The sequence below is a fragment of the Lentimonas sp. CC4 genome (genome assembly GCF_902728235.1).
Lineage (GTDB): Bacteria > Verrucomicrobiota > Verrucomicrobiia > Opitutales > Coraliomargaritaceae > Lentimonas.
Window position 1 is genome coordinate 3,560,604 of sequence record NZ_CACVBO010000001.1, and the last position, 57,671, is coordinate 3,618,274.

Sequence of the window (57,671 nt, forward strand, 5' to 3'; positions counted from 1 at the left end):
ATGCGTGTCTTCGGCGTGATCGCCGCGCGCAATTGCTCTGGAGAGATCTTAAATTCACTTTCGATACCAGCAAACACGGTCTTTGGCACTCCACCTGCGAGTTTCACCATTTCCGGATAGCTGACCCAATACGGCGCAGGAATTATAACTTCGTCGCCAGGGCTCACCACTGCGAGAATCGCAAGATAGCAGGAATACTTACCACCAGGGCTGACAACGATCTGAGCCGCAGTGACGCCTTCGACGCCATTATGAGTGCGGTAGTGCGCGGCAAGTGCCTCGCGCAGCGCAGGAATACCAGGTGCCGGCGCATATTTAGTCTTACCCTCGCGAATCGCCTGAATGCAGGCCTCTTTGATGAATTCCGGAGTATCAAAATCCGGCTCACCGGCACCAAAACCACAGACGTCCTCGCCTGCTGCTTTGAGCTCTTTTGCTTTTGAATCTACAGCCAGCGTCGGCGACGGCGCGATGTTACTGGCCCAGGAGGATAGTTTAGCTTGGTTGGTCATGACAAAAAATGCGCTCTCGATACATCAACTCGGGTAGCGATGTGTCGAGAGCGCAGAATCAAAACCTCTGCCTAAGCAAAAGCAAGCCTAGCCTAGTCTCTAAATCTAGGTAAAAGCGTAACTACTTCTTCTTCGCTCTTTTCTTAGCCTTCTTCTTAGGAGTCGCCTTCTTAGGTGTTGCCTTCTTAACAGCTTTTTTAGCGGCTACTTTTTTCTTAGGCGCTGCCTTTTTCACGGCTTTCTTTTTCACAGCTTTCTTAACAGCCTGTTTTGGAGCTGCCTTCTTCACTGCTTTTTTAGCGGCTACTTTTTTCTTAGGCGCTGCCTTTTTCACGGCTTTCTTTTTCACAGCTTTCTTAACAGCCTTTTTTGGAGCTACCTTCTTCACTGCTTTTTTAGCGGCTACTTTTTTCTTAGGTGCTGCCTTTTTCACGGCTTTCTTTTTCACAGCTTTCTTAACAGCCTTTTTTGGAGCTGCCTTCTTCACTGCTTTTTTAGCGGCTACTTTTTTCTTAGGCGCTGCCTTTTTCACGGCTTTCTTTTTCACAGCTTTCTTAACAGCCTTTTTTGGAGCTACCTTCTTCACTGCTTTTTTAGCGGCTACTTTTTTCTTAGGCGCTGCCTTTTTCACGGCTTTCTTTTTCACAGCTTTCTTAACAGCCTTTTTTGGAGCTGCCTTCTTCACTGCTTTTTTAGCGGCTACTTTTTTCTTAGGTGCTGCCTTTTTCACGGCTTTCTTTTTCACGGCTTTCTTAACAGCCTTCTTGACTGGAGCTTTTTTGACGACTTTGGGGGCCGCCTTTTTCTTGGTAGTAGTTTTTTTCTTCGGCATAGTTTGTTTGAGGTTAAAGTCCGACAATTCAGTTGGTAGAGAATCCAATGCGGCACGTAACAACTCACCAACGCTTACCTTCTTCTGCTTACTCAAACGAACGAGTCGCCCGCGAAGCTCAGTTGATAGACGCACGGAGATCTGCCGGTGTGACGTTGGTTTAAGATCAAGACCTGACGAATCGAATACACTCACTGCATAACGAACAACTTCGCTAAGAGAACGTGCTCCGACTTTTTTTTGAACCTGCTTAAGTTTATTAAGCAGATCTTGTTGTAGGTCGAAAGTTAAGGGGCTTGTAGTTTCGCTACTCATAATTACGTCGCATGCGACACTATAAAAATATGTAAAGTGTAGTAACAATGTCAATACAACAGATTTACGAAACTATCACCACAAAAAGCTGAGCAACGGCACATCAATAACCGCACACCAAAAACATCCACTAGCAAAGTCCAAACGGTCGAACTAGTCCCAAAGGACTAGTTTAAAAAATCGCCAAACCTGCACTTTATCACAAAAATGTCCTAATCATGTTGTTTTATGGGTATCACACATGATTTGGACGAGGGGGTGCACCGAGACAGTTTAGGGGGTTTTAGTGCACCCACTTCGTCCCTTGCTTTTTTCAACTCAAATACTACGCCGTATGGATATAGTAATGATGATCGGCATCGCCACCTTAGGAATTACAGTTTCTATAATCGGCTATCGATGCTTTCGTAGCGAAATCGACTAAACGAGCCGATTCACCCAGCGTTCATTCGAAATGCTGCGCTGTGCCGGGATCAACTCCCCGTCTGCATGCGTCGCACCATTTGATGCGCTTCTTCTGGCACCCACTTTTCCCAATCGGTGCCTCCGGCATCAATCAGTTTCATCGTCTTACGACTGGTCATTGCCAACAAACCAGGGTCACCGACACCGATTGGCCGAATGCGACCATTCTGCATCAAGTGCTGGTAGAAGAACTGCCAATTTTCTGGCGCCTTAAAATTCTCTGCCGTCACAAGCTCCATACTTTGCGTATTGTGCCAAGGATAGACAAAAAGCTGCACACGGTTTTTGAACAATCGTCCGAAGGATTCCAAAATGCCACCCGCCAGATTTGCAGACCACTTCTCTTTAAACAATTCATTGAGCAAACCAATACTCAGCGTAATCGCAATCGGCTCTGCGGTATAGCGACTCAGATAGGTCGCAATTCGATGAAACTCTGCACTGCGGGAAATCAGCACGGTCTTACCAAGCGCCTGCAATGCATCCGCACGATCAAGAAAATCACCATGATCCACCGCACCATCGCGCAGTAAATTATTCATACTAATCTCACACACTTCGATCGAACGCTCCTGATGCTCCTGTGTCATCACTTTCGAAAAGACCGCACGCGATTGGCGAATCATATCTAAATGCAATTTCAAGACTGGTTTAAAACTACCACGCAGCAACAAAATCGGGCGTTTATATAGGGCGTCGGCAGCCTGCACGACTTCGCCCTCCTCATTAAACATCGCAGCATCCGTCAATCCACTCTGCACGAGTTGCAGCGCACACAGGCGATTATCTACATAGCGAAACCCTTCGCCACTAAAACGCAACATATCCACTTCCACACGTCCACCAACTAGGCCATCCGCCAACGACTCGACAAAACGCTGTAAACTATCACGATAGTAGAACGCAGCATGAATCAGATTGACGCCAACTTTCCCAAGCGCCTCCATTTGATCCTGATTCGTCTCATCTAACAGACGCAGGTGTAAGACAATTTCGCAGGGCGGCGTATTCGGCTTTAATTGCAAGCGCACACCCAACCAACCATGGCACTCCGCGGTATCCTTGTAGCCACGCGCACGAACCGTATTACAGAACGAGAAAAACGTGGTGTCCTTACCACGCTCTGGCGCCAAGCGTTTCTCCAACAAGTCATACTCATATTCGAGCATCGAACTGAGCCGCGACTGCGACACATACCGCGATGCCTTTCCGTAGATCGCATCGCTCATTGTCATATCATACGCAGAAATCGTCTTCGCCACGGTTCCAGCACTCGCAGACACACGAAAGAACCAGTTAGCAGTCTCCTGCCCTGCGCCAATTTCGGCAAAGACTCCGTATGGAACGGGATCAAGATTCAGGGCGAGTGCCTTTTCGTAAGTGCTCAGGATTTTTCGGTCAGACATGTCAGAAGGAATGTATCAATAGGTATTAGAAAGTGTAGCCATTCCTATGCCATTTGCTTAAAAGAAAAACCAGCTATTTCCGAACATACTAACTCAATGGCCAGAGCGCACGGGCGGATTCCTTCGCCAAAGATTCTGCCACCATCTCGGTAAAAGCCATATAGCGCACGCCTTGCTCAAACGAGGTCAACTCAATCGGCGCATGCTCACGGATCGATCTCACAAAATCGGCTTCGACCTGCCAGCCACGACTTTGCGCCCGAGAGATCGTAATCTTCCGCTCTTCCGTCGCGCCTGCCTCGCTGTAGAACAGCTGCTTTTGAAACGCATCAAACCGCAGCGCCCCCTTCGAACCGTTCAAACGGAACTCCATCCTCGACTTACCTGATTCGACACCACTGAAATGATAGATCATTCGAGCACCGCTCTGCCCGAATCGCCCCAAAACACTCACACTCTCAGGCACCTCAACAGTCGACGGCTCGGATGCTTCCGGATATTGACGCGTCGCTTGAAAGACCGCGCCATCCGCGATCAACCACTCCGGCTCATCGGCAACCCAGCGCTGCACCGTCTCATGCATGATGCCCATCGTCAGCACATTGTTACCACTCAAGCCACGATCCTGGCGCCACGTCATCGGCGCGTCTGGCGAAGCCGATTGCCCGCCCGTATGCACGATGCGCACTTCCAACAAATCGCCCAACTTCCCATCAGCAATCAGCTCACGTATCGTCGTATCAAAATCCAATGAGAACGGTGCCGGCACAACTTGCGCCACTAAATCAGAGTGCGCTTGAGCAGCGGCATACATACGGCGCGCCTCCTCAAGGTCACACGCCATACGTGCTTCACACAGCACATGTTTGCCACTTTCCAACGCAGCAATCGTCAACTCCGCATGCATATTCGGCCAAGTGCCGATGCAAACCGCATCCACGAACGGATCAGCAATGACCTCCTGCCATGTATCCGCAACACGCTTAATCCCTTCCTGCCGAGCCACTTTCTCTGCCGATGCGCGTGAACGATTCGCCACCACCGAAAGTTCAACATTTTCCAATTTCCGAAACCCAGGAATATGCATCTGCCGCGTATTAGCTCCCGCGCCAATAAAACCTATACGTAATTTCCGATGCTCCATACTTATACGAATGTTTGAACTGTTCTAACTGAATTGCCCTAAATGCAAGGTCAACTGACGCTGTGTGCGTTGCGCAAATTCCGGATTATGCGTCACCAAGACGAGACTCTTCGCCTCTTCACCTGCCAGCTCAAGCAACAATTCCATCACCGCCAAGCCAGTCGCTTCATCCAAGTTCCCGGTCGGCTCATCCGCTAAGACCAACGGTGGATCATTGATCAAAGCACGCGCCACTGCCACACGCTGACGCTCCCCCCCAGAAAGCTTCGTCGAAGCATGCCGTAAACGATGTCCCATACCCACACGCTTCAATAACGCCTCCGCTCGATCCTTTACCGTGCTATTAATACGCCCGGCAATACGCGCGCCCAGTAATACATTCTCCAGCGCATTCAACTCGGGCGCCAAATAATACGACTGAAAGACAAATCCGATATAACCCGTGCGCTGACCAGCCAACCACGAGAGCGAACGCCCAGACACCTTCTTGCCATCCCAAAACAACTCGCCCTCGTTCGCCGTCTCCAAGCCCGACAACACATTCAACAAAGTGGACTTACCGCTGCCCGACTCACCGCGAATACTCACGCTCTCGCCGCGACGTAGCTCAAAGTCGATTCCGTTCAACACCGAGATCGCACCATCCGGCGAAGGGAAAGACTTACCCAGCTGTTTCGCCTCTAGTATTATATTGTTTGAATTATTCACTACGCAACGCATCAGCAGGTTTTAATCGAGCCGCACGCAGCGCAGGCAACAGCCCCGCCAACGTGGAAATAACAATCGCGAAACAAGTCACGACCACAAAGTCAGACATCAAATAATGCACCGGAATTTCATACACATCATACTGTCCAAGGAAATTAACATGAGAATTCGTCAACGTTGCATAGCCCGCCAAGATCCCTGTTCGATAATGCAAACACAAGATCGCAAGGCCAATTCCCACCACAGTGCCAATCGTGCCGATCACAAATCCCTGAAAGCAGAAACTATAAGCCACCTGATGCGGACGCCCGCCCATTGCCACCAATAGGCCAATCTCACGCGTCTTACGCAGCACCGCCATCATCAACGCAATCGCGATTGAGAACGAAGCCACCAAGATAATAAAGATGATGATAAACGAGATCACCCGCTTCTCTTGCTCGATCACAAATAGGAATTCCCCATTCGCCTCGATCCAACTCACAGCGCGCAAGCCAGGCCGTAGCACGCGCTCCTCCAGCTCTTCCGAAAACTCATCCGCCCTCACACCGGGACGCAACTTCAACACCATCCCGTGCACTCCATCTTCAAGGCCATACAACTCCTGCATCACGCGCAGTGTCGAAATCATGGTGTTCCCATCCACCTGAGGCGAACCGGTGCGGAACAAGCCAATCACCGTAAACTCACGTGGCAATAGCACCTCATCCTCCTTCAAGCGCTCCAACATCAACGGCGTAAACACCTCGACAACCGATCCCGGACGCGCCTTCAAAGTCCGCGCGAGCCCCTCGCCAAGAAAGACCCCATCGTCATCAAACTCTTCTAAATCACCCCAGGTCAGGAATTTTTGTAGCGGGATCACATCTTCCTCCGCAACTGGGTCAATCCCACGGATCATCGGAAATTGCGGACGATTCTCATGCTGGAGCATAATCACACCCTCCGCAAACGGAGCCACCCCCATCACAGTATCCTCCGCCAACAAATCTTCAGTCACTGCCTCCCAGTCGTAGACGACTTCATTCGAGCGAATCCGAATGTCGCCCTGCGTCTCGACCAAGCGCGAGCGAATGCCCTCACCGAAGCCATTCATGACACTTTGCACGATCACCAACACGCAGACACCAAGCATCACGCCCACGATCGACATCAGTGAGAAAAAGGAAAAGAAGCGCCCCGAGGGGAATAGCTGCTTCAAGGCGTGGTATATATACCAAGGCATGCCCTATCTTCTCGTTGATCCAGCGCTCAAGGAAAAGCGTAAAAAGCAGGAATCGAACAAAAGCTTAAACATTCTGCCATAAAACCATGCCCCACACTGCCAAGCCCAACGAAAGTCCGCACAACATCCGCTCTTTGCCATCCAGCCGATGCTTCCATCAGACCGAACCATGACACGCCGACTACCAACTCAACACGAGCGCATGCCGACATTTCGCCCAAATCAGCCTAGAACTAAAAGTTTGAAATAAGGAATTCAAACTTCGGCAACAGGACATGAGGCATCACATACAGTTCGACACTAAGCCATAGCAAGGAGCTGCAAAAGTTCGCATGTCCTTGAAGGCGAAGGCTACATTCCAATTACGATCGCAAGAGCGAAAGAGCTCATCCCCTCCTCCCATGTCATCCTCAAATGACCTCAAAAAAATAAAAAGAACAATTTATGAAAATAGCCCTTTACACGGAGCACACATACACATTTAGTCCGCAACTTCTTCAAACGGCAAGCCGCACGAAGAGAAACGGTTTTCTGCTTCAAATCGTTTTAAATAAATTTATTGCAGGGTGGAGCAGCCCGGTAGCTCGTCAGGCTCATAACCTGAAGGTCACAGGTTCAAATCCTGTCCCTGCACCCATTTAAAAGGCCGATTCACATTCGTGAGTCGGCCTTTTTCATGCTTACAACTAAGCATCTGAGGCAATAAAAAACATTTCCTACAAATATTAAAAAAAGGCTTGCGGGGGATGCAATGAGACGTAGCTTCCGTGACTTCGCATCACGTCCCGTTCGTCTAGCCCGGTCTAGGACACCTGGTTTTCATCCAGGCAACAGGGGTTCGAATCCCCTACGGGATGCCAATTTAAAACCCTCGGTCGCTTCAAGCACTGAGGGTTTTTTAATGCCCACATCAAAATGTAGAAGCGACACTCTTGTCGCTTTTCACCGCTCACCGAGTGGGGTTTCCAATTCCGCTACACCCTAGGGATCCTAGGCAGTCAATGCATCGAGCAAGGCGCGGAGCTTCAATTCCGTCTCGCGCGTCTCCTTCTCCGGCGTGGAGCCTTCTACAATGCCTGCGCCTGCATATAGGCGGGCTGCGTTGCCTTCGATTAACGCCGAGCGTATGCCGACGACCATCTCGCCTTCGTTCAGGTGATTAAACCACCCCACCACTCCAGAATAGAGTCCGCGGTCAATCTGTTCTAAATCATGAATCCTCGGAACCGCATCCTCGCGCGGCGTGCCACCAACAGCTGGCGTCGGATGCATCTCTTGTAATATATCCAACAAGTGCACCTCTTTCCCCACTTCGGCCTCTATCATCGTCCTCAAGTGCTGCACATTCGCCAATTGCAATAATCGCGGCGCATTCTCTGCATGCCCCGAAACTCCAACAGCCTTTAAGCGGCGCAGGATCGAATCGCGGACACAAGCATGCTCATGTAAATCCTTCTCACTCTCTAATAAACCACGGGCAAACTTAGCATCCTCGCCCGCACTCACACCACGCGGAGCCGAGCCTGCAATAGCCTCAGTCAGCAACTGCCCATCTCGAATGCTCAACAAACGTTCTGGCGTGGCGCCGATAAAGCTGCGACCACCGCCACCACCATATGAAAAAGTAAAACATCCCGCAAAGCGTTCACGCAGTCGATTCAGCGCATCCAACGGTTGCCATGACTCACTGCCCTCCAACTTGATGCCGCGAGCCAACACGATTTTCTCGTAAGCGCCCGCCTCAATTTGCTCAAGTGCTTGCGCCACTGCTTGAGGATACACATCTGGCGCCAACTCTGAACGCTCAACCACTGTTGGCGTTGAAGTTGGCTCGGCCTCGACCGTATCCGTGCTATAATCAAAAATCGAAAATTTCTGATACGCCCCCCATACTCGAGCGACCAGCTGATCAATGTTAGCATCAGGATCAATGCGGATATTTGCGACCGCGCCATATTTGCCCTTCGCACGAGAGACCTGCCAACGCGGCAGGAAAATCGTTGCAGGCGCAAAGGCACTCCCCTTTGGCACCGTATCATTAAACGTGAACGCGGTAAAAAAGTGCGGCCCAGTAAACGGCTCACTCAAATCACCGACCACAATGGTGTTCGCCGTGATCTCATCGGCAAACGCCTGCGCCTGCTCAAACCGATCTGCCCCAGAAAAAGTCGCCTCTGCCACAGCTTCCGCCCCAGCCAGAGCTTCCTCAGCAGCCGCACGTTCGACATAAAAGTGCAATTCATCAGGCTCGTAGATCGACTGCAGCACCGCCAAAGGCGCGATATGCTTCACCGCCAATGAAATGCTCGCGATCTGAAAATGGTTCTTCGTCTGCGCCGTTTGCCGGCACCCTTCCAAGAAAACACGTAACGCATCTTTATCGCGCTCGGGTAACATACTGGAAGGAATAATTTGCATCTAAGGGAAGGAAACCATTGCCACTAAAACCGCAACTACGAAGTCAAATGCACCGTTACAACTGGTTAATACGACTAGCCAAGAACCCCGCCCCAAAGCCGTTGTCGATATTGACGACACTCAAGCCACTCGCGCAGGAGTTCAGCATGCCAAGCAACGCGGAGAGCCCGCCGAAACTTGCGCCATAACCGACACTCGTCGGCACAGCAATCACAGGCGCAGAGACTAAGCCGCCAACCACACTCGGTAGCGCGCCCTCCATCCCAGCAACCACGACCACCACACGGCACTCTCGAATCGCATCCATGCTTTCAAGTAGGCGATGAAGGCCCGCCACACCGGCATCGAACACACGCAGCACAGGGTTTCCATAAAACTCGGCGGTGACACAGACCTCCTCTGCGACAGGCAAATCGGACGTGCCTGCACACACGACTGCAATGGTATGCTCGGCAAGCGTCGGAGCCTCGCGCTGCAGCTTCAAAAGTCGCGACACCTCATGGTATTGAGCGCTTGGATACGTTTCAATGACTTGCGCCGCCACGTCAGACTCTAAGCGAGTGACCAAAATATCATTCCCATGCTTTTGCAGGCTGGCCAAAATATCTAGTAGATGCTCAGGCCGTTTGCCTGCGCCATAGACGACTTCCGGCACGCCATTGCGCGAAGCCCGACTGATATCCACACGACTATGGCCGAGATCCTCATAGCCGCGCAACTGCGTCATCGCTTCATCGATATCAACGTCCCCACGGCTCACCGCCTCTAATAATTCACGCATTTCGCTCATAGTGTTTTTTGCCATTCGGTTAAAAGTCGCTGCTGCACCTCCAGCAATGATAGCCCGTGCTGCGCGGCCAGTGCGGCGCAATCGTCATGCTCCAATTTGTCGCGAACGTCGCCATTCGGCAGGGTCGCTCGCTTGACTCGCACGCGCCCCAGTGAACTCTCAAATTCAACCAATTCGCGCGGCAGCTTGGAACGCTCCCACTCGCGCTTACGCAAACCAATACTGCGACTGTGCTTAAAGAACGCGGCCTCGACGGCGTCTAACTCCGCGGAATGAACCAGCGCATGCACCACCACTCCAACACGGTTCTTCTTAAACGTCGCACTCACCTGCCACACATCCAGAGCGCCTGCATCCAACAACTGCTGCGTCAAATACGCGACCGACTCAGTCGTCATATCATCAATATTCGCAACGACCTCCCACACCGAGTCGCGTTGCAATGAGCCATTCCTAGCGACCTGCTCCTCTAATAAAGTCACATAGACGACATTCGACAGGCGCGGGTCTTTACGCTGCCCGATACCACGCGCAACTTGCACCTGAGTGCCGTGCGCCGCGGCCGCAAACTCACAGCCACGCCCCACTAACAAAGCCGCGCCCGTCGGCGTAGTGCATTCAAAATCGCTAGCACCTGCGGTCAATGCGACGCCTTGTAATAACTGACTGGTCGCTGGTGCCGGCACAGGCATACGACCGTGCGCACATTTCACTGTGCCGCCCCCGACTTCCAACGTGCTACACACGATACGCTCCACGTTTAAATAATCCCAACAAATCGCAGCACCCACAATATCGACGATCGAATCAATCGCGCCGACCTCATGAAAGTGCACCTCATCCGCTGATACGCCATGCACTGCGCCTTCCGCCTCTGCCAATACCGTAAAACAGGCTAGCGCATCCCGTTTCACCCGATCATTCAGAGTGCTCGCCTCAATCGCTGAGCGAATCTCCGCAAAGGTGCGATGCGTGTGGGCTTGGTGCCCTGGAGTATGCACATGCGGATGTGCTGCCAAAGAAGTCTCGAACTGAGGAGTTAGTAACACATCGCAGCGCAGGCCACTAATCCCCGCACGCATATCCTGCTCAAAGGACAGTGCCCAACCATCATATGGTAGCTTCGCCAACTCAGCGCGCAAGTAATCTGGACACACACCGAGACCAACCATTGCAGCGAGATTCATATCGCCGCTCAAACCAGCGGGGCATTGATAAAGCAGAGTAGACATGACAAATGACTTAGCAGAGCTTATCGCGATGGCAAGTTGACAGCCACAGTAAGCGCAGCATTTTTAGGCGAATGAAAAAAATGACACGCCTAGAAGAATGGTTCAGCAAGTGCCCGGGAGCCATTGTTGCCTTTTCTGGCGGTGTCGACAGCTCGCTAGTCGCACATCTCGCGAACCATTTCCTCGGCACCGATCGAGCGATCGCCGTCATCTCCGCCAGCCCGAGCCTGAAACTCTCCGAACTCGACGACGCCAAACGCTTCGCGAACGAGAACGGCATCACGCTGCGTATCGTCACCACTCGTGAGATGGAGAACCCTAACTATTTAAGCAATCCATCGAATCGCTGCTACTATTGTAAACACAGCTTGTATGACGAACTCAGCACACTGCCTGAAGTCGCCGCTGGTTGGTGGATTCTAAACGGCACGAACCTTGACGACCTCGGCGATTATCGCCCCGGCCTCGAAGCCGCCAAAGAATACGAAGTGCACTCTCCGCTCGTGGAATGCCAAATCGACAAAACCGCCGTTCGCGAGCTCGCAGAACAGCACACACTTCACTGCTGGAACAAACCTGCCAGCCCGTGCCTGGCCTCTCGTATCCCCTACGGCGAACGCGTTACGGTCGAGAAGCTTCGCCAAATCGAATCCGCCGAAGCACTACTAAGTGACCATGGATTTCCAGTGGCTCGCGTGCGCCATTACAACACCCACGCCCGCATCGAAGTGCCCGTGGAGCAACTCGAACGACTGCATGCACTGCAATCGACCTTAGAAACAGAAATGCGTGTCATCGGCTTTGAACACACAGAATTAGACTCCGAAGGTTTTGTCTCCGGCAAGCTCAACCGCGTGCTCAGCACGCCGTCTGTCTAACAGCAACTAGCGCGAGGCGCGAGTAAAGCGCCAAGCCGCATAGCCCAAAGCACCAACCACGGCTACCACTGGCAGTAATGCCAACAAACCATGCTCTACACCATGCACTGCTGTGCCTGTAGTCGCAGTGTCATGCGCGAACAAGCTGAGGGGTAACAATGCCGTTAGTATCAATATTTTCTGTTTCATATTTTTTAAAAATTTATAGAGCCAACCGTATAGCGAGGACGACTCGATGCAAACTGGATTTGCGAAAACAGCACGAGCTGTGCCGATTTAAAAGATGACACACACTTCGAACTGAATACGTCCCAATTGTCAACGCTCGCTCTAGAAGACAAATTTTATTTTGCGCTTCGCCTCATTATAGAATCTTGATAGCAGGCAATGACCGATTTCTACGACACCGAATCCAGCGCCTTCGCCCCCATCGACTTTGAAGCCGAGCTCAACGACGAACAATACGCCGCCGTCACAGCAGAGCCCGGCCCGGCGCTCGTGCTCGCTGGCGCTGGCTCTGGCAAGACACGCACCCTCACCTATCGTGTCGCCTACCTCCTCCATAAAGGCATCAAACCTTACGAAATTCTGCTGCTCACTTTTACCAATAAGTCTGCGAAGGAAATGTTGGAGCGCGTCGAAGAACTCACAGGAGTCAAGAAACACCAACTCTGGGGCGGCACGTTCCACAGCATCGCACAACGCATCCTCCGCGTGCATGGCGAATCCGTCGGCCTCATGCGCAACTACACCATTCTCGACGAGACCGAGTCAGAAAGCCTGCTGAAAAGCGCGATCAACAAGGTCGACCCGAAATTCATCAAAGGTAAGAACAACCCGAAGCCAAAGGTCGTGCACAATATGATCAGCTATGCGCGCAACACCTGCCGCAGCGTGTTCGACGAAGCCGACGACCACTATCCCTTCCTCGATGGCATGGCGCAAAAAATCGCCGACATCTATAAGGTCTATCACCAGACAAAACTAGAGCAGCAAGTCGTCGATTACGATGATCTGCTCGAATACCTGCTCAAGCTCCTACGCGAACACCCCGAAATCGCCGCCTACTATCAGGAGCGCTTTAAACATATTCTGGTGGACGAATTTCAGGACACGAATCGCCTACAGTCCGAAATCGTCGACATCCTCGGCGTGCATCACCAGATCATGGCCGTGGGCGATGATGCACAATGTATCTACACATGGCGCGGTGCGGACTTTGATAATATCATGCGCTTTACCGAGCGCCACCCCGGTGCGACGGTGCACAAGATCGAGACCAACTACCGCAGCTCGCCGCAAATTCTTGGATTTGCCAACGCTGTGCTCGCCGCACAACCCGCAGGTATGGGCTACGCAAAAGAGCTGCGCCCCGTGCGCCCCGATGGCGAGAAGCCCTACTTCACTCCCGTTATGGATGCACGCGCCCAAGCGAGCTTCATCATCCAGCGCATCGAAGGCCTAATCGATGAAGGCCGCGACCTGTCCGAAGTCGCAGTGCTCTACCGCGCACACTATCAAGCGATGGACCTGCAAATGGAACTCACCCGTCGTGGCATTGACTATCAAATCACCAGCGGCGTGCGTTTCTTTGAGCAAGCCCACATTCGCGATTTTACCGCACAGCTACGCTTCGCCTCCAACCCCGCCGACGTGTCTGCGTTTATGCGCTTCACCTGCCTGTTGCCTAAAATTGGGCCGAAAACCGCGGAGCGCATCCATGCCTTTACTAAGAAATTAGCCGAGAAAGAAGAAAAAGACTTTTGCGAGGTGCTGACCTCCGAGGCCGTGCTGAAGAAAGTGCCGAACGACGCCAAAGAAGAATGGCCGTCCCTCGCGGAGACAATCCGCGAAGTCTCCGCGGCTCAGGCCAATGAAGCGCCTGATGCCATTGTGCAACTCGCCCTCGACGGCTGGTATAGCTCATTCATCCGTGAGATCTACCCGAACTGGACAGAGCGCGCTGACGACCTACAGAGCTTGATCAGCTTCGCCAGTCGCTTCGACACGATGGCAGAGCTACTCTCACAACTCGTGCTACTCGCCTCCGAAAGTAATGAGCGTGATTCCAGCGAAGCGCTCAACTGCTTACGCTTAACAACGATTCACCAAGCCAAAGGTCTCGAATTTCCGATCGTATTCGTGATCGGACTCGCCGACGGCCTGTTCCCGCTCAAGCGCACCATTGACGACGGTGACCTCGAAGAAGAGCGCCGCCTGTTTTACGTCGCAGTGACTCGTGCCATGGAGGAGCTTTACCTCAGCTATCCGATGCTCAACCAACAGGGACAGACAGTGATGCGCCTGAACCCGAGCCGCTTTGTGCAAGAAGTCGACGTCAGTCGCTACGAGACGCTACGCGTGGCACCGCAACGTAGTTGGTAAAGTAGCGTAACACACAAAGACTACTTCTTCGGATTCACTTCGCGGAATGTCGTGACGAAATCGCCCATCATATCGCGCAGTTCTTTTTTGATCACTTCGACTTGCTTCGAACCGGAACTAGAGCTGCCACGGCGGCGCATTTCGAAAACAGTTGCGACAGTCTTTTCACCATTACGATCGATCGTCACAAAATCGCGAACCTTCACGACCAGTTCAAATTCGCCTGAAGCAATACGGCTTGAAGTATCAATCGAAAGCTCGACCAATGGAATATTCACCTCTGGCTGATTCAGCACGTAGGTATTAAGATCCACATCCCCACGTCGAAGCTGGAGCTCCATAATATCATTCAAATCAAGTCGTTCGCTCAATTGAATGTCAGTGGCCATCGAGGTATCCACTGTCATGTAGAGCGAGTAAATACCCTTCAGATGCGAACTATTCGCCTCATTGGCAGCCGCTACAAATTGAACAGAAAGGAGGAACGAGAGAAATAGGCAAATACGGCGCATAATAATTCGAGATGGTTGAGAGAACTAAAGTAGGATTCGATTTAGCAGAAGGTCGAGCATTCCCTAACTTAGTTTCAAGCATTTCTAAAACAATCACAAAAATTGCCAACGTGTCGAATCACGCAACGAGTCGCACGCGACTATTGACAAGCCCTCGCCCCTCACGAATCTACTCAACCATGCGTATTCTCTTTCTCGCCCTGCTCAGCCTCCTATGCATTTCTTGCGCTTCCACAAAGAAGCCAGCAATCACCAGCGTAAATATACTGGATATTAATCCTCGATACATCGAAACTGTAAAATTTAAACGCATCACTGAATACCTAACAGGCAAGGAAAACCGCGGCAATCGTGTGATCATTCGGACTGATAAGACCGACCGAACTGGATACTACTTCGTGCTTATGCTCGACGAGAAAGTGCGTGATCTGCCAGCGGGCACTTACATCGAAGGTGAATTCTACACCCCGAAGACCCTCGACAAGCAAGCATACACCTTTGAACTCCCATCGAAGCTACCGAAGACCAAAGAGATCTTCATCGGTTTAACAGGACAGGACTGGACAAAGAGAAGTGATATCCCTTCAGCCTGGAAATTTACGATCAAAAACTCCAATGGCGAAGTGCTCGCCATGGAAAAGAGCTACCTCTGGAGCTTCTAAACGCAGCGCGTCAAACAACGACACCGCACTGCTCACCCATCTTCGCGTAAACTTCGCGGCCTGCTGCAGCTTGCGCCAGTAAATCGTCATCGAGGCGAATCGCGCCCTTCTTGTAAACCGTGGTCACACACGAGCCACCAAACGAGAAGTAGCCCTTGTCGGCACCCTTCTCGATTTGAGAGTTGGGCTCAAAAGTCGAGTGCATGCCCCCCACGCACGTCGCGCCGACTTCCATCACGACCATCTTGCCGAACGCAGCGGACTCCACCTCAGTAATCATACGGCGATTTTCCCACAGGATCGACAGCTTGCGGCGTAGCGCTAAAGGACTGACCGAGCGCAGACTGCCATCTAAGATACGTGCCGCACCGGCCTGACCGCCGACGGGGAAATGATAACGATGATAGTCCACAGGACATAGGCGTGAAATAAGCATCGAACCGCCTTCAAACTCTGCAGCCAATGCCTGACTACCCAAAAACTTCGCTAAATCAAAGCGCTGCCCTTTAATATAAAAGTTGTCAGCCGCACTGACATTTTCAATTGCCAGATGCCGCCCATCGGCAGGAAACACTGCCACATGCTCGCCAGCCGCGATCGGACGCGCACTCAGCTTTAACTTACGATAGAAAAACTCGTTGAACGAACCATAGCTATCGGCGGGGTCGAGAAAGTCATCTACATCCACGCCATAGTCCTGAATGAACGGAGCCACCTTCTCACGACTCGCAGGCTTATCCATGCGCCAGCCATACCAACGCGAGAACCACAACCGCTTAACCGCCAACTCGACCGTCAGACGCCCCAGCGGATTCCCATACGCCCAGCGCAAGAACGCCTCACCATAGACGGACTCCGTTTCAACCTCACCACTGTGACGATTAAAAAACTCAATCGGCGCCTCAAATAATTCGTTCTGACTCATAGCTTTAATCCACGGGCGGTTTACGGCCGTATTGCCTCTTGTTGGTTTTAATTTCCTTCAACGTCGACTCTTTCGCCTCCGTGGTATGAAACTTCGACACCGCCACACGCTGAGAGGTGTAAATCCCCGTATGCCCGCTAAAATAGTAGGCCGTGAAACAGGCTAAACCGAAGTAGATCGCATTCTCTGCGCCGAACAGTTCGATCCCCATCATCGTGCAGGCCAGCGGCGTATTCGTCGCGCCCGCAAACACTGCGATAAATCCGAGCCCAGCAAATAAATCCACTGGCGCCCCCGAAAGCATCGCGAAGGTATTACCCAATGTCGCTCCGATGAAAAACAACGGCGTCACTTCCCCGCCCTTAAAGCCAAGACTCAACGTGATCGCAGTCAGTAGCAGCTTCCAAAACCAGCTAAAGGTATCAGCGCCCCCCGCCGAGAAAGCCGACATAATACTCACACCACCCTCATTGGGCGAAGTCACACCGAGCCCCAAATAATCCGTCGTGCCCAGCAGCGCGCTAATCCCCAGCACCAACAGCGCGCCAACCACGGGAATCATCCACTTACGCGTAATCCATTGCTGGCTCGTCGCCTTGAGTCGATGCGATAGCTCTGCAAAACCATAACTCGCCAACCCAAAACAAGCACCCGCAATCAGCACCTTCAAAAGCAACACCAAATCAAATGAAATAAAGGGCAAGGCTCCAACCGCCTCCTTCGCTGAATATCCAATATGATAATGCGTGTGAGAAATCGGGAACGAGGTGCAAACGATGTCCGCCACCAAACTCGCGATCAGGCACGGCATCAGCGCGTCATATTTGATCCGGCCGACTGCCAACACCTCCAAGGCGAAAATCGCCCCAGTAACAGGCGTGCCAAACACCGCACCAAACCCAGCAGCCATCCCAGCCATCAATAAGATACGCTTATCCTCATGCTTGAGGCCGAATTTCTTGGCACAATAGTCTGCCACACTGCCGCCCATTTGCACTGCAGTGCCCTCTCGCCCAGCCGATCCACCAAATAAATGAGTAATAACCGTCGTAATCAGCACCAACGGAGCCATACGAAATGGAACCCCTCCCCCTGGCTCATGGATCTCATCCATGATCAGATTATTGCCCGCTTCGGCATTTTTACCATAACGGTTATAGAGCCAATAGATGCCGATACCAGCCAAAGGCAGCAGGCCGATCAGCCACATGTTCGCTTGACGAATGTGCGTTGCAGCCTCCAGTAACCACAAGAAGAACGCCACCATCGCCCCCACAGCCACCGAAACCGGCAATACCAGCAGCGACCAGCGCACTAAGTGGCGTGCGATGCGTAATTGCTCAAATGCTAGTTTTGGAGTATTCATACGGTATAAAATCGCGGCGAAGTATCAATCGCGCACAATCTGATTGGCGTGATTCACGGCATCTGTAAAGCCTCCCCTTACATTTGCCAGATGTTCATGCGTAAAATCAACGATCAGCATCCCAGAAAATACCTGAAATAAAGTGGTATTAGGCCTTGATCTTTCGCTGGTAGCCCCGTTTATTCCTCCGCTTTCACTTTCAACCAAGAGCACACCATGTCACAACACAACAGTTTCAGAGCAACCACCGGCGGCGGTGGTAAGAAAAACAGAACAGTTCTAAAGCGTTTCGAACGCGTAGACCTACTCCGCAAACGCGGCGAGTGGAAAGACGGCGATCGCGTGGTCGGCATCAAAAAGACTAAGCCAGAAGATTAAGCCGTTCAGCTTTTAAATTTTAAGAAGCCCTTCCTTTACTGGAAGGGCTTTTTTGTGTGTATTTCTCAAGGGCAAGCCACTGCCCTAAAATTGAATCACCCCTCCAATTATGAAAATATCCCGCAAGAAGCGCAGTTCCAACGCAAACGGCAAGATGGGCAAAGGCGTCGGCCTATTGTTCGGTTGTGCCTTTTTCGGCATGGGCGCCTTATTCTGCTGGATGATGGGGCTCAGTCCGCTCCTAAAGTCACTGGGCAGCAAAGACTGGGTAGAGGTCAACTGCGTGATCCACTCCAGCGAAGTGGAGAGCCACAGAGGTAGCGATAGCACCACCTACAGTGTTGAAATCAGCTTTGACTACACAGTTAGCGGCCAGCCCTATCAAAGCGACACGTATAACTTTTCAAACGCGAGCTCCAGCGGCCGCGGCGATAAGGCAGAGGTCGTCGCACGCTATCCCGTCGGCTCAGCGCATTCCTGCTGGGTCAACCCCGAAGATCCAAGCGAAGCGGTGCTCTCAAGAGACATACCGGGCAGTGTTTACTTCATCATCCCCTTTAGCTCCGTCTTCATGATCATTGGCGCCTTCTTCCTACTCGGCACCGCTGGATTATTACCTAAGAAATGGGGCTTCAGCTTCAACAGTCGCCATAAACGCGTCACAACCGAGGCCGCCGGCACACAGCAACTCAAATCCAGCTCATCGGGCATCGGCAAAGTCATAGCTGTGACTTTTGCCGCGTGCTTCTGGAATGGTATCGTCAGCGTGTTTCTTTTCCAGCTCATCAAGAGCTACCAAGGAGGACGCCCCGACTGGTTCCTCACCATCTTCCTGATCCCCTTCGTATTAATAGGCATCGGTTTGATCTTTGGAATCTTCCACTCACTGCTAGCGTTGGCCAATCCAAAGATCGAACTCACTCTAAGCGAATCCAGTCCAGCGCTCGGCGACAAGGTGCAACTGGAATGGAGCGCGACCAAGCCACTCACGAAGGTGCGCAACCTGAAGATTGCACTGCAGGGCGAAGAAGCCGCCACCTATCGACGCGGCACGAATTCCGTGACCGATAAATCCACCTTCTATCGCGATCTACTACTCGAACTCGACCAACCTGCAGCTCAACAGCGCGGCACGCTAGAGCTGACGATACCGACCGACAGCATGCATAGCTTCGACAGCAGTAATAATAAAATTGTGTGGCAAATCAGCGTGGACGGGGAAATCCCCAGATTCCCTGACATTAAAAACACGTATCCGATCACTGTTCGCCCCATTCCACTCAGCTAGCCACCCAATACCATGGACGATACCATTTTCATTGATCTAACGACGACTGAACTACAACCAGGTCAGCAGTTTTCCGGCAAAATCCTCTGGGCACTCAAAAAAGCACCACAGACAGTGCGGCTCACACTCGGCTGGTTCACCGAAGGTCGCGGCACCACCGATCACAAGATCGAGGCCGAGCTCAGCTGGACGACCGATGCCACGAGCGGCGAAGAGCCATTTGAGTTTACACTACCTCCGTCTCCCTACTCGTTCGACGGTAAGCTGATATCGCTCAACTGGGAACTCAGTCTGAGCGTCAAGAAAGGCAAAGCCGAGCACCAGCTACCCATCACAGTATCACCACAGGGCAAAGCCGTGGAGCTCTCAGCAGTGGCGAATGACAGCAAGCGCTCGCCGCTGTCGTTTCTGAAACGTAGATCGATTCGCTGATTCGCGGACAGGCAGAAATGTCTGTATCACGTCTAAAACTTGGCCCCCTGCTATCCCAGCAGATTATCACGAATTGCCGAGCGCTGCGGATCACTGCACCTTAGACCTATGCGGAAATAGTCATGCAGACTCCCTGATACCTTACGCGCGGTCTCAAGTATCACATCATAATGGTGTGACTGTAGCGTGAAGGCAGCCTCTAGTTTGCTAAAGTCGATTCCAGGCTTGTCTTGCACCCTTTCGCGAAGCGCGTTCAGTTGGGCGTTATTTTCAGCCTCACGAAATACATTCGAAAGCAGATAATCAGAGCGCGCATCCTCGGAAGCGACGCCGACTGCCAACAAAGTCAAAACAGCAGCAACCCCCGTGCGATCTTTACCATGCGTGCAGTTAAAAAGAAGCGGCAAGTGACTCGGCTCACTCAGGAGCTTAAACAACTCAGCATATTGGCTACGCGCCTCTTCCACAACCAACCGATTGTTGACCGCTAGAATATCGTCAGGCAGCGCGGAACTGTCACCGGTGCGCATCGCCTCCCAGAAGAGCGATGCCAAATTACCAGGATCAATGGGCAAATGAATATAGCGCGTATCTTGCTCCTGCCAAAACGCTTCATCCGCCTTTACTTCAGCAATAGAGCGAAAGTCGACCACAGTGCGAATGCCCAGCGCACGGATGGCATCGCGGTCTGCTTCGGTTAGCTGGTCGAGATTGCCCGAGCGATACAGCTGCCCAAAGCGCGTGTGCTTGCCACCGGCAGCTGCATAGCCGCCAAGATCGCGAAAGTTGGGTTGTGATTCGAGTGGTATATGTCGTGGATTCGCCATCGATCGCTAAAAATGTCTGTGCGAGGGCACAGGTCAACCGTGGATGATCACGAAACAGTTCAACAATCGTTCGAAGCCAAATTAGATTTTCATTTGCCATCCCCTTCCGCTCAAAACAACTTTCATGCCTCGTCCCTCTTTTCCTAAGAATGAAAGCCAGCGCAAATCCCTTTCGTTCCTCAAGCATTGAGAAAATCCGCTACATGCTGGAAGTCGATACACTTGAAGCCCTCGCCGACCGCGCGCTGAGACAAGCGTGCAGTTGCTTGCTCGGGGCAAAAGGCACTGGCAAGACGACACTACTCGAAGACCTGGAACCATTATTACAGCAACGTGGCTACACGACACACTGGTGCCGGCTAAATCTCGACTCCACTCCGCATGAGCGCAGGAAAGTCACCATTCAGCTACAAGATCTAAAGCCGCAGCAGGTCTGCTTGTTTGATGGCGCAGAAGTGCTTAACTTTTGGCAATGGCGGCGCATCTGCCGAACTGCTCGCAGCAATGGATTCACGCTCATCGCTACCCTACATCGTAAACGAGGTGTGCCCATCCTACGACAAACAGAAGTCAATTGGCCACTCGCACATCAATTTGTGCGTCAACTCGCTGGCGATTATTACAGCGACACCCTCTGCAAACACGCAGAAAAAGCCTTTTATTGCAATCACGGTAATATGCGTGAGGTGTTCCGTGCTTGCTACTTAGCTCTAGCTCAAGAGAATCCGCTCGAATTTGAAAAGTGAGCTTGCAACAACCATGACTTATCCTAGACTTTTCTAGTATTAATTTTACTTATGAACATTGAAGCCATCAACCAACTGCTACTCGACCAGCCGCTCATTGCGCTGTTCGCCATTATCGCATCGGGCCTACTTTTTGGGAACATCACCATCAAAGGAATCAACCTCGGCAGTTCTGGAGTTCTGTTTACAGCCCTACTCGCAGGGCATCTAGGCTATAGCATTCCAGGCGGCATCGGCACACTTGGCCTCGTGCTCTTCGTCTATTGTGTAGGCATTGGTGCAGGTGGCCGCTTCTTCGCATCCGTAGCCCGCGAAGGTGCGACACTCGCAAAACTAGCACTCGTCATCGTCGCGACTGGTGGCGCCATCACCTGGGCGGGTGCAGAACTATTAAATTTACCAGCAGACTTAGCTGCAGGCATTTTTGCCGGCGCCCTCACCAGCACCCCTGCTCTCGCTGCTGCAACAGAAGGCCTAAAAGACGGTGCCTCTGGCGTCAGTATCGGCTATGGTATCGCCTACCCCTTTGGCGTCATCGGCGTTGTGCTATTTGTGCAACTCTTACCACGTATTTTAAAGCACGATTTGGAAGCCATCGCAGAAGAGCATGAAGCAGAGGACAATACCGACGACCGCGTCATCACAGTGCTGGTAGAAGTGACCAATAAAAATTTGCTTGGCAAAAAAATCGCCGATGCAGGCATTAATAATCTCAACGCCTGCCAAGTTTCACGAATTCTAAAAGACGATCAACTCGTGCCACTTAGCTACGGGGATGAATTTAGTGAAGGGCAACTCCTCCTTCTAGTCGGCCGCAGCAAAGAGATTGCGATTGCGATCGACTACCTAGGCCAGCGCAGCGACCGCCACGTATTAAAAGACGTCGAAAATGAACGTCAAAATCTGCTCGTCACAGATCGCAAAATGGCGGGTAAATCCATCCGCGATATCGCTCCACTCAAAAAATACGGCGTCGTCATCACTCGCATCACTCGTAACGGCTTAACATTTGTCCCCAACACAGCGACGCTGATCGAAACACATGACAACCTCACCACTGTTGGACGCAGCGAAGATCTCAAAAATTTCGGCAAAGCAGTCGGACACCGTAGCAACGCGATCGACTCCACCGACCTGCTCTCACTTTCCGCCGGGCTGACGCTCGGTATCATCGCGGGCTTGATCCCCATCGGCCTTCCTGGCAGCACGCCACTTACCCTCGGCCTCGCCGGTGGCCCACTCTTGGTCGCGCTGCTACTCGGACATTTCGGTAAGGTAGGGCGGATCGTGGGACACATCCCACGCCCGACTCGCCTATTACTCCAAGACCTCGGATTGGTGTTCTTCCTCGCGAATGCAGGTGTGCGTGGCGGCGTATCACTCGTAGCAACTGTGCAAGAATACGGCATCACACTCTTTGGCTTGGGGATGCTCGTTAGCGTCGTGCCGCTCATCATCGCATGGCCTCTGGCACGTAAGCTCTTCAAACTAGATCCACTTCAATCACTCGGAGGGATTTGTGGCGGTATGACATCGACCCCTGCCCTCGGCGCCATCACAGCGAAGACAGATTCTCAAGTGCCAGTCATCAGCTACGTGTCCGCCTATCCCGTGGCGTTGATCGTCATGATTCTTATCGCCAAGATTCTTATTGAATTGCTGGTCTAGATTGAGCAAAGGCCAATCCAAGGCAACCAAATGCAGCTACGGTAACATCGACGCACTACTTGGGTGCGTCGAGTAGAGCATGCGTCTTTTCATGTAGTCGCTTCGTATCTTCCCAATCGCTGAGATAGCCGGTAAATGCATGGATAAACTCAAACTTACGCTCAGACTGAAGAGTCGTTTCGTAAAGTGCGCCGAGCGACTGAGCGGCATTAAAATACGCTGGGTTCACACGCTCAATACGAATGGCAATAATCTCACGACGAGCCGCAATGACAGCACGCAACGCCTCATCGTCACGATGCACCCAAAGCTCTTTAAGATTCTTTAGTTCACCGCCAGAGGCACGATACGTATCAAACTGAGCCAGTTCTTCTAACCACACCTGAGAAGCATCCATACTATCGTAATGCTCAGGCTCTTCGGTAAGATAATTAGCCATTTGACTCTGCCACCAGGCCTCCAAGGTAATAGGCTGTTGATCTACATCCACTGGCTGTATCAAAGCTTCCATTGTCACAGTGACATCGCGTCCTGCAATGGCTCGATCAAGAAGATCTCCGGTGTCGGTTCGACTCAAGCCACGCTTTCGCAATGCATAAAGCACCCAATAACCATCGCGTGGAGACAGATCACTCTGATGAGCAGTTGCCAAATCAAGACCTAGCAATGCTTCGATCTTCAATACTCCGTCCTCACGCGCCTCTCGTATATATTGCCCCTGCAGTGCAGGACGCAGACTCAAGTAACACTGCGAAGCGAGCCCTGACACCGCCCAATAGCGGATTTTATCGCTAGCATCTGGGCCATAGTTAAAATTCACATAACGCACAATGTAAGCCTCGGCAAAGGCACGACACACCGTTTCTAATGCCAAATCCGCCCCCCATCGAAGGTTCAAGCTCACTTGCCCACGAGCCCCGATTTGAATTTGATAGTCCCCTTCAAACGCAACCCGATCTTCAGGCCGAAGCGCAACGAAAAGCCGCTGCGGAAAACTATGGCTACCAGCCCGAAGGTAACTGGCACACTGCTCAATCACATGTTCGCCCAGAGTATTTGCAAACGAGACAGAGCGTTGATCAGTGCCGACGACTTCACAGTAACGCCCTTCGACAAAAGACAATTTCTCACCACTTTGTGCAACACCAAAATGTGGCAACAAACTTAGCAAAAAACAGCAAAGAATCTGACGGTAGGAACTCGACTTCATTAGCGAAGCTTCAAACGGATCATGTCTTCAACAAGTTCCACTGATTCAACTCTTGTCCACGCTTTCTGGATTGCGATAAACTCTTCGGTCTCAGAATACGCCTGCAACAACGCACCAACAAACCTATCTGCAACACCACCAACCACTGGGATCCCCGCATCATTGACATGCAACGCATCCACTTGGAACTCAACCCACGGACCATCGGAGAAATGCCCCTGAGCCACGACCAACCAATTGTAATCGCTCCCATAAATAGAGACATCAGTTGGTAAGTTAAGAAAAAAGCCAAGATTTGCGTCGATAAAGAAGTTCGGAGCACCAGGGAGAATCACAATATTCGGCGCCTCTTCATCATTAGACGCAGGCTTGGACTGACGAAATTTCGATGCCATCCACGCATTAATCTCACCAGAAGTCAGCTCAACGGTAGTCGCGCTACCACTAAATAACTCATCACGCTTCAATTCCCAACTGCGGCTTCTAGAAACAGGGCCTTCGAAATAGGATGCCTCCAACAAATTCGGCTCTGAAGTCTTTTCTAAATAAGCCTGCAGCTCCTCGACCGATTTATAAGATTTCGGCGACACCGAAGCCAGAAACATAAAGCCTCCAAAGGCACCTAGCAATGCCATCAGAGCACCTAGAAACAGAACCCCACCTAGCGTGGCTTCGCGTTCTTCAACATTTTTATTAGCAGACATAATATAAGAATAATCGGGGTTACTTACCAGACTCGAGAGAACGATAGCACAGGCTTGCTTGAGCAATTAACAAAAGAAAACTAACAAAGAAGGCGAAACCATAAAGTGGCAATGAAAACGCACAAATACCGAGAAAAACTAGCACTGGTATAATAAACTCATGCCCCTTCATACAACTCATCCGGACGATTAAAACCACGTCCAATAAATCTTTAAAATCAGAGCGCATCTGTAAGCGATACAAAGCCACGCTAAACAACACCGATGCAAGCCCAAGAACAGAAGTCACCAAAAGATAAGCCACTGTAACCATCCCAAACGCACATAGCATACGGGACAAAAGCACCACCACTAGCATCGGCAGCAACCAATAAGTCGCCCACGCCACGGCGAACTTCAAGCCATCCGAAAAAAGTCCAGCCCAGTCATCCCACTCCGGTAGGCGAAGCTGCCCACTGCGTCGCACTTGGGCAGCGAATCGATACAAATAACCAAATGCGAAAAAATTCACAATAGGGACGAAAGAAAGCGCACTCCCAATCAACAACTTGAGCCCAAATTTAGGCTGACAGGTCAATTGGGTGAAAACTTCTTCAAATATGGGCTTTTCCTTCATAGCTAGGTTCAGTCAAGGTAGCCGAGTGAATCACGCATTAAAAGAAAAATTGGCCACCTATCAAAAACGAGTGGAACTGGGAATCGAGCAGCTACTACCTGCTGCATCCACGCGCCCCGAGCGACTGCACGCTGCCATGCGCTACTCAATGGAAGCTGGCGGCAAACGTATCCGCCCCGTGCTGGTGATGGCTGCGAGCGAATTATTCCCATCGAATGCCGATCCACTCGCCGCAGCTGTGGCGATCGAGTGCCTACACACCTATACTCTAATTCACGACGACCTACCCTCGATTGACGATAGTGACCTGCGCCGCGGCCGCCCCTCCTGCCACACACAATTTGACGAAGCCACCGCAGTGCTCGCAGGCGACTCGCTCCTCACCTACGCCTTTCAACTTCTGGCGGGGCACTACATCAACCAACCAACCTTAGCAACTGGCCTAATCTATGACCTCTCCACCGCCAGCGGTAGCGAACGCCTGATCGGCGGCCAGCAGGAAGACATCGACAACGAAGGTAAGCCAATCAACACGGAAACACTGCGCTACATTCACGAGAACAAAACCGGCGCCCTGCTCACCGCCGCCCTCACGATGGGGCTACGCTTCTGCGCCCCAAGCGAAGCACAGCTCAAACAAATCGAAGCAGTCGGCTACCATATCGGACTCACCTTTCAGATTGTTGATGACATTTTAGATGCCACCTCGAACCCTGAGGAGCTGGGCAAGCCAGTCGGCAACGATAGCGCAGTCGACAAAAGCACCTACGTCGCTCTGCACGGCATCGACGGCGCGTATTCTGAAGCAAAAAAACATACCGCCGCTGCGATCGAAGCCGCCGAAGCACTCGGTGGCAACAACGCCTTCTTACTAGATTTGATCCGCGACCTTGAACACCGAATCAACTAGAAGCATAGTTCAGGATAGTGCGAGTCGCCTCCTTAGCTGTGATCAGGCGTAACACATGATTGCTGCACTATTTCGCCAGCGCACCCTGCCTAGGCAGGCAGGACGCAAGTCTGCCGGAGGTTGGTAGCAATATCTGCTTCACACACTAGCGTCCAAGCGCCTGCGCCCATTGCGCTTCCTTAAAGCCGACGAGCCCGACACCATTGCCCAGCAAGAACGGACGTTTGACCAAATTACCACGCCCCGCAAGAAGGTCGAGCGCGTCGTCGACCGGCATTCCAGGTAGCTTATCCTTCAAATTCAACTCTCGGTAATCACCTCCAGCAGTGTTAAATAACTTGCGCAACTCATCGGCTTGGTAGCTCAGCATTTGCCGTAATTCTTGGACACTTGGTGGAGTATCTCTGATAGGGATTTCCTCAAAGGAAATACCCTGCTCGTTGAGCCATTTGGTCGCTTTACGACAGGAGCTACAGCTTTTATATGTGAAAACTTTCATCATCACAGTCTGAAGACGATAGTCACTCCAGCGCAAGCCTGAGCCAGACTACAGATCTAAAAAGAGACGTAATTCTGACTTATGACCACCACCAGTAGGAGCCATATCAATCGCAGGGTCATCAAAACTTTTAATTATCCAATCTTGGTCTCGCTTAACTAACTGCACCGCATGCTTCAAGCGCACTTCCTTTTCTCCCCAAAGGGTGTCAAATCCTGGAGGATTGACCCGAGAGACCTGCTCCACAACAAGCGATACGCTATTCTGATCAGCACTTACCTTCCGTGATTTCACGTTATAATAAGTCATTAAAATATCAGAGCCATGAAACAACTCTTCACGCCCAGTTTGAGTTGTAAGTATTTTCGCGGCAAGTTCCCCTGCTGACGCATCTTTTATGACATAGTCATCATTTTTCATAATCGCCTTTGCTAAGCGCTTATAAGCAATAACGTCACCTTCTGTTTGAACCTTCACATACTCAAACAACTGAAAGGCGACGATGCCAAACAAGATCCAGAATAAAAGCTTTTTAGGTTTTAACATAACTATATCTACAATTAATAAAAATTAATGAATCCAGACCCCTTACAAAGTAAAGTGAATACACACAACGAGCGATTGATTAACAATACCTTAACAAGAAAAGAACCGCACACCCTACCGACAAGTAGGGTTAATCACCCATCTGCAGATGATCCATCCCCCTCATCTGACAACAAGCCACCAGTCATCAACTCAGGCACTACCCCGGCCAAGCCCTGACGCGAAAACTCCTGCTCTAGTCCCGTCGAGAAATCACGAATCTTGACCACGCCCTTCTCGATCTCATCAGAACCATAGATCAGTGCAAAACGTGCGCCTTTCTGATTCGCATCTTTAAACTGCTTACCGAAGCCTTGATCTTTCAAGGGATAATCAACGCGATAGCCCATCGAACGCAACAAGGCAGCGTCGCCCATCGCCGCGTCCCGCGCCTCAGCACCACCGATAATGGCAATGAAGTCGGGACTTTCGACGTAAGTGCTCAAAAGTTTCTTCGATTCGAGAAGATCCTCTAAAGTCACATCGCCCATTGCAAAACCGACAGCTGGCATTTCAGGGCCACCGAGTTTCTTAACCAAGGCGTCATAACGCCCGCCGCCCGCAAGCGCACGGCCTTCGCCACTCGCTTCGAATGCTTCAAACACAAAACCAGTATAATAGGCGAGGCCACGAACGATTCCGAGGTCGATTTGAATAAAATCACCAGCACCTGCACCGTTAATGCCACGCAGCAACGCACTCCAATCATCGAGGCGCTTCTTAGCCTGCTCAGCCAAGTCACCTTCCAGCGGTAAATTCAAAATATAAGTCGAAAGTTCATCGAAATCACGAATCGCAATCACCTTTTCCACACGAGCGAGAAAGGCATCCGCCTCATCCCCCAAAACCTCAGCGAGTTTCTCGACAGCCTTCACGCGGTCAGTGCGCTCCAACTTATCGATGATACCCAGCACTGTAGCACTGCCCGCTTCATTCAGCCCCTCAGCGGCCAACATCAGCAACCAGAGATCACGATCACTCAGGCGCACTTTAAAGTCACCAGAATCGAGCCCGAACGCACGCAAAGCCTGCACCAAAAGAGCGATCAACTCAGCATCAGCACCTGGCCCAGCCTCACCGAAAATATCGACATTGAACTGATAAAATGCCCGCAAGCGGCCCTTTTGAGGTTTCTCATAGCGATAGTGCTCTCCGATATTAAACCACTTGATCGGGCGCTTCAGACTATTCGCCTTTGCTCCGATCAGACGCGCGAGCGACGGCGTCATCTCTGGGCGCAAGGCCACAGCACGACCACCACGGTCTTCGAAATTGAAGAGCTGGCCAACGATTTCCTCGCCCGACTTCTCAATATACAACTCCAGAGGCTCTAGCACAGGTGCATCATACTCTTGAAAGTTAAACGCACGCGCGACCTGCTTCCACTGACCGAAAATGTGATTCCGGCGCGCACACGCATCTGGATAGAATTCCCGAAACCCGGGTAATGACTGAAACTGCATGGCAGAGCCCTCTAAACTGTAAAAATAGAACGGCTTATTTGCCGTTTTGAAGCGAGTCGACGTCGAGCTCCTTGAGCTTCGCCTTCAACTCTTTACCTGCCTTGAACTTAATCACAGCACGTGTAGGAATGACGACATCGGTTTCTGGCTTGTTCGGGTTACGGCCAATACGCGACTTACGCACCTGCACCTCGAAGACACCGAAGTTACGAAGCTCCACGTTGCGGCCTTCACTCAGTGCGTTCGCAATGGCATCAAGCGTTAATTGAACAGTTTCGCGCACTTCTTTTTGCGCAAAGTCGGTTTTCTCGTAGATATCGAGGACGATATCGCGTTTAGTAAGGTTATTGGACATGCTATTTATGCTGTAAAGGCTTTGAAAAACTTGATGATACGAAAAACGAAAGTTATTGTTAGGGCGATACTTCTGATCGAAAATACGCTGTCAAACTAGAAAACATGAGTGATAAAGAACCACCTAATCCTTTTGAAGAGATTCAACGTCAACTGAGCGAATTGTTTAAAGATTCAAATGTCAAGGTGTCGACTCATACCTTCAATGAATCTGATATTTTTGACGATGACACCCTCCACGATGGTGACGAAACCAATGTAGATGAGGCAGTTAGCGAGTCTGACCCGCTAGAAAAAATTCGCAGCTTTCACCTCAAGCCCAAAGAAGTCAGAGACTACTTAAACCGGTTCGTCATCCGACAAGATGAAGCAAAAAAAGTGCTCTCAGTCGCCATCTGCGATCACTATAACCACGTTCGCCAGAGCTTATCCGGAAAAAAAACACTGGCGAAAGAATACAGCAAGCAAAACATCCTGCTACTCGGACCGACCGGTGTCGGCAAAACATACCTGATTAAAAACATCGCTCGACTGATCGGCGTGCCCTTTGTCAAAGCCGATGCCACTAAATTTTCAGAAACTGGCTATGTCGGATCAGACGTAGAGGATCTCGTGCGCGATCTAGTCAAAGCGGCCGATGGCGACATTGAACTCGCCGAACACGGCATCATTTTTGTCGACGAAATCGACAAAATAGCCAACGAAGGCGGCATGGGCGGTCGCGACGTCTCTGGGCGCGGTGTGCAGATCAACCTGCTCAAGCTAATGGAAGAGACCGAGGTCAACTTATTCAGCCCCACGGATATGATGGCACAAATGCAAGCAGCCATGGATCTCCAGCGAGGAAAGGAACCGCAGCGCAAGTCGATCAACACCCGCAATATTTTATTCATTGTCAGTGGCGCCTTCGATAAACTCTCGGAATCAATCAAGAAACGCCTCACCAAGAGCCAAATGGGCTTTGGCGCAGCACAGCACGAAAGCGCCGAAGACCTATCCAGCTACCTGCGCTTTGCTGAAACCACGGATTTTACCAAATACGGATTTGAACCGGAGTTTATCGGCCGCGTGCCCGTCCGCGTCGCGTGCCGCAGCCTCTCATCCGAAGATCTAGCGCATATCTTAACGACCTCAGAGGGGAGCATCCTCAATCAATATATCGACGATTTCCGCGGCTATGGCATAGATTTCAACATTTCAGCCGAGGCAATCTTAGCGATCGCCGAAAAAGCCAGCACCGAAGGCACTGGCGCACGCGGGCTTATGACCGTGCTAGAACGACTATTCCGCGATTTCAAATTCGAACTCCCCTCCAGCGCGATCAAGCGTTTCGACGTTACGCCTGAAATGCTCGAAGACCCGCGACACTACCTGAAAGAACTCAAAGAACAGAATGCGCACCTCCAACAAGATGTTTGGCGTGCCGACATCAAACGCTTCGCCACTAACTTTGAGAAACAATACGGCTTTACACTCGAATTTAAGCCACTCGCCGAAGAAGTTTTAATTAAAGAGATGCTCGGAAACGAACGCAGTATACAGTCGCTTTGTGAAGAAAAGTTTAAAGATTTCGAACACGGACTCTCAATTATTCATCGAAATAGCGGCCAAACAGTTTTCAAGCTTGGCAAACTCGCAATACAAGACCCCGATAAGGAACTATCCAAATGGGTGGTGCGCAGTATCGAAAGTGTAAAAAAGGACTCCTAATTCCGAATCCCTACTCCACACTCCTAATTCCTAATTCCTAATTCCTAATTCTTAGTCATGCCTGAAGGAAAAGCAGTCAGCCAAATGTTTGCCGGTATCGCCGGACGCTACGATGTAGCCAACCACCTTCTCAGCGGAGGCATCGACTTCTATTGGCGACGTGTGTTGACTCGCATGGTCAAAGCTCGCGCACCACAAGATGTAGTCGACCTGGCGACTGGCAGCGGCGATGTGGCCTTCAAACTAAGAGATCGCCTCGGCGCTGACGTCAGCGTCAAAGGATTCGACTTCTGCGAGCCAATGCTCGAAGAAGCACGCCGCAAGAAGACACAACACGCGGCCTACTCCGATATCGAATTTAACTTCGGCGACTGCATGGAGCTCCCTCTGCCCGACGCCTGCGTCGATGCAATAACGATTTCGTTCGGTGTGCGTAATTTCGAAGACCGCCAAAAAGGCCTCAAAGAAATCCTTCGCGTGCTACGCCCTGGAGGCCGACTATTCGTGTTGGAGTTCTCACAACCCGACCGCTGGTTTCGCCCATTCTACTATCTCTACCTGAAGTATATCCTACCACTCGTAGCCGGTATCGCGACAGGCGACAAAAGTGCCTACGACTATCTAGCAGGCACGATTGAACACTTCCCCACCAAAGAAGCGCTGGCCGAGCAACTCACACTCGCTGGCTACGAAACGGTCAACGCCACAGGCTTAACCTTCTCGATCGTAGCAATCCACGAAGCGCAGAAGGCGAAATAACTGAACGTCGAACATAGAACGTCCCACTTTGAACATCGAATGATTTTCCAAACTAGAACGTCGCCCAATTCAATATTAGACGTTCGAAGTTCAGCGTTCAGAACTAGTAGCCTTTCTGCTGCAGAATTTCCTGCAATTGCGTTTGAAAGTCCTGCACATCTTCAGGATTCGGGCGATATGTAGGGTCGTCCCCAGGAATCAATCCGAGCTGACCAGCACTGGACAACTGCCAACCGAGCTTGACGCCGTCGCTAAAAACGACGGAACCATTAACTAATGCACCGGGGCGCGGGATCGCATCCACATCAACCATCACAGCGCCAGACACTTCTGGATCGACGACTTCAGCATCCTCAACCTTATCCTCTTCAGATGCCTCAGGTTCTGGCTCTGCAAAAACGATATCAAGATCATCAACGAGGAAGCGCACATCCATATACGTCATCGAAATCGAGAACTCTTCGCGCAATAAGCGCTGCACATCAGCGAGTGACTTACCTTCAGAAATCCAAGTGGATACGGTTGTTTTTTGAGAATCAGAGAGTGACATAGAAAAAGCTTAAATTGAGTCAATACGCACGCCTAGTGAATAACCACCAAGCGACTGTTAGCGAAAAAAACACGATTCACACAGAATGCGAACCAATTCACTTAAGAGCCGCCCTGCGAAAGCTGCTTGATCAAATAATCAACACCACGCTTCACACTGCCATCCTGCTCCATCATATTCTCCACCTGCTTGCAGGCGTGAATCACAGTGCCATGATCACGGCCGCCAAAAGCATCGCCAATCGACTTTAATGGATCACTGGTCAATGTGCGACTGATATACATCGCCACCTGACGAGGGAAAACAATCGCACTAGTGCGACGACGGCCGATCAACTCACTAAAGCGGATCTGATAGTAATCCGAAACTTTCTTCTGAATCTGATCCACAGTGACTTTCGTCAATGTTTCCTCGTGCAACAAGTCGCTTAACAAGCGCTCAACAGCATCGAGATCTAAGGTCTTATTGATCAGAGAATCGTAACTAGCAATCCTAGTGAGTGCTCCCTCCATACGACGCACGTTGCGCGACACACGCTCAGCCAGGAAATTCATGATCTCAGGAGCGAGCGAAATGTTCATCGCGGCCGCCTTATTGCGAAGGATCGCAACGCGTGTCTCAAAGTCTGGCGCTTGAATATCCGTCACTAGGCCCCACTGAAAACGGGAAATCAGGCGATTCTCAAGACGTTCGATCTCATTCGCAGGACGGTCACTCGCCAAGAAGATCTGGCGGCCCGACTCAAAAAGATCATTAAAGGTATGGAAGAACTCTTCCTGAGTGCTTTCTTTTCCCGAAAGGAAGTGAATATCATCGACCAACAATGCATCAACGGTGCGGTAGTATTTACGGAACTTGGTGAGCTTGTTCTCACGAATCGCGTGAATAAATTCGTTGGTAAACTTCTCCGTCGATACGTAAGCGATACGCGCGTTTGGGTTATTAGCCAGCATCTGATGCGCAACCGCGTGCATCAAGTGCGTTTTCCCCAGCCCAGTCTCACCGTAAACAAAAAGCGGATTATAAGCGCGACCTGGCGCATTTGCCACAGCCATGCTCGCGGCATGAGAGAGTTGGTTACCAGAACCAACCACGAAATTATCAAATGTATTGCGAGGATTCAGGAACGTGCGGCGAGTTTGCACAGGAGCGACTCGACTAGGAACCGCATCCTTAGAACGCGCATCACGAGTATCCAACTGATTCAACCGATTCACCGAACTATCCGTAGGCGCTGCCGCAGCCTCAGCCGTATCTTCTTCAGCCACTTCGACCGTAACGGCGACTGCAGTGCCAGCATAGCTGCGCGCTTGCTGCGAAATGATGTCCAAATAATTATTCTCAATCCAAATCGCGTTAAATTCATTCGGTGCCGACAGGACGATCTTAGCATCAGACTCTTCGACGCAAGTAAGCCCCTCAAACCACATATCATAGAGGTCAGCAGGAAAGAGGTTTTTAAGCTCTTGATTGACGCTTTCCCAGAGAGAAAGAGCGATGGTGGAATCAGACATGAAGGTAAGAAATAGAAAGTTTATTAACAGTGCGTGTCACAAGGATGTTTCAAAGGAGGAACGCATGTATTTGGGGTAATAAGAGACTCGTGACTCAATCCCAGTAGCAGCGCGCCTCACACAGAGATCGAGACACACAGGATTAAGCTTAAACAACTAAACTACAACAAATTAGGATTTTTAAAGGAAGAAGGAAAAACAGGAATTAAACGGTTAAAATGATGTAAACTACGCTAAATATCAGGAAAGTCGCACCATCTGGGGAACAAAAAAGCGGCACTCCGAAGCGGTTGGCAAGGTCAACTTCTCCACAAGTTATTCACAATGTATTCCCAATAACTTTTTAGAGATTTTAGGCGGCTTGTGTCACAAGACTGTGACACTTTCATTAACCACTGTAAAAGCGCCATTTCTGCAATATGTGGCATATTTAAACGACTCACCTAAAAAACGCTATGTCGGTTCGGATTTATTTTTGGCACAGCATCTTTTTTTATTTAGCACCCTTCGCCATATGAGCAATCAATCGCTCGTTAAATTCTGCAGCAGAATCATGCCCCATTTGCTTCAGTGAGCGCATCATTGCAGCCACCTCCACCAGCCGAGCCATATCACGCCCAGGACGAACTGGAATTTCGATCAATGGAACTTTCATACCAAGCACTTCGAGAAAATTCTCTTCGAGACCTGTGCGATCCTCATTCATACCTGAGGTCCAGTTGATAAAGTTAATGATTACATCAATGCGCTTATTCAAACGCACGGCACGCACACCAAATAATTCGGCGATGTTAATGATCCCCAACCCCCGACACTCCATGTATCCTCGGCTAAGCTCCGACGACGTGCCCATCAACTCACGATCACTCAGACGCTTCACATGCGTCAAATCATCGGCAACGAGACTGTGCCCACGCTCGATCAGCGCGAGCGCACACTCACTCTTGCCCACCCCACTCTCACCACAGATCAGGGTGCCAATCCCCCGAACGTCGAGCAGCGTGCCGTGAATGTGTGTGCGAGGGGCGAATTTTTCCTCCAACAATAAAGTCGCCTCAGTTGTAAATGTCTTAGACTTCAGCGGGGAACGAATCAACGGGGTCTCATATTCGTCCGCTAAAGACTTCATCACCTTCGAAGGTGCCAAATTTCTAGAAACGACGATACAGGGCACTTTGCGTTTGAAAATTTCGCCCAATACCGCTGCCTCATCTGCTGGATCCAGGTCTCGGAGATAAGACATCTCCCCTGCCCCCAACAATTGGAGTCGCTTTCGAGCGAAAAACTTAAAATATCCAGTCATCGCCAATGCAGGTCGATTCAAGCTGCGCTCACGAATGGTCTTATCCAAACCAGCCTCACCAGCGACCAAGTCGAGCTCTAGAGGTTCTTTAAATGAGTCATAAAACTCTCGAACCGAAACAGACTCGATGAACTTCGCGTTATTTTTTTGATGAACTGGCATGGGGCATTCTCTCCTCTTTCTACATATTAAAATCCTGACCAAGGTAAAATTCCTTACTCTTGGCATCATTAATCAAAAAGTCGCCAGTGCCTTCACTGAGCACCGAGCCTTCATGCAGCAGGTAAGCACGGTCTACGATTCGTAGCGTCTCACGCACATTATGGTCAGTAATCAACACTCCGATCCCACGATCTTTGAGCTGAATGATGATTTTCTGCACCTCACTCACACTGATAGGGTCGACGCCACTAAAGGGCTCATCCATCAGCAAAAATTTCGGCCGCGTCACGAGCGCACGGGAAATTTCTAGGCGTCGACGCTCACCACCACTCAGCGTGTAAGCCTTCTGCTTCGCTAAATGCGTCAAGCCGAGCTCCGTCAAATGCTCATCCACTGAGGCCTCGCGCTCGGCCTTGCTCAAAGGCAAAGTCTCGGCAATCGCGCGAATATTCTGCTCAACCGTCATCTTGCGAAAGACCGAAGCCTCCTGCGGTAAATACCCAATTCCCCGTCGCGCACGACGATACATCGGCTGCGGCGTCAAATCTTCACCATCGAGGAAGACTTTCCCCGAAGTCGCTGCAATCAAGCCGACAACCATATAAAAGGTAGTCGTCTTACCCGCACCATTCGGGCCGAGCAGGCCGACAATTTCTCCAGCGCTGACGTTAATATTCACGCCGTTTACAACGCGGCGTTTTCCATATTCCCGAACTAGTTCACGGGTCTCAATCTTCGAGGGCGCAGAAGCTTCATCCATATCGCCAAGAGCAAAACCGCTTGGCAGAGACACCGCAATCCATTCCTGCGTAAATTATCCTATATTCAGTAGCTACAAGTGAGGAGCCAGAGATGTCCTTCGGGAATGGTGCGCTTCGCACTGTAACCAGTCACCGCCTATTAGGCGAACGACACACGCCGCAGAAAGCATTGATACGGTGCTGCGAACTCCTGCCTTCTAACTTCTCTGTTAAGAACTATTGCTTCGGCTTGATTTCTGGAAGCGTCATCGTAGCTCGTTGCCCAGTCGAACGATCCCCCTCGACCAGCGCACGACGCTGCCCCTGCAATAAAGTCATACGATGGCCAGACACTTTACCCATCTCATCGGTCACCACGGCATCTCCCTCCAGCACGACCTTCCCTTCTATCGGTAAAATCGTAGCCTTATCGCCAGTGCCCACACGACCAGACTGCCTAAATACAACATCATCAAAGGCTTCAATCGACTCCACCTCCATATGCGACGCCATTTCAGCGGATTCAGTAGCTTCAGAGACCTCCGTTGTTTGAACAGGAACTGCTGTCACATCCATACGCCCACAAATCGCATCCAGATTGGTGCCATTCACCGATACCGTTTCAGTAAACCGGAACAGTGTATTCTCTGGGCTCTCAATCATGCGCAAAGTCTTCGACTGCACCACAGTGTGCCTCCCTTGCGTCGCGGCCTCGTGCTTCTCAGCATCAGTCGGCTTCCGATCCAACGTCAGCGACTGCAAATTACCATAACCCAAATCCCGCATCTCAGGTAAAACAACCTTCACACGCTTATTTGCATCACTCTGCACCACAGCCACACCAGGCTTCAACTCCATGCGATCGCCGGTCACGACCACTTGCCCAAGATTCGCACTCAACTCAGCGGATCCCTCAACGATTGATAATGTCGGCGTCAATTGCATGGATTCACCCACCACGACAGCTTCGCCCCGCTCAATACGCGGGCTACCAAACAGATCCGCTCGCTCCTCTTGTGGATAGAATGTGACTCGATCCGCCGTCGCGACGCGATCTTCCTGTTTAATCCACACCGCGCCTTCAGCGATCAACTGCCTCAACTCCCCGACCTCCATGATTGGCTCAGGCGCAACCAACTCGCCGGCCACAGGATCCTCAACAACCGGCACATCTCCTGGCACCGAGTCTGCAAGCAAAGTCAACGCATCTGAGCGCATCTGCATCGCGCCCGACATCACATCCACGGAACCTTCAAAAACAAACTGACTCCCCGCTTCGAGCTCCAACATCGTAATCACATCCGAAAGCACAATCGTCTCCGAACTCAATGCGTCCGCGCCCATAATACCAAGTCCACCAGCCTGCGAAACAATCATCTGCGCACGTCCGGCCTCATCCCCACCAGTCACAACAACTTTGCCCGACTGACTATGAATCGTCTCACCACTCAAATACGCCCCTTTTGTCGAAATCTGCGGCAAACCACTGAAATACGCAGAATCCTCACGCAGCATGAATTCCGCGCGACCAGCCTTTAGCACATGACCAGCCTGATGAATTACCACGTGGTCAGTCGCGATCAGTTGATGAATCGAATCCAGTTTCCCTACCTCAGCTGCCTCTGAACCGCCATCCTTCTTGCCCTCAGGAGCATCCGCGATTGCGATCAGCACCTCACTTTTCAAATCCATCTCACCAGACACGGCATGCACCGACTCCGTAAATTCAAAGCGATACGCCTCCTCTGTCGTGTGTAGTAACAAACTCCGGCTATGAATCTCCGTCATTTCTGCTTCTTCCCCAGTTGCAGGCGCCCCAGAAAGCATTCCTTCCATACCTTGGGTAAACTCCACGACGACATCGAACTTAACCTCGATCTCCTTTGTCACACCATTCCAGGTCCAACCCACGCCGGACACTTTGAAATTCGCTCCTACGATCTTAATCGGCCCGTCCGACTCCGCACGATTTTCCTTCGTCAACAAGGTCGCCTCAGGACTATCCATGGTCATTTCCAACGCCATGCGCTCGTCCCCAGAATACACACGTAGCGCCATATCCTCGATGCGGATCTGCTCGGCACTATCATACATACCTTTGCCGCCCTGCAGCACCCACTGCGTGTAACCATTATCCCCAAAACGAGGGAGACGGAAATTCTGCACGGGCGCACTCGGCGTCATCTGCGCCTGTAAAGTGCACACGCACAGAAGGTAACCAATCGAACGAAGTAGGAATTTAGAAAACATAGTGGTTTGGGTAAAAAGAAACCCGGATCAGCGTCCGGGTTCCAGTTGAAAGTAAACTATTCTTTAAAATAGGAGTAAGAAGCAAGGAGTTAGAAGTTAGCTCAGAACAATATGTGCCCCCAATTAACCAACAATTCCTAATTCCTAATTCCTAATTCCCCTTATCTTCTTTCTTCGGAAGCACTGCCTTGATGTGCAGATCGCGAAGCTGTGTTTCAGTCGCAATGCCAGGACTCGAAGTCATCATTTCCTGCCCCTTTTGATTCTTCGGGAAGGCAATCACGTCGCGAATACTCGTGCGCTGCGTCAAAATCGTCACCATACGGTCGAGACCGAAAGCGATACCACCATGCGGCGGCGCACCATACTCGAAAGACTTCAGCATGTAGCCGAAACGACTCTCGACCACATCTTCAGGGATCTTGAGGACGTCTTCGAACACCTTCTTCTGAAGCTCTGGCTGATGGATACGAATACTACCACCACCGAGCTCAACACCATTGAGCACCAAGTCGTAGTGCTGACCACGCACCTTCTTAGGATCAGAATCCAACAGAGCCACATCTTCTGGCACAGGTGAAGTGAATGGGTGATGCGACGAAACGTAGCGACCTTCATCCTCATCAAAAATCATCAATGGGAACTCGATCACCCAGAGGAATTTGTAATCGTTCGGGTCAATGGTCAGCTTACCGCGCTTGACGAGCAACTGAGCTGCGTCCAAACGCACACGGCCGAGGATCGTGCACGCACGCTCCCACTCGCTCGCAGCGAAGAACACGATGTCGCCATCTTCAATGTTAAGCGCTTCCGTCAACGCCGCCTTCTCTTCATCCGAGAAGAACTTCACGATTGGCGACTTCCATTCGCCACCTTCGCCGCAACGAATAAAGGCAAGACCCTTCGCACCCAGTGTCTTAGCAGTGTCTTCGAGGTTACGCAGTTCACCTTGAGTGAGATCCGCGAGCCCCTTCATGTTCACAGCTTTCACTGCACCACCCGACTTGATTGCGCCAGAGAACACCTTGAAGCCAGACTTCGCAAAGATTTCACCGCAATCCTGCAGCTCCATACCGAAACGCATATCAGGCTTATCCACACCGAAGCGGTTCATCGCATCGTAGTAGCTCATGCGCAAGAACGGCGCTTGAATGTCCACACCGATCACGTCCTTCCAGACGCGAGTCATGAGACCTTCGATCAACGAATACATATCTTCGCGATCAATGAAAGAGAGCTCGATATCCACCTGAGTGAACTCAGGCTGACGATCTGCACGTAAATCCTCATCACGGAAGCAACGCGCCAACTGGTAGTAGCGCTCAACGCCAGCCACCATGAGCATCTGCTTGTATTGCTGCGGTGACTGCGGCAACGCGTAGAAAGCACCAGGGTTCATACGGCTCGGCACGAGGAACTCACGCGCACCTTCGGGCGTGCTCTTAAACAGCATCGGTGTTTCCACCTCGATGAATGCTTGATCATCTAAATAGTTACGAATCGCACGGCTCGTTGCGTGGCGCATCTTCAACATCTTCGTATTCGTCGAACGACGCAGATCCAAGTAGCGGTAGGTCATGCGTAAATCTTCGCTCACCTTGTCCGCCGAATCATCCATTGGGAACGGAGGTGTCTTCGAGACGTTGAGAATCTCAAGCTCACTCGCGTGGACTTCGATCTCGCCCGTTGCGAGCTTGGCATTCGAAGTGCCACCGAAGCGCTCATCGACTTTACCAGTGATCGAGATCACAGACTCAGGCTTAATCGAGCCAAACTGAGCCTCCAGGCTCTTATTAGCAGGGTCGAGGACGATTTGGGTCAAACCTTCGCGGTCACGCAGGTCGACGAAAAGAATACCGCCGTGGTCACGGACAGAATCCACCCAGCCGCTAAGCGTTACAGTGGAGCCAGTGTCAGATTTACGGAGTTGGGAGCAGTTATGTGTTCGCTTCATATTGAAAACGCGCGATGAAAACAGCTTCCCCCCACGAAACAAGCACGAAAACCATCCACCTCCCGAGAGTATCGCATGTAAATTGAAAAAACTAGATCTCAGGACGCTCAAATACAATTTCGCCAATCCCCTCATTTTTAACGGCTTCCACAACCAAACAAATCTCTTTCAAAAAAAAATTAAAATTCTCAAGACAAAGCATTGACAAGCGCGCCCGAGAATAACTTTATGCCGACTTCAATTTGATTGAGACGCCCAAAAGGCACTCAAGAGAAAAGAGACTTTTTGCTCGGTAGCTCAGCGGTAGAGCAGGTGACTGTTAATCACTTGGTCGCTGGTTCGATCCCAGCCCGAGCAGCCATTTAAAGCCCTTCGAGAAATCGGAGGGCTTTTTTTATGTTCGCGGATCGACCAGCGACCAAGTGAGTCAGTTTGCGCTGGTGGACACCTCCGGTGGCACTGCGTGAACGATCCCAGCCCGAGCAGCCATTTAAAGCCCTTCAAGAAATCGGAGGGCTTTTTTTATGTTCGCGGATCGACCAGCGACCAAGTGAGCCTGCTTGCGCTGGTGGACACCTCCGGTGGCACTGCGTGAACGATCCCCGCCCGCGCTAAGCTTTTTCCAACACGAGAGAAACATTCGCCCCGCCAAATCCGCTACTGTTAGACAAGACGGTATTCAACGCCTCATCTCCCGAAACCCTCGGTAGATTCAACAACGAACAGGCTGGGTCCGGGGTTTCAAGATGTGCATTTCCAGCATAAAACCCCTGCTCTAAAAATTTCGCGCAAAAAGCTGCTTCTAACGCCCCTGACATCGATAGACTATGCCCCGTGATCCCTTTAACACTGGAGACGATAGGATTATGGCCATGATTCGAAAAGACATGACCGAGGGCACGCGCTTCGGAAATGTCGCCAACTTTGGTTGAGGTGGCATGCGCGTTGACGTATTCGACTTGCTGCGCCGCAACACCTGCATCGCCAAGCGCGTTCATCATCGCACGCGACAAGCCCTCACCTTCGGGATGCGACATCGTCCGGTCGACACCATCAGACGATTGCCCCCATCCAGTTAAACGAGCCAACACCTTGGCCTGACGCCTCTTAGCAAATTCTTGCGATTCGATTAGCAACGCGCAAGCCCCTCCTGTAAAAACGAAGCCATCACGCCGAGCATCCCACGGGCACGATGCATCTGAGCCAGTTTTACGAGATAAGGCATTCATCGCCGCAAAAGGAAGCGCACTTTCCGGCGTAAATTCTTCAGCGCCGACGACCATGACTGCGTCTTGGCGCCCCAAGCGGATCTCATCCAAGGCATAACCGATCGCATGCGCGGTGGAGGCACAAGCAGAGACGAAGCCCGAGTTGCTCCCCTGAATCCCATAATGCGCCGATAGCACAAAGTTCAAGGTGCCGGGTATGGAACTGACGACCCCAAGTGGCGGACCGCGTCGCCCCTTGAATGTGAACAGTTGCTCCATATAGCGGTGTATTAACTGCGGTGATCCAATGGAGGCGCAGAATAAGCCGACACGTGGACTCGAAAACTCAGAATGCGTCAACTGCGCATCACGCAGCGCCTGCTCAACGGCACAAAAAGCATACAGACCATGGGGCGGCAGCGCACGTAAAGTCTCATTTTTGATCGAATACCCAGAAGGATACTGCCATCCCGCCCACGTAGGTGCATCGAAATTAAAACCATCTACGACTCCCGCAACATGCACAGTCGAGCGGTCCTCGTCGCCAAGAAATCGGTGCGGTCGTATACCACTGCGCAGCTCCCGCAAACTTTGAACAACAGAGGGGGTATCATTTCCTATACTAGAAATAAAGCCGACCCCTGTAATGCAGGCATGTGTGGTTTTAATCCGCATTCGAGCTTACGATAGTTTTGAAATAATAAACGCTTTCAACTCGCCAAAAGTGGCGATGGACAGCAGCTCTTCGTTGTCAATTTCGATCTCGAGAACGTCTTCTAAGAGAAACACGACTTCGGCAATGGTGATCGAGTCTACACCAAGATCGTCCCTTAAATTCGTAGCATCCACCACCACGACCTCCGAGGTCTCCTCGGAATCCATAATAAAACGAATTAATTCGATTATAAATTGGCTTAGATCATCCGCATTACCTTCTTTTTGAAACTGCTCATAGTGCTGAAACATGGTTTCAGGATAACCAACGAGTTTTGTGCGAATTTCATCTGTCGAAATCATGGTAATAATATGTTCGTTTAAGAGGTTCTGTGCTCCGATTCTATCGTAATAAACAAAGAGCCTTGTATATACTAAGGGCAACATATAATAGCAGGGGCTATTGAATATATTTTCTAGGATATCTCTATGCTACCGCTGCTCTCTCATTCTCTGTTTCAAGCCAGACGCCTAATCAAACGAAATCGTCCAGACGCATCACACAGTGAATCGCTCTAATTCATCTAACCGGTCCCAATGGTATTTCCCTACGGAAAAGGACATTGTGGATTTATCCTTCAACGCAATCACACCGGAGATAGCGTCCTCAATGGCAACTGCGACTGCGGTGCCTACAGGACAGCAACCATTGGCTGGCTCAGCCCATCAAGCGCTGTCACTCGGAGGTGCGTCTTACGGCGAATCGGGAATCGTCAAACATTACGAGAACGAACATTTTCTCATCGGCCATATCAGCATTCCAGTCACGATTGATACCTTGGAAGAGCAGGCCCTTTCAATTTACGATGTGATTCTTAAAGCGATAGGACCACGCTCGCTGTGCCGAATGTGGAATTACATCCCTCAAATAAACAAACATGGAACGCAAAACATTGAGGCCTATAAACTCTTCTGCAGCGGCCGTTCTCGCGCGTTTTCCAATAGATACGGAGCAGACTGCTCGGATCGCTTCCCTGCGGCTTCCGCAACAGGCTGTAACGGAAATTTACTGACGATTGTATTTATCTCGAGCCTGCTGAGCGTCCGTCATGGAGAGAATCCACAGCAAACACCCGCCTATCACTACCCTGAGAAATATGGCCCTCGCTCACCATCATTTGCGCGTATCAGTCGCGTTTTAGATAGCACGCAGAAGGAGTGGCTATTTATTTCGGGCACTGCAGCGATTAAGGGCTACGAGTCTCAATTCATCGGAGATTTGGATAGTCAAGTGGCGATGACCTTTGAAAATATTGACCTCACACTGGCCTCGAGCGATCTACCGATGATGGACGATTGGATGGATCGTAGACGTCACTTTCACGTCTATCTAAGAAATGCAACTGACCTCAAACGCCTACTCGTCGGCTTGCAAAAAAAGTTAAAACCATCGGACACTTATAGTGTAGTCGAAGCGGATATTTGCAGAGCGGATCTAAACGTCGAAATCGAGCTTACAATTTCCCCTGAGGATCCAGTTGTTTAAAAATGGAAGCCCGCAGCTTGGGGACATCCACTTTACCTCTGCGGGTAACAGGAAACGCATCGAAATACATCCATTTCGATGGAACCTTCCATGCGGGTAGGCGCAATTTCAGGGCATCAGTAATGCTTGATGCAGCAAGCGACGAAACGACCGACGCGAGCACACGCGTGCGCCCTCTGCCATCTCGATAATCAGTCACATAGGCAGCGTCGACTCCCTCTTGGCTCAGCAAGAAGCGCTCGATTTCACTCAGATTCAAACGTTTCCCAGCAAGCTTGATATAACGGGAGCCTCGTCCAACCAAAGCAATGTTTCCGTTGGGTAATACAGTTGCTAGATCTGCAACCAAATAGGCCGCTTGATCCTCGTGGCGTCGAACATTATTCCTCTGAACCACTGCCCCACTGGAAACCCAAAGCCGCCCAGACGCAGCTGTTTGAACCTGCACACCTTCAAGCGGCGCACCGATTGAACCTCCCGAAAGCGCCTCATCTCCTGTTCGATCGTAGGCAATCCCTCCAGTTTCCGAAGTGCCATAGAAATTATGTATCTTCGCTCCAAATGCTTGATAGAAGGCCTGTGCCTGCTCTGCCTTCAACGGACTCCCCGCTGAAATCCACGTTCGTATCGAGGCGAGTTGAGCACACGGGACTTTCGCCCGAACCAAGCCATCGAGAATGACAGGCACAGCAGGAAAGATGGTTGCGCCAGAAGCATGAATCGTTTCGGCGAGGCTATACGGCAAAAAATCCTGAGACGTCACGATGGCAGTTCCCTGTAAAATCAGCGGCATCACGAGATTTCCCAACGCATAGGAATGCCCCAAAGGGATGGTCGCCAAATTGATGTCATCTGGGCGAATGCCCATCGTTTTCACGATGTTTTCCCCATCTGCAATCATTTGCTTCGATTCGAAAAACAGTGGTCGAGGCTCACCCGTGCTGCCAGATGTCAGCTTAATCAAAGAAGCGGGCCTGCGAACAGTCGCCCCAGCGAACGCTTGAATCTGCCGCTGCTGCCATAATGCAATGACGTGCAATGACTCGCAAATCGCTCGAACACCCGTCTCTGGCACATCGAAATCGATGGGCAACGCGATCGCACCGACAGCTTGGCAAGTGATAAACGCCTCAAGCCATTCGCGAGCATCCTGTAAGTGTATGGCAACAATCCGGTTGCGCCAGCCTGAGATACCAGGGATCGAAGCGATGTTACGCTCCACCCTGCCCTGCAACTCCATAAATGAAAGCGTTCGACCATCAGGAAATGAACGAATTGCTAATTTATTCGAATTTTCGAATACCGTTTGCTGCCATCTTGAATACATCGTGCTTAAGTCGCGGATTCTTCCCCCTCCACATAGACAGAAAAACGAGCTTCACAGAGCAATATGCCCGCGACTGTCTGACATTTTCCCTCAAAAAAAATCAACCCATCCTGAGCCTCAGAAAGCGCCACGACCTCCGTCTGATAGGGCATCACGGCCGGTAATGCGCGTTCATTCAGATCACAATTTTGAACAAGAACAAGCATGCCAGAACGAGGACCTTCCTCCGCCTCTTTGACATAGGCAAGCCACGCTGCAGCACTCTGAGCCATCGCCTCGACCAGAGCCTCCCCAACCACGGGTGCACTCTGAGAGGCGATACATCTGGTCTGAATGGTCTTCTCGTCGACCGAATCGATTCGCTCGACCATCACAGCAGCTTCTCCATGTGGTAGGCGTTTGAGGTAGCGATCAGTCAGTCCATCTCGACGTTTCAACAAAGGCCAGCCAGCGGCAATGAGCAGTAATGTCATTGAGATCAGCAAGAGAACGGTCACTGCGAACTGGCTAACCGCTGGTATATGACTCAAGGCCAGTAGGCCAAAAACCGCACCGGTCGTCAGCGCCGAGATAGTAATCGACGCAGGTAATCGATGCTGATTCCAATGGGACTCCACCGCAAACAATGCGTAATCGAGGCTGATACAAAAGGCAACAAGCCCCCCCACTAAATGAAAAAGCCCAAGCTCTCCGCCGAGGTAGCCCCCCACCCCCACGGCGGCTAAGACTGCACACATTGTAATCGCCAAAGAGAATGCACCGCGCACGAGTCCATAAGAAATGAGCACGCCGAGTATCAGTAACAACAATCCAACCCCCGCGAAGTATAGCATATGATGGCGATACTCTGAGAATGCCTCAGACAACATATCCCCCTGATCGAGCAAAAGGACTCCTGGCGTCTCTGGGACGACTGCCCCCTCGGGCAACACAGCCATATACCAAGCGATCTCGGTTCCACTATGAACGAAGTTACTCAGCGGGCCAGGTAAACGATTCGCAAAGTCATCGACCTGTGCCTTGTAATCGGCGACAGTCACCGGAGTCGAAACATAGGTGGACCAGTCATCAACAAACGGAGCAAAGACTGAGAATCGGTAACCGCGTTGTTCTAGCTCACGCGACAAACGCTCGACCAAATCATCCCGTTGACTGAAAAATACCTGCGCCTGTTGAGCATCTGTAAACACAGGCACCCAGCCCCCAGCATTGACTGAATCCTGCTCGGCCCCTTTGACCAACTCGGCGAGTTTGATACGCGCGGCAAAGATGTCCTCAGCGTGCACTAAATAAACACGACTCCCTGTGAGCGGCGAAGAGTCCTCACGTAGACGAGTCTCCAGTGCCTTCAACTCAGGCAGCGGGTATTCCAAGTCCGTAATGCTGTCTTTCCACTGCAATTGAAACAGACCGGGAAGTAATAGCAAACAAGCGGTAGGCCCAGTCCACCAAGGCAATCGAAACGGACTTATACGGCATTCATACTTCAGCCGAGTCGACTGCTGAGACGAGCTCAGCAACAATGCCATCAGCAATGCAGCGAACAGCCCAGAGCTAACAAATACACCGACTTGCTGCAGGAAGGGTAAAGGAGCCCACAGCAACACGACAAACCCCATGGAACTCGAGAGCGCCCCAGTCACGACCGCCTTGATGACAGTGCGTCGCGGGAGGCACTGCTTCTCTTTTAAGATCAGGTGAAATCCGTAATCCACTGCGATCCCCGTTAATATAGAACCGATGACTAGTGCGATAATATGAACGGCTGGAAAAACGATCACTACCGTCACCACTGCGGTGAGCAGTGCGGCGATTACCACAAATACAATTCGAATGATCGCCCGAAGATCTTGCACAAAAAACGCCGAAATCGCGAAGACAAACAAGAGCCCAAACAAGTTCAGCAGCTGAATCTCTTTCTTAATCGAGACCTTACTCTCATTGGCAAAACGGGAGATGCCTGAATATTCAAAACGCAGCTCTGGCTGTAGCCCTTGAGCGATCTTAAATGCCTCATCTAAGGCTTGGAATACTGGCTCTTGCCCCAAATCACTAAACGGAGAATGCGTTTGCTTGACCCAAAGAAACACGTCCTCGTCCTCACTCTCGGAGGTAAACAAGCTTACCGATTCGAGCGAATGAGCGAGCAGCAAAAAAGGGTCACTACCAATTGTATCCGAAAGGTAAATACTTTCAGGTGATTGGAGAAAACGGTCCAATTCATCGACCACATGTGCAGTGATATCACCGGTGGCAATCGCACTATCCGCGTCGCGCCACTCAGGAAAGTTCAGATCCAACCACTGAGGAAGCAACCAACTCAATCGGCGCTCGAACACATATGCACCGACATCCAACAAGGCATCTTCTCCAGCAATCCACGCATCATCGATCGCTTCTGATGCCTGGAGTTGAGACAGAAACGCGTCCACTACATCCGAATCAACAGAACCAGAATCACTGTATAAACGAACGGTAATCTGCTTCCCTTGCTCCAAGTCGGCCATTTCCCGAAGTATATCAACCTCGGGCGTATCCATCGGCAATAAGTCGATGACACTCGTTGAAAAATGAGTCTTCGGTATCGTCAAACAAAGGAGCAACAGCAGCCCCCCGAGAACCAACGCGACGATACTAAACTGGGCCTTATTTGTCATCGATGCCAGGAAATGCCGCGCGACCTTCCTCGTCCGTAAAGAATGCTGGGCGTGTTTGCTCGAGGATCTTCACTTGAATTGTTTTATCTCCCTTGAGGTTCAATATAATCTCTTGGAGTGCTTGAGCATCCCCTCGCAGATTAATCTCGGTCATTGCCCGAGAGACTGGACCGTCAAGAGGAACCATAGTAAACTGCCACGCGCCATTATCGTCCAACGCCCCCTCGCTGGTGAAGTTTTCATCAAGCCACGCCGAATCCCAAGCGAATAGGCGGGTGAAAAAAGCCATCGCTGCTTTACGTTTTCGATCGCGAACCACCTTGAGCCGCTTACCGGGCTCACTGATAAACATCGTGTCTTCGAAGATATGAATCACCAATGCCTGAGGTTTCTCATAAGCAAGGCTCAGTCCAAACTCAGGAGACCAACGAATGGTTCCGCGATACTCCATCGGTTGCTTCTGCGCAGGAATACTTCTGTATTCCACAAACGAAGCACGAAGGGGTGCATCATCACTGAGTCTCGTCAAAACGGGACGCCATGCCTCTGGCGGTTGATCGAGAGAAATAGGTGCCATCGCAGACACAGTCAAAAGACCGCAGAAGCAGAACAGACTAATTAAGGATATTTTTCCCATTTTTTTATATAACGAAGGAGTGGAAACAAGCGAAGGACGATAAACTCTGGCACAAGCCTAAAATGCAGCAGCGTCAGCTTAAAATTATCCCTCAAGTAATGGAAATGCGAGACACCGCCCTCCTCTTTACTTAAGTAAGACACGACAATTGGCAACTGCACAGGTTGACAACCAGCCCAAACCATCCGCACAGCAATCTCAGGATCGAAATCAAAGCCCCGAGCAAAACTGGTTTGCTCAAATGCTGCGATGAAGGGGACGAGTGGATAGACTCGCATGCCGAAAAGCGTATCCCCTAGGCCACACCAAAGCGTTTCAACATTGGTGAAAAACGAGGTCAACTTACGGCCCTGCACACGCGCCAGCGGAGCATCATCGCCGAAGATCGGCTGCCCCATCACAATGAAACGGGGAGATTCTTTAGCAATTCCAACCAACTGCGCAATGGCCGAGGCAGGATGCTGACCATCGGCATCCATCGTCAATACATGCGTATAGCCGGCTTCCAGTGCAGCCTCGGCGCCCATTTTCAATGCATTGCCTTTCCCGCCATTAGTAGGCTTCACGATCATTCGCACCTGATGCTCGATCACGCACTTAGACTGACTCAGCGCCTCGGCACTGCCATCGTTCGATCCATCGATAATGACCCATATGTCGAAACCACTGTCGACAGCTGACGCTACAGTCCGAATGAGCAGATCTGCTCCGGTGTTGTAGGATGGTATAAGTATTAGTGGGTTAAACGCATTCATATCAATCACTATCAAGCTCAAGAATAACTCGGCCCTGTGTTACCTTTGACTCACCCTTATAAAAACCAACTTGGAAACGCGAGTCCGATGCAACAATCACGATTGTCACGCAATCACTTGGCAATATTGGTTGTATAAACTTCCATCGAATATAACGGGAGCGTAAGACCGGCCGCGGTTCATACTGACTTAATACCTCTCGGACCCACGCCATCTGCACGTAACCTGGCACGAGTGGATTTCCGGGCATATGCCCCAAACAATAAAACGGTGACTCAGGAACCGTAAACGAGGCAGTGATCTGCGCCTCGTCCTGAGTGAAACAACACTTCACGGGTAAAAACGTCCGAGGACTCGGCACCAAGTTTTCCATACGCATACGATACCAATTCTCAACAAAACGATGAACCTGCCGCACTGTCTGAAAATCACCCGGTTCAATCGTCGGACCCAGTTCAAAATTAAACTTTCCAGGAAATGTGCCGGCACGCAAGAAATGCTGCCGCTTTGACAGAATCGGGGTGTCACTATCAATATACACAAGTTGAATCGAAACCTGCGAACGCATCGCTGCGAGCGCATAACTCCGATTGAATTGAGAAAAGTCACCCCCTGCTGAAGTGCGAGTGCCTTCTGGGAAGATCAGCACAGTTTCGTCCTGCTCGAGTGCGTCCACCATTCCACGCAACAAACCGATGCCGGTGTCATTACTCAAATATCCCAATATTGATGCGGCCTTAGACAGCAGAAGCCCTTGCTTCAGAGCTGACTTAAAAACGCAGATGACATTCGGAATCTGACTTAAAAAAATGGGTGCGTCCAAAATGCTCGGATGGTTCGCAATAATCACTGAGCCCCGCCCACTCGTGCCAAGGTGCTTGAGCACTTCGTGATTAGTCAGTAGACATCCAGACCGAATGAGCAAAGCAATGTATCGTTGCACGCAGCGATATACAAACTGACGTAATAGCCTTCGAGCATCCGATCGTTTGAGTAGGATCGATGCAAAGATACCCAAGAGGTTTAGCGTCCATAATCCGATCAAGAAGATCAATAGGTAACAATAGTAACATATTGTCCTCAAATACTGTTTAAAGGAGTCAAACATCACGATCCGACACCTCACGATTCAGTGGAATAAAGTTAAACCATAGTTCAGGGTTCTTGCGCAAATAAGACTGAAGCACATCCAGCACCGCCTGGAAATGAGACTTCGACGCTGCGGCATTGGCCTGTTTGGATTCGCAGGGATGGAATACAGGCGACGTGTAGACTTCGATTTTTCCAGAGCGCTGCAGCGGGCCGGTGAACGAGAATACGACTGGACACTGAAACAAGTAGGCTAGATGGTAAATCGTCATGGGGAACGCTCGCCGTTCTCCAATAAAATCAAATACATCCGTTTTGGAGGCAAACTCAAGACGGTCACATTGTAAGCCGATCAACTCCCCCGATTGTATCGCATCCTTCAGGCGAAAAATAAATTCCTCATGATTATCGACCCAAAGGAATCCCACTTTCCCTGCGAACGTAGAGGCTATTTTTTCAGTGTCTAATGAGTTGCCGACCCGAAGTCTCACCATACGAATTTGTCGATCAAAGCCACTTAACATACAGCCCATCATATCGGAATAACCGACGTGAAAGGTGCCTAAGAGTGCTGACTTCGGCGAGGCACAAAGCTCCAAAAAGCCAGATTTGTGGGCCTCTGGTGCGAACTCGAAATGGGGCAACTGACGACTGGCCCGAAGCTTCATCACCAGACCTTCGGTAAATGCCGCAAAATGACGAAACTGTTCAAAAAGAGACGGTTTCCTGCCGGTTAAGGCGGTCCAATAGGCGGCACTCGCACGCCGCTGCTGGTGCATGAACAGCATTGCGATGAAAATACCAATGTTCAGGCCAGTCCGAAAAATACAAGCGGGTAGATATTTCTCACCGGAAGCAATTATCCAGTAACCCCACGACGGGCCCGGATTCGACATGGTTGGTCTATGCTGGTTCACTGCCATTGGATACTGAAGCGCCCGTGGTGGCTGCTATCAATGACCGCATTCTTTCGTTCGTCAAAAGTCCTGATGGCCGCTTCGAAACTGGGTAACGCAACATTTGTTTCGAGTGTCGATTCTGGGTTCCACTCTAGAGATCCGATACTACCTTCTTCCTGTTCAGAAAGGTGCATGGCGAAGGCGTAGGAACTGTCAGACGACAGACCGAATTCCTTCAACCAACTTCCGGCCTCCTCTCCCCCACTCAGCACAGTCTCTAACGTTCCACTTAAAAACGCCGATTTAAGCAGTTGCGGGAGTAGATTTCTCTGCCCCGCCAACGGTAGCAGGACACCAACCTCTTGTTGCCTCAAAATCAAGGCCTGTTCAATTCCACCGGGATGGATCGATTGCTGAAACGCGAGCGGACTGGCGTAAGGAAAACTGTCTAGGTATTTTTCGAGTGCTCCGACCTCAGTGAAGGTAGTGCCGTAAACCAGCGTGGTCGAGAAGTTGAGGGGCATATGCTCCAGCAGATGATTCAGCATGAGGCCAAGACGACTCATGCGCCGTGTTGCCCGTCGAGGCAACGTCGCGCTAATCGCAGCGATCTCTGCCTGCTCATTCGCAGGATCAAGGATAACACAAGAACAGGCATGTATGTAACGCTTATACATAACTGACTACCATAGCGCCGTGCGCCCCTCCAAATGCATTACTCAAGAATAAGGTAGAATCAAAGTCCTTCGCCGCAAATGAGTCCTTTTGGACGTTCGGCGCAAGACACTCCCCTGTCGTTGCCACCGTCCCTGGAATTTCTCCTTGCTCATGCGCAGCCAGTGCCAAAGCCAATTCGACCAGTGCGCAACTACCTAAGGTGTGTCCGATCGACCCTTTCCATGAAACCAATGGGTGCCCCGGCAGCAGTTTATTCGTAGTTTCCGCCTCGAAGCGACCCGCTTCCAATGTGCCCGTGCCATGCCCTTTGATCCAATAGTTATCAGACTCTAGAGCCTGCTGAATCGAAAGGATCGTCTTCGTAAATCCACTCGCATCGGGCGCATTCGAAGTGAAGTGATACATTTCATTATACAACGCCTGAGCAGTGATGCGTGGCGCCTTATCTTGTTTATCCAGAATCGCATACGCCATTCCGTCTCCAATCCCGATCGAACCAAATTCTTGCGCCTGATACGGTGCAGGCATTTGGCCATTTAAAATTTTCAGAGAATGAAACCCTGCAGCAACAAAGGGGCCGACGTAGTCGAACGAAAGCACTAGAGCCTCATCTGCAAAATCCTGATGAATCGACTGTGCGGCTTGATACAGGCCTAATTGAGCGGAGACGCATGCATGGGAAAGAATCGTAACATTATCTCCCCATCCGAGTTCCTTCTTGAGAAATGCCAGACAGCCATGAGGAGTTGCCCATGGCGCATAACTCACATCGCGCTCCGAACTGACACCATAGAGCGCATCAATACCGAAGTTGCTGCTGGTGAGAAAAACGGGCCGACGCACCGTGCCCCAATCCGCAGACACAAGTGGCTGTATAAAAGACAGGAGGTCGCTCCACCACCGAGGGGGGAGTGACTTTTGCATCGGGCTACGAAGTGCCAGTGGCACCGAATCGCCCCCGTCTTCGCCGTAGATGGGAGTAAACCGAAGCCCCACCTCATTTCGCAACAAAGCCGAGACACTTTCGGAAGCAGAACCATGGCAGGTCTGGCACGCTATTTCCCGAATATGAACCGAGTGATTAAAGCAAACAGGTAAAGGCTGAGAAGGCATGACAATCGTTATACTCGTCCTGCGATCTCTTTCTGAATATAGGCCGCTAACACATTCACCGATTTGAGAACTTCCTTCGACGCTTCGCTACTACCGATCTTAATGCCATACGTCTTTTCCAGCTGCAGAACCAACTCCAGACCATCCAATGAATCGAGGTCTAAACCACTACCAAACAACGGTTCATCATCACCAATATCCTCAGGACGCAGATCATTCAGGTCCAAGGTCTCTATGATTAATGTTTTTAGTGCGAGCTGTAGGTCGTCTGCCATGGGGACTATTCATTTCGAAGGCAGCCAATGGTCAAGATAACATTGCCATTATTTGGCACCAAAGATACGCCGTAATAGCAGTAATAAGCCCATGATCCCAGCAACCATCGCCACGGGAAGCCAGCCCGTTTCCTCAACCAAGTGAGGCACCGCAGCCATGCCTGCTGCGAAAATCGATTGAATCGACAATGAGATCACAAAATAAGGAACGAAGTCGACCCCGAGCACCGCCAGCATATAATTCTGGATAAAATAAGGCACGCCGGGAATCGAGCGCACAAGGAAAGTGACTCGAAATTGATTCCGCTTCGTTAATTCAGGTAGCGATCTGTCATACTTGGATAACAATGCTGATATCGGTGACGCCAACAGATACCTAGCAATCGGGTAAGAGATCGAAATATTAATGGCCAAAGCGAGTGTGCAAAATGCCCAAGCATGCCACCACACATAGGCAGAACCGGCAAACAGGTAAAATACTGCAATAGGAAAGCCCACCAGCGGTAGGACGCTCATCATCAAGATGAAATAGATCGGACGAGTTTCGCGAATCAGCGGGAGGATTCGCTCAATGTCGAAATCAATCGCAACCAATAGCGACAAGCCTGCGGCGAGGGACAGCCCAAAAATGAACAGCCTAAAAAGGACAGTATTGACTTTCATTACGGCTTTATTGGCTCCTATCAGAACCGGCTACTGAAGCGCTCGTGGATTGACTGACCGCTGCATCTTTCACTGGGCGACCCCAGCTACGCCAACCTTCCTTCAGTTCAAGTAGCAACCAAGCGAACAAGCTTCCGATGACTCGAAATAGTAAGCTTTTGTCGAAGCTGAAGCTATTAAATGCGAAATAATGCCGATCATTACATTTCCCCCAGGTCCCGCGCTTCATGCGCATTTGCCCAATCGCGGCAAGACGTCGATTGTAAGTTGTAATTAGCCATGCAGGGAAACGCGTATAGGGCCCGTTTAAGGGAGCCGCATTAAAACTACTATCTCCAAGACGATAAGGTTGAGAAACTATGCCTAAGTAATACAATCCTAGGTCAAGTTTGAACGCGATGCGCATGAGTTCCCAGTCGCCCATATAGTAATACTTGTTTTTGTAAATCGACTCGAACCAGTGCTGGTATGAGCCCAAGAGTAACTCATTACGGGCGGTGTAGTCCTCTGGCATCACTCGATTTTGACGTTCTCGAACAATCAAGTCCGCGGTGCCAAAACTCGTAAAGCTAATCCAATCCATCCCCGAGCTATAGAACGGATCGATAAACCCCGCCGCATCACCGACCAAGGCGAAGCCATCTCCCACCATCTGCCGAGAGGAATAAGGCATGTGCCTACGCCAATGGAAATCACCGTCCACACAGCTCGCCTCTTTCAATAAGATGGGGGCAATCGGATGCTGATAGAGCAAGCCTTTGAACCGATCAATAGGCTTATCCCCCGCGGGAAGCTCAACTAAACGTTCATCGTAGACGATACCAATACTGACATCGCCCCCCTTGAGCGTAATCCACCAAGCCCACCAGCCGCGGCCGATTAAATGATTGGTTGCCGTATTCCTGCGAGCGTAACAGCGCTTAGCAAAATCCGGAAAACATTTACGAATCTCCGGATCATCCCAACTCTTCACGCCACGCCATCGCACCCAGGCGGTGCTAATGGGATGGCTCTCATTGCGCTGAAGCCAACCTGACTTTCTGGCCAAAATCCGTGAAACACCCGAACAATCCACTAACCAGCGGGCACCGAGCTGCAGTCGCTCATCCCCTTTCTTTAAGCTCACTCGCTGCGTCCCGCCGGCATTCAGCTCGAAATCCTTCACCACACAAGGCCGGAGCAATTCGATGCCTTCGCGCACGCACAGCCCCAACACATGCTCATCGAGCTTGGCACGATCCACCTGGTAGCTCGCTAACTTCACATTGTAATGCGGGCCGATCTCACTACAGCTATCGAGACAGGTGCTGTCCTCATTTTGAAACCAAAAACGCAGCCCCTGCTTGTTCAAGTGGTGCTCTTGCAGGTAATCCGTAAGGCCTAATACATTGCCAAGAAAATAAGAACTAATCTCGACCGTAGACTCTCCCACTCGGCGCTTAAACTCCTCTGAACGTTCAACGATCAGAATCCTCAGCTCTGGCGCCTGCCTTTTGGCTAAAAGAGCCGTAGCAGCACCCGACAAAGCTCCGCCAATGACAATTATGTCATAAGGAACGTTATGGTTAACTTCGTTCATTTTTTTCTAATACTGAGGGGTTCGGAGATAAATTAACTCGTGATACAAAGCGCCAACGGCGATTCAAGACACATATCCAATTAAAAACCAGATAGCGCCACTTTAATCGAAGCGGTTCATGCGTATTTCCAGCCACCACACTGTTAACTGCTGCAAATAAACCAAAACGAGGCGTCGGATTCATAAAAACAGCAAAACCATCGTCATCGTAGAAATTCTCGATCAAGCGCTGCATCACCCGAATGCGTTTCTTCAACTGATTCGTATAACGAAGTTGCGCTTTCTCGCACAGATTGGATTGAGGCTGAGCCCCAACCGCGATGATCGCATCTGCAGCCATTTCTGCAGATGTTAATGCGAGATATACGCCAGACGAAAATACGGGATCAATAAACGCGGCAGCATCTCCGCAAAGAAAATATCGAGCGCCACAGAATGCTTCATGTATATAACTGTAATCCGTAGTCACCTGCCACTGCTCTAATGCCTGAGTCCCCTCTAATCGAGTTTGTTGATAAGAGGACTGTTGCACCGCATTCCAAAAGTAAGCCTCAGAGCTCTCGCGGTTTGCTCTAAAAGAATCCAGCGTCGACACATAGCCAACAGAGCATCGCTGATCCGAGAGTGGAATATTCCAAAACCAACCATCAGCTAACCGAGTAATAACAATGTTACCTGCGTTGCCTCCCGGCTGTAACGCGACTCCTTGAAAATGATTATACACCGCCACACGCTTTGGATAAGGCAAGGGACTACGTGGAATATTTAATTTACGAGCCAACCAACAAGCGCGCCCGCCTGCATCAATCAACCAACGCGCCCCACATTGCACGACAGTCGAATCAACAGACACATCCACCCGCCACCCGCGCTCTGTTTGCTCAACAGAATCCACGCTGGAATTTTGAAAGACATGACAACCACTCGCCTTCGCATGGTTTAATAGCAATTCATCAAATCGTGAACGCTCGACCTGGTAAGTATAGTCAGCATTTGCCAGTAGTCCGTTCGCGAAAACACTATGCACCGCCGCATCATCACTCGCCGTCTTAAACTCTGCGCCATTTTTCTTTAAGAACCCCGCCTTTTCAACCGCAGGCCACACACCCATACGTTTAAGGACCTCGTTCCCCACGGGAAGCAGCGATTCACCGATTTTATAGCGAGGAAACACAGTCTTCTCAAAGATCGCCACCGAAAAACCCGCCTGCGCCAGCAAGGTGCCCGCACAAGACCCAGCGGGACCACCTCCCACGATGATCACGTCATATTCAGGTTCAGCACAAATAGGTTGGCTATTATTCTCACTCATATTCACGGGACGAACTGCGAACATTCAACACAGTAAAAACAACTTTTATTGTCCTCAAAAAAGTTAATTACGGGAGCTCACCATCTAAGACTCAATACAAAACGAACTATCTAGAGCATCGTGAACCTCCAAGAATGACTGGCCTCATCGACCCAGTCATTCCATTTTCGCTGGTAAGCACGAAAATCGCCAAAGGCTTTGCCATTCGAGACGGTCACGCACCGCCTCCCCTGACACACACCCCTCGGATAACAATTCCTGCAATTCAGACTTGGACGATCCGCGTTCGATGTTCAACGTCCTTCAGACATGCCCAAACCGAAGAAATGGACAGAATCCGACTTTGAGATCAAGCCCTCCAGCATCGAGGGTGCTGGGCTAGGCTTGTTCACAAAGGTTCGTCTCCAACCCGAAGACACCCTCGGCTACTACACTGGAGAGATTATTACCGAAGAAGAGTTTCACAATCCCGATCGCCCATTCTCCGCCTACGTGCTCTGGGTCTGCAGCACTCATATCATCGTCGGCGAAGGCCCGAAGGCGAATTATACGCGCTACATCAATCATAGCGATACCCCAAATGCGTTCCTCACCGTCTCTTCGCGATGGAAATCTGCCCGATTCGAAGCCCTCCGCGTGATTGAACCCGGCGAAGAAATTTTCTTCGACTATGGTGACGATTATTGGGAAAAGGATGAGTTGCCCGTAGCAGAGTAATCATCAAACTTCGCGAAACTTATATTCGCCCTAGCCGATCCACAACCTGACTCCCGTTCCGCGACGAACACCTCTGGTTTTCAGCATTTCAAACTTTCAGCATTTCAGAATTCCCCCCAAACATGGACCTATCCAGTATCTACAGAGACCTCAGCGACGCCGCAC

At 50.8% G+C, this 57,671-nt stretch carries 55 protein-coding genes and 3 tRNA genes (2 of these 58 cut by a window edge); 17 read left to right on the forward strand and 41 right to left on the reverse strand.

From position 1 onward, the window contains the following. From GZZ87_RS15230 to GZZ87_RS15255, 6 genes are all read right to left on the reverse strand, one after another. A protein-coding gene (locus GZZ87_RS15230; protein WP_162026669.1) for a pyridoxal phosphate-dependent aminotransferase crosses the window boundary here: on the reverse strand, positions 1-512 show its 5' portion. 679 nt of this gene lie to the left of the window's left edge; the window shows 512 of its 1,191 coding nt (coding positions 1-512); its start codon is at positions 510-512; its stop codon lies beyond the left edge, outside the window. Positions 513-633: 121 nt separating this feature from the next. Next, on the reverse strand, positions 634-1,344 hold the full coding sequence (locus GZZ87_RS15235; RefSeq protein ID WP_162071464.1) for a hypothetical protein: 711 nt from the start codon (positions 1,342-1,344) through the stop codon (positions 634-636). A 788-nt stretch (positions 1,345-2,132) separates the two neighbouring features. Further along, positions 2,133-3,530, reverse strand: a complete 1,398-nt coding sequence (locus GZZ87_RS15240) for a TonB-dependent receptor (RefSeq protein WP_162028128.1) — start codon at positions 3,528-3,530, stop codon at positions 2,133-2,135. 88 nt (positions 3,531-3,618) lie between these two features. Further along, positions 3,619-4,674 (reverse strand): Gfo/Idh/MocA family oxidoreductase, encoded by a 1,056-nt coding sequence (locus GZZ87_RS15245; RefSeq protein ID WP_162028129.1) that lies wholly within the window; start codon positions 4,672-4,674, stop codon positions 3,619-3,621. Positions 4,675-4,698: 24 nt separating this feature from the next. Next, positions 4,699-5,382 (reverse strand): ABC transporter ATP-binding protein, encoded by a 684-nt coding sequence (locus tag GZZ87_RS15250; RefSeq protein ID WP_244648183.1) that lies wholly within the window; start codon positions 5,380-5,382, stop codon positions 4,699-4,701. Continuing rightward, complete coding sequence (locus GZZ87_RS15255) at positions 5,375-6,607, reverse strand: ABC transporter permease (RefSeq protein WP_162028131.1); 1,233 nt, start codon at positions 6,605-6,607, stop codon at positions 5,375-5,377. The genes GZZ87_RS15250 and GZZ87_RS15255 overlap by 8 nt, the downstream gene beginning before the upstream one ends. A 560-nt stretch (positions 6,608-7,167) precedes the next feature. On the opposite strand from GZZ87_RS15255, the gene GZZ87_RS15260 reads away from it, so the two are divergent. Both GZZ87_RS15260 and GZZ87_RS15265 read left to right on the forward strand, forming a co-directional pair. After that, positions 7,168-7,244: transfer RNA gene (locus GZZ87_RS15260), tRNA-Met, on the forward strand. Positions 7,245-7,389: 145 nt separating this feature from the next. Then, positions 7,390-7,467 (forward strand) — tRNA-Glu (locus GZZ87_RS15265). 130 nt (positions 7,468-7,597) lie between these two features. Here GZZ87_RS15265 and GZZ87_RS15270 read toward each other — a convergent pair. The 3 genes from GZZ87_RS15270 to larC are packed head-to-tail and all read right to left on the reverse strand — an operon-like array spanning position 7,598 to position 11,047. Further along, positions 7,598-9,025, reverse strand: coding sequence for an isochorismate synthase (locus GZZ87_RS15270; RefSeq protein ID WP_162030256.1), 1,428 nt, complete (start codon positions 9,023-9,025; stop codon positions 7,598-7,600). A 55-nt stretch (positions 9,026-9,080) separates the two neighbouring features. Then, the gene (gene larB / locus GZZ87_RS15275; protein WP_162028133.1) at positions 9,081-9,830 is read right to left on the reverse strand and encodes a nickel pincer cofactor biosynthesis protein LarB; all 750 of its coding nucleotides are present in this window, start codon (positions 9,828-9,830) and stop codon (positions 9,081-9,083) included. Beyond that, positions 9,812-11,047, reverse strand: coding sequence for a nickel pincer cofactor biosynthesis protein LarC (gene larC / locus GZZ87_RS15280; RefSeq protein ID WP_162028134.1), 1,236 nt, complete (start codon positions 11,045-11,047; stop codon positions 9,812-9,814). Before larC ends, larB begins: the two co-directional genes overlap by 19 nt. 71 nt (positions 11,048-11,118) lie before the next feature. On the opposite strand from larC, the gene larE reads away from it, so the two are divergent. Next, entirely contained in the window at positions 11,119-11,925 is an 807-nt protein-coding gene (gene larE, locus GZZ87_RS15285; protein ID WP_162028135.1) for an ATP-dependent sacrificial sulfur transferase LarE, read from the forward strand. 6 nt (positions 11,926-11,931) lie between these two features. Here the strand turns inward: larE and GZZ87_RS15290 are convergent, their stop codons facing one another. Beyond that, the gene (locus GZZ87_RS15290; protein ID WP_162028136.1) at positions 11,932-12,114 is read right to left on the reverse strand and encodes a hypothetical protein; all 183 of its coding nucleotides are present in this window, start codon (positions 12,112-12,114) and stop codon (positions 11,932-11,934) included. A gap of 198 nt (positions 12,115-12,312) precedes the next feature. On the opposite strand from GZZ87_RS15290, the gene GZZ87_RS15295 reads away from it, so the two are divergent. Continuing rightward, entirely contained in the window at positions 12,313-14,310 is a 1,998-nt protein-coding gene (locus GZZ87_RS15295; RefSeq protein ID WP_162028137.1) for an ATP-dependent helicase, read from the forward strand. A 20-nt stretch (positions 14,311-14,330) separates the two neighbouring features. On the opposite strand, the gene GZZ87_RS15300 is transcribed toward GZZ87_RS15295, so the two are convergent. Then, on the reverse strand, positions 14,331-14,822 hold the full coding sequence (locus GZZ87_RS15300) for a hypothetical protein (RefSeq protein ID WP_162028138.1): 492 nt from the start codon (positions 14,820-14,822) through the stop codon (positions 14,331-14,333). A 179-nt stretch (positions 14,823-15,001) separates the two neighbouring features. Between GZZ87_RS15300 and GZZ87_RS15305 the strand changes: the two genes are divergently transcribed. Next, entirely contained in the window at positions 15,002-15,484 is a 483-nt protein-coding gene (locus tag GZZ87_RS15305) for a hypothetical protein (protein WP_162028139.1), read from the forward strand. Positions 15,485-15,494: 10 nt separating this feature from the next. Here GZZ87_RS15305 and GZZ87_RS15310 read toward each other — a convergent pair whose 3' ends face one another. Further along, on the reverse strand, positions 15,495-16,409 hold the full coding sequence (locus tag GZZ87_RS15310) for a phosphatidylserine decarboxylase (RefSeq protein ID WP_162028140.1): 915 nt from the start codon (positions 16,407-16,409) through the stop codon (positions 15,495-15,497). A gap of 4 nt (positions 16,410-16,413) precedes the next feature. Beyond that, entirely contained in the window at positions 16,414-17,775 is a 1,362-nt protein-coding gene (locus GZZ87_RS15315; RefSeq protein ID WP_162028141.1) for a voltage-gated chloride channel family protein, read from the reverse strand. A 216-nt stretch (positions 17,776-17,991) separates the two neighbouring features. Here GZZ87_RS15315 and GZZ87_RS15320 point away from each other — a divergent pair, with 216 nt between their 5' ends. From GZZ87_RS15320 to GZZ87_RS15330, 3 genes are all read left to right on the forward strand, one after another. After that, a complete protein-coding gene (locus GZZ87_RS15320) occupies positions 17,992-18,153 on the forward strand; it encodes a small basic protein (protein ID WP_162028142.1) in 162 nt (53 codons plus the stop codon). Positions 18,154-18,262: 109 nt separating this feature from the next. Further along, the gene (locus GZZ87_RS15325; protein ID WP_162028143.1) at positions 18,263-19,441 is read left to right on the forward strand and encodes a DUF3592 domain-containing protein; all 1,179 of its coding nucleotides are present in this window, start codon (positions 18,263-18,265) and stop codon (positions 19,439-19,441) included. A gap of 12 nt (positions 19,442-19,453) precedes the next feature. Next, positions 19,454-19,873, forward strand: coding sequence for a hypothetical protein (locus GZZ87_RS15330; protein ID WP_162028144.1), 420 nt, complete (start codon positions 19,454-19,456; stop codon positions 19,871-19,873). A 50-nt stretch (positions 19,874-19,923) separates the two neighbouring features. Here the strand turns inward: GZZ87_RS15330 and GZZ87_RS15335 are convergent, their stop codons facing one another. Further along, positions 19,924-20,700: a tyrosine-protein phosphatase gene (locus tag GZZ87_RS15335; protein WP_162028145.1), complete on the reverse strand. Its 777-nt coding sequence runs from the start codon at positions 20,698-20,700 to the stop codon at positions 19,924-19,926. A gap of 149 nt (positions 20,701-20,849) precedes the next feature. On the opposite strand from GZZ87_RS15335, the gene GZZ87_RS15340 reads away from it, so the two are divergent. Both GZZ87_RS15340 and GZZ87_RS15345 read left to right on the forward strand, forming a co-directional pair. Further along, complete coding sequence (locus GZZ87_RS15340) at positions 20,850-21,446, forward strand: molybdopterin-guanine dinucleotide biosynthesis protein MobB (RefSeq protein WP_162028146.1); 597 nt, start codon at positions 20,850-20,852, stop codon at positions 21,444-21,446. A gap of 51 nt (positions 21,447-21,497) precedes the next feature. After that, on the forward strand, positions 21,498-23,114 hold the full coding sequence (locus GZZ87_RS15345; RefSeq protein WP_244648181.1) for a TrkA C-terminal domain-containing protein: 1,617 nt from the start codon (positions 21,498-21,500) through the stop codon (positions 23,112-23,114). A 55-nt stretch (positions 23,115-23,169) separates the two neighbouring features. On the opposite strand, the gene GZZ87_RS15350 is transcribed toward GZZ87_RS15345, so the two are convergent. From GZZ87_RS15350 to GZZ87_RS15360, 3 genes are all read right to left on the reverse strand, one after another. Next, a complete protein-coding gene (locus tag GZZ87_RS15350) occupies positions 23,170-24,237 on the reverse strand; it encodes a hypothetical protein (protein ID WP_162028147.1) in 1,068 nt (355 codons plus the stop codon). An 86-nt stretch (positions 24,238-24,323) separates the two neighbouring features. Next, positions 24,324-25,028 (reverse strand): hypothetical protein, encoded by a 705-nt coding sequence (locus GZZ87_RS15355; protein WP_162028148.1) that lies wholly within the window; start codon positions 25,026-25,028, stop codon positions 24,324-24,326. A gap of 19 nt (positions 25,029-25,047) precedes the next feature. Beyond that, complete coding sequence (locus GZZ87_RS15360) at positions 25,048-25,644, reverse strand: DUF4013 domain-containing protein (RefSeq protein WP_162028149.1); 597 nt, start codon at positions 25,642-25,644, stop codon at positions 25,048-25,050. Here GZZ87_RS15360 and GZZ87_RS15365 point away from each other — a divergent pair. After that, positions 25,628-26,554: a polyprenyl synthetase family protein gene (locus GZZ87_RS15365; RefSeq protein ID WP_348534069.1), complete on the forward strand. Its 927-nt coding sequence runs from the start codon at positions 25,628-25,630 to the stop codon at positions 26,552-26,554. The two genes, GZZ87_RS15360 and GZZ87_RS15365, sit on opposite strands and share 17 nt — an antisense overlap. Positions 26,555-26,699: 145 nt before the next feature. Here GZZ87_RS15365 and GZZ87_RS15370 read toward each other — a convergent pair whose 3' ends face one another. From GZZ87_RS15370 to GZZ87_RS15385, 4 genes are all read right to left on the reverse strand, one after another. After that, the gene (locus tag GZZ87_RS15370; RefSeq protein WP_162028151.1) at positions 26,700-27,059 is read right to left on the reverse strand and encodes an arsenate reductase family protein; all 360 of its coding nucleotides are present in this window, start codon (positions 27,057-27,059) and stop codon (positions 26,700-26,702) included. Between the two features lie 42 nt (positions 27,060-27,101). After that, on the reverse strand, positions 27,102-27,599 hold the full coding sequence (locus GZZ87_RS15375; RefSeq protein ID WP_162028152.1) for a hypothetical protein: 498 nt from the start codon (positions 27,597-27,599) through the stop codon (positions 27,102-27,104). Between the two features lie 134 nt (positions 27,600-27,733). Continuing rightward, the gene (hisS, locus tag GZZ87_RS15380; RefSeq protein WP_162028153.1) at positions 27,734-29,101 is read right to left on the reverse strand and encodes a histidine--tRNA ligase; all 1,368 of its coding nucleotides are present in this window, start codon (positions 29,099-29,101) and stop codon (positions 27,734-27,736) included. A 34-nt stretch (positions 29,102-29,135) separates the two neighbouring features. Further along, positions 29,136-29,540 (reverse strand): HU family DNA-binding protein, encoded by a 405-nt coding sequence (locus GZZ87_RS15385; protein ID WP_280178266.1) that lies wholly within the window; start codon positions 29,538-29,540, stop codon positions 29,136-29,138. Positions 29,541-29,560: 20 nt separating this feature from the next. On the opposite strand from GZZ87_RS15385, the gene GZZ87_RS15390 reads away from it, so the two are divergent. Then, positions 29,561-31,165, forward strand: a complete 1,605-nt coding sequence (locus GZZ87_RS15390; protein ID WP_162028155.1) for an AAA family ATPase — start codon at positions 29,561-29,563, stop codon at positions 31,163-31,165. A 57-nt stretch (positions 31,166-31,222) separates the two neighbouring features. Next, a complete protein-coding gene (gene ubiE, locus GZZ87_RS15395; protein WP_162028156.1) occupies positions 31,223-31,924 on the forward strand; it encodes a bifunctional demethylmenaquinone methyltransferase/2-methoxy-6-polyprenyl-1,4-benzoquinol methylase UbiE in 702 nt (233 codons plus the stop codon). A gap of 103 nt (positions 31,925-32,027) precedes the next feature. On the opposite strand, the gene GZZ87_RS15400 is transcribed toward ubiE, so the two are convergent. The 6 genes from GZZ87_RS15400 to aspS form a co-directional block, all read right to left on the reverse strand. Continuing rightward, positions 32,028-32,474: a hypothetical protein gene (locus GZZ87_RS15400; RefSeq protein WP_162028157.1), complete on the reverse strand. Its 447-nt coding sequence runs from the start codon at positions 32,472-32,474 to the stop codon at positions 32,028-32,030. Positions 32,475-32,575: 101 nt separating this feature from the next. Next, the gene (dnaA, locus tag GZZ87_RS15405) at positions 32,576-33,988 is read right to left on the reverse strand and encodes a chromosomal replication initiator protein DnaA (protein ID WP_162028158.1); all 1,413 of its coding nucleotides are present in this window, start codon (positions 33,986-33,988) and stop codon (positions 32,576-32,578) included. A gap of 493 nt (positions 33,989-34,481) precedes the next feature. Further along, positions 34,482-35,453 carry an HPr(Ser) kinase/phosphatase gene (hprK, locus tag GZZ87_RS15410; RefSeq protein ID WP_162028159.1) on the reverse strand — a complete coding sequence of 324 codons (972 nt, stop codon included), beginning with the start codon at positions 35,451-35,453 and terminating at the stop codon, positions 34,482-34,484. A 19-nt stretch (positions 35,454-35,472) separates the two neighbouring features. After that, complete coding sequence (gene lptB / locus GZZ87_RS15415; protein WP_162028160.1) at positions 35,473-36,213, reverse strand: LPS export ABC transporter ATP-binding protein; 741 nt, start codon at positions 36,211-36,213, stop codon at positions 35,473-35,475. Positions 36,214-36,430: 217 nt separating this feature from the next. Beyond that, the gene (locus tag GZZ87_RS15420; RefSeq protein ID WP_162028161.1) at positions 36,431-38,443 is read right to left on the reverse strand and encodes an LptA/OstA family protein; all 2,013 of its coding nucleotides are present in this window, start codon (positions 38,441-38,443) and stop codon (positions 36,431-36,433) included. Positions 38,444-38,594: 151 nt separating this feature from the next. Further along, positions 38,595-40,397, reverse strand: coding sequence for an aspartate--tRNA ligase (aspS, locus tag GZZ87_RS15425; protein WP_162028162.1), 1,803 nt, complete (start codon positions 40,395-40,397; stop codon positions 38,595-38,597). Positions 40,398-40,683: 286 nt separating this feature from the next. Between aspS and GZZ87_RS15430 the strand changes: the two genes are divergently transcribed. After that, positions 40,684-40,758, forward strand: a tRNA-Asn gene (locus tag GZZ87_RS15430). Positions 40,759-41,008: 250 nt separating this feature from the next. Here GZZ87_RS15430 and GZZ87_RS15435 read toward each other — a convergent pair. Both GZZ87_RS15435 and GZZ87_RS15440 read right to left on the reverse strand, forming a co-directional pair. After that, a complete protein-coding gene (locus tag GZZ87_RS15435; RefSeq protein WP_162028163.1) occupies positions 41,009-42,280 on the reverse strand; it encodes a beta-ketoacyl-[acyl-carrier-protein] synthase family protein in 1,272 nt (423 codons plus the stop codon). 6 nt (positions 42,281-42,286) lie between these two features. Continuing rightward, entirely contained in the window at positions 42,287-42,622 is a 336-nt protein-coding gene (locus GZZ87_RS15440) for an acyl carrier protein (protein WP_162028164.1), read from the reverse strand. Between the two features lie 307 nt (positions 42,623-42,929). Here GZZ87_RS15440 and GZZ87_RS15445 point away from each other — a divergent pair, with 307 nt between their 5' ends. Continuing rightward, entirely contained in the window at positions 42,930-43,805 is an 876-nt protein-coding gene (locus GZZ87_RS15445; RefSeq protein ID WP_162028165.1) for a hypothetical protein, read from the forward strand. On the opposite strand, the gene GZZ87_RS15450 is transcribed toward GZZ87_RS15445, so the two are convergent. From GZZ87_RS15450 to GZZ87_RS15505, 12 genes are all read right to left on the reverse strand, one after another. Further along, entirely contained in the window at positions 43,774-45,132 is a 1,359-nt protein-coding gene (locus GZZ87_RS15450; RefSeq protein ID WP_162028166.1) for a class I adenylate-forming enzyme family protein, read from the reverse strand. The two genes, GZZ87_RS15445 and GZZ87_RS15450, sit on opposite strands and share 32 nt — an antisense overlap. 5 nt (positions 45,133-45,137) lie before the next feature. After that, positions 45,138-47,789 carry a hypothetical protein gene (locus GZZ87_RS15455; RefSeq protein ID WP_162028167.1) on the reverse strand — a complete coding sequence of 884 codons (2,652 nt, stop codon included), beginning with the start codon at positions 47,787-47,789 and terminating at the stop codon, positions 45,138-45,140. Then, positions 47,779-48,426: a LolA-related protein gene (locus tag GZZ87_RS15460; RefSeq protein WP_162028168.1), complete on the reverse strand. Its 648-nt coding sequence runs from the start codon at positions 48,424-48,426 to the stop codon at positions 47,779-47,781. The genes GZZ87_RS15455 and GZZ87_RS15460 overlap by 11 nt, the downstream gene beginning before the upstream one ends. Then, on the reverse strand, positions 48,408-49,181 hold the full coding sequence (locus tag GZZ87_RS15465) for a glycosyltransferase family 2 protein (protein WP_162028169.1): 774 nt from the start codon (positions 49,179-49,181) through the stop codon (positions 48,408-48,410). The genes GZZ87_RS15460 and GZZ87_RS15465 overlap by 19 nt, the downstream gene beginning before the upstream one ends. A 1-nt stretch (position 49,182) precedes the next feature. Beyond that, positions 49,183-50,289: a lysophospholipid acyltransferase family protein gene (locus GZZ87_RS15470; RefSeq protein WP_244648180.1), complete on the reverse strand. Its 1,107-nt coding sequence runs from the start codon at positions 50,287-50,289 to the stop codon at positions 49,183-49,185. Continuing rightward, positions 50,282-51,193 (reverse strand): hypothetical protein, encoded by a 912-nt coding sequence (locus tag GZZ87_RS15475; protein WP_162028171.1) that lies wholly within the window; start codon positions 51,191-51,193, stop codon positions 50,282-50,284. The genes GZZ87_RS15470 and GZZ87_RS15475 overlap by 8 nt, the downstream gene beginning before the upstream one ends. Beyond that, complete coding sequence (locus tag GZZ87_RS15480; RefSeq protein WP_162028172.1) at positions 51,184-51,846, reverse strand: hypothetical protein; 663 nt, start codon at positions 51,844-51,846, stop codon at positions 51,184-51,186. Before GZZ87_RS15480 ends, GZZ87_RS15475 begins: the two co-directional genes overlap by 10 nt. Next, the gene (locus tag GZZ87_RS15485) at positions 51,839-52,858 is read right to left on the reverse strand and encodes a hypothetical protein (RefSeq protein WP_162051286.1); all 1,020 of its coding nucleotides are present in this window, start codon (positions 52,856-52,858) and stop codon (positions 51,839-51,841) included. The genes GZZ87_RS15480 and GZZ87_RS15485 overlap by 8 nt, the downstream gene beginning before the upstream one ends. Positions 52,859-52,968: 110 nt before the next feature. Next, positions 52,969-53,235, reverse strand: coding sequence for a phosphopantetheine-binding protein (locus GZZ87_RS15490; RefSeq protein ID WP_162028174.1), 267 nt, complete (start codon positions 53,233-53,235; stop codon positions 52,969-52,971). Between the two features lie 48 nt (positions 53,236-53,283). Beyond that, on the reverse strand, positions 53,284-53,898 hold the full coding sequence (locus tag GZZ87_RS15495) for a VTT domain-containing protein (protein ID WP_162028175.1): 615 nt from the start codon (positions 53,896-53,898) through the stop codon (positions 53,284-53,286). 7 nt (positions 53,899-53,905) lie between these two features. Continuing rightward, the gene (locus tag GZZ87_RS15500) at positions 53,906-55,477 is read right to left on the reverse strand and encodes an NAD(P)/FAD-dependent oxidoreductase (protein WP_162028176.1); all 1,572 of its coding nucleotides are present in this window, start codon (positions 55,475-55,477) and stop codon (positions 53,906-53,908) included. Then, positions 55,464-56,789: an NAD(P)/FAD-dependent oxidoreductase gene (locus GZZ87_RS15505; protein WP_162028177.1), complete on the reverse strand. Its 1,326-nt coding sequence runs from the start codon at positions 56,787-56,789 to the stop codon at positions 55,464-55,466. The genes GZZ87_RS15500 and GZZ87_RS15505 overlap by 14 nt, the downstream gene beginning before the upstream one ends. A gap of 309 nt (positions 56,790-57,098) precedes the next feature. Here GZZ87_RS15505 and GZZ87_RS15510 point away from each other — a divergent pair, with 309 nt between their 5' ends. Both GZZ87_RS15510 and GZZ87_RS15515 read left to right on the forward strand, forming a co-directional pair. Beyond that, positions 57,099-57,506: an SET domain-containing protein-lysine N-methyltransferase gene (locus tag GZZ87_RS15510; RefSeq protein ID WP_162028178.1), complete on the forward strand. Its 408-nt coding sequence runs from the start codon at positions 57,099-57,101 to the stop codon at positions 57,504-57,506. A 122-nt stretch (positions 57,507-57,628) separates the two neighbouring features. Next, positions 57,629-57,671, forward strand: the 5' portion of a protein-coding gene (locus GZZ87_RS15515) for a GspE/PulE family protein (protein ID WP_162028179.1). Its footprint extends 1,655 nt past the window's final position; the window shows 43 of its 1,698 coding nt (coding positions 1-43); it begins with the start codon at positions 57,629-57,631; its stop codon lies off the right edge, out of view.

Bases quoted from the DNA above. Each gene is read 5' to 3' on its own strand.
- GZZ87_RS15235 (WP_162071464.1), bottom strand. From the start codon at position 1,344: ATGCCGAAGAAAAAAACTACTACCAAGAAAAAGGCGGCCCCCAAAGTC.
- GZZ87_RS15240 (WP_162028128.1), bottom strand. From the start codon at position 3,530: ATGTCTGACCGAAAAATCCTGAGCACTTACGAAAAGGCACTCGCCCTG.
- GZZ87_RS15245 (WP_162028129.1), bottom strand. From the start codon at position 4,674: ATGGAGCATCGGAAATTACGTATAGGTTTTATTGGCGCGGGAGCTAAT.
- GZZ87_RS15255 (WP_162028131.1), bottom strand. From the start codon at position 6,607: ATGCCTTGGTATATATACCACGCCTTGAAGCAGCTATTCCCCTCGGGG.
- GZZ87_RS15270 (WP_162030256.1), bottom strand. From the start codon at position 9,025: ATGCAAATTATTCCTTCCAGTATGTTACCCGAGCGCGATAAAGATGCG.
- larB (WP_162028133.1), bottom strand. From the start codon at position 9,830: ATGGCAAAAAACACTATGAGCGAAATGCGTGAATTATTAGAGGCGGTG.
- larC (WP_162028134.1), bottom strand. From the start codon at position 11,047: ATGTCTACTCTGCTTTATCAATGCCCCGCTGGTTTGAGCGGCGATATG.
- larE (WP_162028135.1), top strand. From the start codon at position 11,119: ATGAAAAAAATGACACGCCTAGAAGAATGGTTCAGCAAGTGCCCGGGA.
- GZZ87_RS15290 (WP_162028136.1), bottom strand. From the start codon at position 12,114: ATGAAACAGAAAATATTGATACTAACGGCATTGTTACCCCTCAGCTTG.
- GZZ87_RS15295 (WP_162028137.1), top strand. From the start codon at position 12,313: ATGACCGATTTCTACGACACCGAATCCAGCGCCTTCGCCCCCATCGAC.
- GZZ87_RS15300 (WP_162028138.1), bottom strand. From the start codon at position 14,822: ATGCGCCGTATTTGCCTATTTCTCTCGTTCCTCCTTTCTGTTCAATTT.
- GZZ87_RS15305 (WP_162028139.1), top strand. From the start codon at position 15,002: ATGCGTATTCTCTTTCTCGCCCTGCTCAGCCTCCTATGCATTTCTTGC.
- GZZ87_RS15310 (WP_162028140.1), bottom strand. From the start codon at position 16,409: ATGAGTCAGAACGAATTATTTGAGGCGCCGATTGAGTTTTTTAATCGT.
- GZZ87_RS15315 (WP_162028141.1), bottom strand. From the start codon at position 17,775: ATGAATACTCCAAAACTAGCATTTGAGCAATTACGCATCGCACGCCAC.
- GZZ87_RS15320 (WP_162028142.1), top strand. From the start codon at position 17,992: ATGTCACAACACAACAGTTTCAGAGCAACCACCGGCGGCGGTGGTAAG.
- GZZ87_RS15325 (WP_162028143.1), top strand. From the start codon at position 18,263: ATGAAAATATCCCGCAAGAAGCGCAGTTCCAACGCAAACGGCAAGATG.
- GZZ87_RS15330 (WP_162028144.1), top strand. From the start codon at position 19,454: ATGGACGATACCATTTTCATTGATCTAACGACGACTGAACTACAACCA.
- GZZ87_RS15335 (WP_162028145.1), bottom strand. From the start codon at position 20,700: ATGGCGAATCCACGACATATACCACTCGAATCACAACCCAACTTTCGC.
- GZZ87_RS15340 (WP_162028146.1), top strand. From the start codon at position 20,850: ATGAAAGCCAGCGCAAATCCCTTTCGTTCCTCAAGCATTGAGAAAATC.
- GZZ87_RS15345 (WP_244648181.1), top strand. From the start codon at position 21,498: ATGAACATTGAAGCCATCAACCAACTGCTACTCGACCAGCCGCTCATT.
- GZZ87_RS15355 (WP_162028148.1), bottom strand. From the start codon at position 25,028: ATGTCTGCTAATAAAAATGTTGAAGAACGCGAAGCCACGCTAGGTGGG.
- GZZ87_RS15365 (WP_348534069.1), top strand. From the start codon at position 25,628: ATGGGCTTTTCCTTCATAGCTAGGTTCAGTCAAGGTAGCCGAGTGAAT.
- GZZ87_RS15360 (WP_162028149.1), bottom strand. From the start codon at position 25,644: ATGAAGGAAAAGCCCATATTTGAAGAAGTTTTCACCCAATTGACCTGT.
- GZZ87_RS15375 (WP_162028152.1), bottom strand. From the start codon at position 27,599: ATGTTAAAACCTAAAAAGCTTTTATTCTGGATCTTGTTTGGCATCGTC.
- hisS (WP_162028153.1), bottom strand. From the start codon at position 29,101: ATGCAGTTTCAGTCATTACCCGGGTTTCGGGAATTCTATCCAGATGCG.
- GZZ87_RS15390 (WP_162028155.1), top strand. From the start codon at position 29,561: ATGAGTGATAAAGAACCACCTAATCCTTTTGAAGAGATTCAACGTCAA.
- ubiE (WP_162028156.1), top strand. From the start codon at position 31,223: ATGCCTGAAGGAAAAGCAGTCAGCCAAATGTTTGCCGGTATCGCCGGA.
- GZZ87_RS15400 (WP_162028157.1), bottom strand. From the start codon at position 32,474: ATGTCACTCTCTGATTCTCAAAAAACAACCGTATCCACTTGGATTTCT.
- dnaA (WP_162028158.1), bottom strand. From the start codon at position 33,988: ATGTCTGATTCCACCATCGCTCTTTCTCTCTGGGAAAGCGTCAATCAA.
- hprK (WP_162028159.1), bottom strand. From the start codon at position 35,453: ATGCCAGTTCATCAAAAAAATAACGCGAAGTTCATCGAGTCTGTTTCG.
- lptB (WP_162028160.1), bottom strand. From the start codon at position 36,213: ATGGATGAAGCTTCTGCGCCCTCGAAGATTGAGACCCGTGAACTAGTT.
- GZZ87_RS15420 (WP_162028161.1), bottom strand. From the start codon at position 38,443: ATGTTTTCTAAATTCCTACTTCGTTCGATTGGTTACCTTCTGTGCGTG.
- aspS (WP_162028162.1), bottom strand. From the start codon at position 40,397: ATGAAGCGAACACATAACTGCTCCCAACTCCGTAAATCTGACACTGGC.
- GZZ87_RS15435 (WP_162028163.1), bottom strand. From the start codon at position 42,280: ATGCGGATTAAAACCACACATGCCTGCATTACAGGGGTCGGCTTTATT.
- GZZ87_RS15440 (WP_162028164.1), bottom strand. From the start codon at position 42,622: ATGATTTCGACAGATGAAATTCGCACAAAACTCGTTGGTTATCCTGAA.
- GZZ87_RS15445 (WP_162028165.1), top strand. From the start codon at position 42,930: ATGGCAACTGCGACTGCGGTGCCTACAGGACAGCAACCATTGGCTGGC.
- GZZ87_RS15450 (WP_162028166.1), bottom strand. From the start codon at position 45,132: ATGTATTCAAGATGGCAGCAAACGGTATTCGAAAATTCGAATAAATTA.
- GZZ87_RS15455 (WP_162028167.1), bottom strand. From the start codon at position 47,789: ATGACAAATAAGGCCCAGTTTAGTATCGTCGCGTTGGTTCTCGGGGGG.
- GZZ87_RS15460 (WP_162028168.1), bottom strand. From the start codon at position 48,426: ATGGGAAAAATATCCTTAATTAGTCTGTTCTGCTTCTGCGGTCTTTTG.
- GZZ87_RS15465 (WP_162028169.1), bottom strand. From the start codon at position 49,181: ATGAATGCGTTTAACCCACTAATACTTATACCATCCTACAACACCGGA.
- GZZ87_RS15470 (WP_244648180.1), bottom strand. From the start codon at position 50,289: ATGTTTGACTCCTTTAAACAGTATTTGAGGACAATATGTTACTATTGT.
- GZZ87_RS15475 (WP_162028171.1), bottom strand. From the start codon at position 51,193: ATGGCAGTGAACCAGCATAGACCAACCATGTCGAATCCGGGCCCGTCG.
- GZZ87_RS15480 (WP_162028172.1), bottom strand. From the start codon at position 51,846: ATGTATAAGCGTTACATACATGCCTGTTCTTGTGTTATCCTTGATCCT.
- GZZ87_RS15490 (WP_162028174.1), bottom strand. From the start codon at position 53,235: ATGGCAGACGACCTACAGCTCGCACTAAAAACATTAATCATAGAGACC.
- GZZ87_RS15495 (WP_162028175.1), bottom strand. From the start codon at position 53,898: ATGAAAGTCAATACTGTCCTTTTTAGGCTGTTCATTTTTGGGCTGTCC.
- GZZ87_RS15500 (WP_162028176.1), bottom strand. From the start codon at position 55,477: ATGAACGAAGTTAACCATAACGTTCCTTATGACATAATTGTCATTGGC.
- GZZ87_RS15505 (WP_162028177.1), bottom strand. From the start codon at position 56,789: ATGAGTGAGAATAATAGCCAACCTATTTGTGCTGAACCTGAATATGAC.
- GZZ87_RS15510 (WP_162028178.1), top strand. From the start codon at position 57,099: ATGCCCAAACCGAAGAAATGGACAGAATCCGACTTTGAGATCAAGCCC.